Raw genomic sequence first — 56519 nt, 5'->3', positions numbered from 1 at the left:
GCTGGGATGAAAGGGACTGAGCGTCTCGTCCAGCCACGATGAGTCTACACCGGTAGCGCGTTGTGCCGACGCAACTCGCGAATCAGGCCACTGTGATCGAGATCGCCATCGCCATGCTCGACCATGGCCTGGAACAGCGCATCGACCAGGCGGGTAACCGGCAGGTCGAGATCCATCGACGCCATCAGTGCCACGGCCGTGGACGTGTCCTTGTACTGCCACTTGGCGGGACCGCCGGGCTGGAAATCGCCATCGAGCATACGCTGGCCATGCGCGCGCAGGATGGTGGAGTCGGCGAAGCCGCCGAGCAGCGCCTCGCGAACCTTGGCGGGGTCGGCCCCGCCGCGCTCGGCTAGCAGCAGGGCCTCCGCCACCGTGGCGATGGTGTTTCCCACGATCATCTGGTTGGCCAGCTTGGCCAGTTCGCCGCTGCCCGCCGGGCCCACGTGCACCGGATTGCCCAGGTGGGCCAGCACGGCGCAGACATCATCGAAGGTTGCCTTGTCGCCACCGGCCATGATCGCCAGCGTGCCGTCGATGGCGCCTTTCTCTCCACCGGAAACCGGTGCGTCCAGATAGCGGACGCCCCGCATCTGTGCCTCTGCGGCCTGACGTCTGGCGGTTTCCACCGGAATCGAGCTCATCACAATCAGGGTGCTTCCCGCTCGCATGGCATCGAGCAGGGCCGCGTCGCCGAAGAGGATGTCATCGCATACCTGGCCGGAGCTCAGCATGATGATGACCACGTCTGCATCCCGCCCTGCCTGGGCGGGCTCGTCGCACACCGAAACACCATCGGCCTCGAGCGCAGCCGCCTTGTCGCGGCTACGGTTCCAGGCCTTCACGGTATAGCCGGCACGTGCCAGCCGTACCGCCATGGGGGCGCCCATGATGCCTGTCCCGAGCAGGCCGAGAGTGGCACTGGAAGTCATGGAATTCTCCTCTAGACACCGTTGTTAACCCAGCTCGACGCTGCCCTGCAGGGACGAGTCGTTGATGGCTTTCTGCAATTCCGCGACCACATCCCCTGGCAACGGAATGCCATCGCGGAGGTAGTCGGCGCGGCGACGCAGGCCGGACTGGCCAGGAAGGCGAACCGGCTGCTGTGGATCGATCTGGCCGGCAACCAGGCAGCTTCGCACGAGGTGATCGGTTTCGTCGAGGAAGGCCTCGGTGCCACCGAAACGTGCGGGATCGATGACCATGACCATCACCGAAGCGCCCCAGCCGGTGGGGCCATCCTTGCGGCCGAAGCCGCTGAGTGCCGAGGTAAGCGCCTCGACCATCAGACCAAGCGCGAAGCCCTTGTGCCCGAATTCCATGCCTCCCAGCGGCAGAATACTGCCGCCCGGTGGCGCGAAGAAATCCTCGGGGTCGTCACTCACCGTACCCTGCGCGGTAAGAATGGCGTGGTGGTCGAGTTTCTCTCCTGCGGCGCGCGCCTTGTTGACGCTGCCGTTGGTAATGGTCGACATGCTGACATCGATCAGGATTGGCTGCTCGCGGCCGGGAATGCCGATGGCCAGCGGGTTGGGGGTGTAGACCCGCTCGGTCCCCCCGAAGGGCGCCACCGAAGCGACTGCCGGGTCCGAGGTCATGATGATCGGGACCAGGTTTTCCTCGACCAATGGCGCCAGGTAGGACGCCAGACAGGCGATATGATGCGAGCGTTTGAGACTGACGATTCCGATACCGTAGACCTTGGCGGCCTCGCGGCAGTGGTCCAGCGCGCGCTGGACCAGATAGGGGCCAAGCAGGTAGTTGCCATCGAACAACGCCGCAACCGGGCTACCCTGGTCGATGACCAGACGCTGTGGATCGCCACAGGCGTGGCCGGCCTTGAGATCGTTCAGGTAGCCGTTGGCCAGCTTCACGCCATGCGTGTGATGGCCGAGCAGATCACCTTCGACCAGGAGGCGTGCCGTCGTTTCGGCGACGTCCCGGGCTGCGCCGTTCTCTTCGAAAAGCGTGACCAGCCAGCGGTTGAGTTGGTCGGCAGGGTAGCGTGTCATGATGACCTCGGCGTGTGATTGGTATGGGGCGCCTTGTAGCGCTGATAGAGGCGCACCAGCAGCGGAGAGAGCCAGACCAGGATGACCAGAGCGCCCAACGAAGCGCTGATCGGGCGTGAGAAGAAGCTCAGCAGGTCGCCATTGGACTTGAGCATTGAACTCATGAAGCTGTTTTCCAGCGTGGTACCCAACACCAGGCCGAGAATGGCGGGAGCCATGGGAAAGTCGCAGCGCGCCAGGATGTAGGCAACGATACCGACAAGCAGCATGATCCATACATCGGTAATCGAGTTGTTGATCGAGAAGGCGCCGACGATGCAGAAGCACAGGATGATCGGCATCAGAATCTTGCGAGGTGTCAGGATGAAGACCTTGGAGGACTTGATGGCCAGGTAGCCGATCGGGAGCATGATCAGGTTGGCGACGAAGAACACCACGAACAGCGAGTACACCAGACCGCTGCCCTCCATGAAGATCGTCGGCCCGGGATTCATCCCTTTCATGTACAGCACGCCGATCACGATGGCGGTGATCGAATCGCCGGGAATGCCGAACACCAGCGCAGGTACCCAGGCCCCGCTGATGCCCGAGTTGTTGGCGGAGCTGGCATCGACGATGCCTTCGATATGTCCCGTGCCGTAGGCCGCCCTGTCCTTCGAACGGCTCTTGCCGACGGCGTAGGCGATCCAGGCCGCAATGTCCGCGCCAGCGCCGGGAAGGGCACCGATCAGCGTGCCCAGGGAGCTGCCACGCAGCATGTTGCGCCAGTACTTCTTCACATGAACGGGCACCTGCCCGAACACCTTGTCCTTGCTGAGTGATGGCGGGTTGCGGACTTCGTTACGCGAACCGTAGAAGCTCATGATCTCGTTGAGCGCGAACATGCCGATCATCACCGGGATGAAGTTGATCCCCGCCATCAGGTCAGGAATGCCGAAGGTGAAGCGCGGCGCCCCACTCATCATGTCCAGGCCCACGGTGGACAGGAGCAGGCCGATCATCAGCGAGAGGAAGGCCTTGGTCTTGGAGCCGATCGAAATGAAGATCGAACTGCTCAGCCCCAACAGGGCCAGCCAGAAGTATTCGTAAGAACTGAACTTCAGTGCGACCTCCGCCAGCGAAGGTGAGACGAAGACCAGGATAACGGTGCCGAACAGACCACCGAATACAGAGCAGACAAGATTGGTCCCCAAGGTCTCCCGGGCACGCCCCTTCTTGGCCAGCAGCGAGGACTCGCCAACGTAGGCGGCGGATGCAGGCGTGCCCGGAATATTCAGGTAGGTGCCGGGAATGTCACCGGCGAAGATGGCCATGGCCGAGGTAGTGACAATCGCCGCGATAGCCGGCGTGGGGTCCATGTAGAACGTGATCGGGACCAGCAGCGCCACGGCCATGGTCGCCGTCAACCCGGGAACGGCACCGACGAAGATGCCGAACGCCGCCGCGGCGAGAATCACCAGCAGCGTTTGGCCGTTGAAAACGAGCTGAAGCCCTTGGAGCAGTGCATCCATGAGTTAACCCCCAACGCTCAACAGCCCTTCGGGAAGGGGTATCAGCAGATAGCGTGAGAAAATGAAATAGATGATCAGGGAGGCGACCACTGAGACACCCAATGCCAGAACCACTGGTGTTCTGCGGACCAGCATCAGTACGAACATCATCGTGGCCAGGCTGATAGCTGTCCCCAGGTAGTCACTGGCCAGGATGTAGAACACGATCAGGACGCAGGGGAGCAGAGCGACGAGGATGGCCTGGTAATCGATGCTCCAGGCGATACGATCCTCACTGGCGTGCTGGCGCAGTGTCGGGACCTGGCTGACCGCGAGAACCAGGCCTCCCAGAAAAAACCCTCCCCCGATGAGGGAGGGAAACAGAGACGGGCCGTACTGCAGGCTGGGCATCGTGGGATATTGCCGGGCGACGTAGATCGTGACGATGCCTGCCACCATGAAACACAGCCCTAACAAAACGTCTTTCATGGGAAGCCCTTATTATTTTTTCAGACCGATACTTTCGATGATGCTGCCGTATTCCTGGTCCATTTCAGCCATCATCTGCGCGAAGTCTTCAGCATTACGCCATTCTGTACCGAAGCCCTGCTTGGCCATGAAGCCCTGATAGGTCTCGCTGTTGTAGGCCGCCTCCAGTGCTTTTTCGAGTTTGTCGACGATCTCCTGATCCATGCCCTTGGGGCCGGCAATGCCGCGCCATTCGCCGATCGTGTAGTCGCTGCCGATGGCTTCCTGAACGGTGGGTACATCGGGGAAACTGTCCAGACGCTCAGGTGCCATGATGCCCAGGCTCTGTACCTTGCCGGCTTCGATCATGGAGCGAGCTTCGGGCACCGAACTGGGCACGATGTCGATACCGCCTGATACGAGCTCGGTCATGGCCGGGGCGGCCCCTTGGCTGGGAATCCATGGCACCTTGTTGGGCTCGATGCCTTGATCCAGCAAGAAGCCGGCGAAGGCCAGGTGCCAGACACCGCCAAGGCCGGTACCGGAAGCGTTATAGGTGCCGGCCGGCTGTTCCTTGATGGAGCTGAGCAACTGATCCAGCGAGTCGAAGGGGGCATCTTCTGCAACCTGGACACCGGCGTAGTCAAAGTTGATCTGACCGACCGGGGTGTAGTCCTCGTAGGTGAGGTCGGTCAGCCCCAGCCAGTGCATCATATTTATTTCGCCGGTGACCAGACCGAGGGTATAGCCGTCGGGCTTGGCCGTAGCCATGGCGGTATGGCCGACGACACCGCTGCCGCCGGTGCGGTTGACGACGTTGATCGTCTGTCCGAGTTCTTCTTCCAGTGCACTGGCAATGGTACGTGCCGTGGCATCCGTTCCCCCGCCGGCGGCCCAGGGAACGATGATGGTGATTGGCTTTTCGGGATATTCGGCGAAGGCCGTGCCGGATAGTGCCAGAAGGAGGGCTGCGGCCGTGCCCTTGAGTGCGGTCTTCTTGTTGCTGGCTGTCATGGAGGCGTCCTCGTTATTGTTGAAATTAAGCGGTGCGCGTATTCACCTTAGTTTTAAATGAACATTGTGCGCAATATTCATTATAGGTAGACATTGGTCTATACCTGCGCCTGGCCGGGCACGCTTCTATCAGACCGGGTACGCAGGGTGCAGCATCCTTGCTGCATTTGTTCGGCCCGCAACGTCCTGTTGGGGCCGTCTTGCATCTGGGGAGCGCGGTGGGACAACGCGCTATCGGGCTTCGTAAACTTCCATCAACATGTTCAGGAAATCTTCCCGGGTGGCGGGCCTCGGGTTGGTTGCAGTGGAGTGATCCTCCACGGCCCACTGGGCGGCCTGGTCGAGTTGCTCATGCGTCACGCCCAGCTCGGCCAGGCTATTGGGCAAGCCCAGTTCCTGGTGCAGCGCCTCGAAGGCCGCGGCCACGTCCGCGTCCGGGGCAAGTCCCATGGCAACGCGTAGCTGAGCGTATTTCTCTTCGCAGGCAGGCGCGTTGTAGCGTAGTACGGCAGGAAGCAGCAGGGAGTTGAGCGTACCGTGGTGCAGTTTGAGCGCGTGGAAACCGCCAAGGGCATGCGATAGGGAATGCACGGCCCCCAAACCCTTCTGAAAGGCGAGTGCGCCTTCCACGGCTGCCATCATCATCTCGCTGCGTGCCTGAAGGTCGTCGCCATGGCGATAAGCTGTGCGAAGATTGCCCATGGCGCGACGCAGTCCATCCAGAGCGATGGCCTCGGCAGGCGGGTTGATGCGTGGGCTGAGGTAGGTCTCCACGCAGTGCGCGATCGCGTCCATACCGGTGGCGGCAGTCAGCCAGGCGGGAAGTGACAGGGTCATGAGCGGGTCGCAGATGGCGACCGAAGGAATCAGGTGTGGTGAAATGAACCCCAGCTTGCGCTGGTCACGCATGGAAATCAGCGCTCCACGGCCTACCTCGCTCCCTGTGCCCGCTGTGGTGGGAATGGCAATGAGTGGCAACGTGGCGGCAGTGATGCGTGACGCGCCGCCCTCGATCAAGGCGTACTGACGTAATGGGGCGGAATGGGTGGCCAGCAGCGACACCCCTTTCGCCAGGTCGATGCTCGACCCACCGCCTACCGCCACGATGCCATCGCAGCCATGCTGCTCATACAGTGCCAAGGCCGCTTCCACTGCAACTTCGGTCGGATTGGGCGGAGTCTCGTCATAGACAGGCCGTTGGCCGGAGCCGGGAATGGCTCGTTCGACCCGCTCGATGAGCCCGCTTTGCACGAGGCCCTTGTCGGTGACGAGCAGTGGGGCGGTAACGCCCAGTTGGGCGAGCTCCTCGGCAAGGCTATCTAGGGCCCCTTCACCGAACACGATCTTGGTCAGGTAATTGATTACGGCTGGCATGTATCGCTCCGTCACCCGATCTGCGGGCATTGTTCTTTGTTCTTCGGGCTCCCCAACGGACCTGGAGGAGCCTGTCCAGCTCAAGGCTATGGCGACAATGCAATTACAATCCAATCGAAGTTTGTGTCATTGTGATTCCCTTGAGTTATCGATGCCCTGTCCCGCCTCCGGAACCCATCATGGATAAGCTTTCCACGTTACACCTATGCGGCTGGCTGCGGTTCAAGCACTTGATGCTGCTTACCTACCTGGCCGAAAGCCGCAACATGCATGTTGCGGCTCGCGCCATGTACCTTAGCCAGCCAGCGGCCAGCAAGATGCTCAAGGATCTTGAGGATTATTTCGGCTTCGCTTTGTTCGAGCGGCTACCTCGCGCCATGCATCCGACCGAACTGGGCGAACAGGTCATTCGGCACGCTCGAATCCTGCTCAACGACGCCGAACGCCTGGTCGACGACATCAATGACCTAAGAGAAGGTGGGTACGGTCATCTGCTGGTTGGTGCGATCGCGGCGGCTGCGCCGGAGATCCTGCCGGCCGCTATCGCCTGTCTGAAACGGCGCCGGCCCCGGCTATCGGTCAGCCTGCAGGAACAGACCAGCGATCGGCTGTTGCTGGACCTGGAGCACAAGCGTCTCGACCTGGTCATCGGGCGGCTGACCCATGTCAGCCAGCACAACCTATTCGATTTCGAGCCGCTACTGGACGAGCCGTTACGGGTCGTGGTTCGCCGGGACCATCCCTTGGTTGTGCAGGGCAAGGTGCCGGGGCTGGCCGAACTCAGCCGCTGGCCCTGGGTGTTGCACCCCTTGAGCAGTCCCATGCGGGGCGTTTTCGAGGCGGCCCTGGCCGAGGAAGGTGTCCCTACGCCAGCCAATATCATCGAGACGACGTCCATCCAGGCGACCCTGCAACTGCTCCAGACTTCGGATTCGCTGGCGGTTCTGCCTCGTTCGGTACTACGACGCCCGTTGGAGGGTGGGCAATATGTCATCCTGAATCGCGTCATCGGCAAGCCATTGGACTACTACGGTATCGTCAGCCGACGCGGCGAGGTGCTTCCATCAGCGGCTCAGGAACTCATTGGCTATCTTCGTGAAGAGGCGCGAAAGGACCATTACCCAAGCAGGGGTGAAGAAGCCGTCGCAAGCGTTTTGTGACGTTTTTGTCACAAAAAAGCGACACATGCGTTTCGTAAACGCGCTACCCTTCGTGAGGCTTTTGCCTGCAGATATCGATTGCGTTGCTTAGCGCTCAACAGTCAACGCCAGGAAGGCGACACGTTACGTCTCAAGGATGACTCATGCCTCTCTATGTCGTACGCCACTCCGAAGCGAACCATGATGCTGACTCGCCATTGCCCGAGTGGCTGGTAGTGGATAGCCGTTACGATGACGATCCCAAGGATGAGTGGATAGTGACACGGCACAGTTTTCCCGAAGAGGCCGAAGCGGAAGCCGAAAAACTCAACACGGAAGAGGGCTGATTCAAGGATCGCGGCACGGCGCCGATACTTGAGTCAAGACGCCACGGGAGTTCATGTATGCCCAAGTCTATCTATCGCGTCCGGGCGGTTCGCCATCCGGGGGCACCTGAAGGCCAGTATTACGAAGTCTACAATCAGCGCACCGGTAAAGCGGCGGGTGCGTATGCCTCCTTTCTTGAAGCCAGCGATGAAGTCCTGCTGCGCAATCGCCTTCAACGCCGGCCGTCCCAGACAACGGCTCTCGCCTAAGCCTCCCTGATACGGGGCCTCGGCCTACCCAAGGCTTCGGCATGGGAAGCGCCGGGCCATGTCTCGTTAGCCAACTACACTGGTGTCACGCACCGGGCATTCCGCCCGGTAGCGCCGTGTCCATGAAGGAGACGTCATGAAGGCAATCACCTATAACCGCTACGGTGAGCCCGGTGACATTCTCGAGCTGACCGAGCAGCCCATGCCCAAGGTACCGCCGGGCGAAGTGTGCATTCGCGTGCGCAGCGTGGCGGTCAATCCGGTCGACTGGAAGATTATGGGCGGGCACCTCGACGGGGTCATGCCGACCTTCTTTCCCGTGATTCCCGGCTGGGACGTGGCTGGTGTCGTCGAGTCGGTGGGCTTTGATACGCCACAGTTTCAGCCAGGTGACGAAGTCATCGCCTATGCACGCAAGGATTTCGTGCAAGGCGGCACGTTCGCCGAGTTCACGTCCGTACCGGCCCGCGCCGTGGCGCGCAAGCCGACCACGCTCGATTGGGACCAGGCCGCGGGGCTGCCGTTAGCCGGACTCACTGCCTACCAGCTGCTGACACGCCTTGAGGCGTCGCCGGACGACACCGTGCTGGTACATGCCGCCGCGGGCGGTGTGGGTAGCTTTGCGGTGCAGATCGCCCGCAGCCAGGGGGCACGGGTCATTGGTACGGCCTCAGAGAGCAACCACGACTACCTGCGCAGCCTGGGCGCCGAGCCGGTGACCTACGGTGATGGCCTGACCGAGCGTGTCCGCGAACTGGCTCCCGACGGAGTCGATCTGGTGGTGGATTTCGTCGGTGGCGTACTCGATGTGACCCGGGCCGTGCTGCGAGAGGGCGGGCGTCATGGCTCCATCGTCGACCCGGCCGTGACCGACGCAGGTGGTCTGTGGGCCTGGGTGTATCCCGATGCTGCTGACTTGCAGGCGCTCGCTGATGCAGTCGACCAGGGGCGGGTGACTGTCAATGTGGCCGAATCCTTCCCGCTGGAGCGGGCAGCCGATGCTTTCCAGCGGAACCAGAGCGGCCACGTGCGCGGCAAGATCGTGGTTCGCGTCAGTCGCTGACGGCACATTTCGTTAATGCGTATCCTGCTTGTCGGCGGCAACGGCTTCATCGGCCGGCATCTGATGACGGCGCTGCTGGCCGAGGGACACCGGATCGTGGCTACCTCGCGCAGAGGGCAAGGCCCCGAGCTGCCCGGCGTGACTTGGCAGTCACTGGATCTGGGGCGGCTGGGGCGCGATGGACACGCCTTCGACTGGCCGGCAGGCACCGCATTGGTCATCAATGCCGCCGGTCTGCTGACCAGCGATGCGGGGGAACTCGGGGCGGTACAGGACCGCGGTAGTAGGGCTCTGTTCGATCTGGCCGCCAGCCATGACGCACAGATACTGCAGTTCTCGGCGCTGGGAGCGGGTGAGCATTCTGAGGTGCCGTTCCTGGCCAGCAAGGCGGCGGCCGATGATTATCTGCTCGGTCTGAACGCGTCCTGTGTAGTGCTTCGTCCGTCGATGGTGATTGGCCGTGGCGGGGGCAGTAGCGGCTGGCTGACCCAGCTTTCCCCCTTGCCCTTGATTCCGCTGCTCGATACCCGGGCTCGGGTGCAGCCACTGCATATCGACGATCTGGTGGCCGCCGTGCTGGCCCTGCTGCGCCAATGGCCGTCTCGCCCGACTGTGCTTCCGCTGGTTGGCCCCCAGCCAATGACACTCCCGCAGATCATCGATACGTTGCGCGCGGTACAGGGCTGGACACCGGCGCGTTACGTACAGGTACCTCGACGCCTGGCCGCCACCGGGGCGAGGCTGGGCGATCGCCTGGACTGGCGCGCTCTGAACACCCAAACCTTACGTCTGGCGGGGCATGACAACCTCGCCTCGCCGGAGCCCTTGGCCGAAGCCAGCGGTTTTCGCGCGGCCCCCTTGCAGGCGCGCTTGCATGACTGGCCGACACGGGGCGAGAGCGTCACGGCGACGTTGCGCCCCGTGATGCTGGCCGTGCTCGTCGCTATCTGGCTGGGGACTGCGCTGGTGTGTCTCGGGCCCGGTTATGACTGGGGGCTGCGTATCATGGCGCAAGCGGGTGCCGAGGGCTGGTTGGCAGCCGCCGCAGTGGTGGGCGGGGCGATCCTTGATGCCGTTCTGGGGCTCGGCCTGTTGTGGCGACGCTGGCGTCGCCTTGCACTGCGAGCGCAGATCGGGCTGATGCTCGCCTACATGGTCATCATTACCATGCTGGTGCCGCTGTACTGGTCCGATCCGTTTGCCGCCGTGGGCAAGAACGCCGTTTTGATCGTCGCCACCTTGTGGTTGCTGTGGACCGAACCTGGGCGCAAGGAGGCGCCGCCCAAATGAGTATCTATGTCCTGCTGAAGACCCTGCACATTCTTTCCTCGACCTTGCTGTTCGGGACCGGACTGGGCTCGGCCTACTATTCCCTGCGCGCGTGGCGAGGGGGCAACCTCGAAGTAATGGCTGCGACCTTTCGCTATCTGGTGACTGCCGACTGGCTGTTCATTGCCACCACGGCCGTCATTCAGCCTCTCAGCGGTCTGGCCATGGCACACATGGTTGGCTGGCCGCTGACTCAGACGTGGCTGATGTGGAGCCTGGGGTTGTATGTCCTTGCGGGGGCCTGTTGGCTACCGGTCGTCTGGCTGCAGATCCAGGTGCGTGATCTGTGCGCCGAGGCGCTGCGTGAAGGCAAGCCGATACCGCCGCTGGTGGAGCGCTACATGCGTATCTGGTTCGTGCTGGGCTGGCCGGCGTTTGCAGCGTTTATCGTGATCTTCTACCTGATGGTGGCCAAGCCCGCGTAAGCGATCAAGGCGCGCCCTGCAGGCGCGCGACTTGGGGCTAGACGATTCGAGCGGATCGCTGAAGGCGCACGGCGACGGCCTTGCTTGCCGGGGTGCCGGTGTTGGCTCCGGCGCTTTCCAGCGGTACCAGGGCGTTGGTCTCCGGATAGTAGGCGGCACAGCAGCCCTGCGGAGTGTCGTAGGCGACCAGGCGAAAGGCCGGGGCGCGTCGCGGCTCACCCTGGTAATCCAGACCGACAAGATCGACCCAGTCGCCGTCGGCGAAGCCCAGGCGTGCGAGGTCCAGTGGGTTGACGAACAGCACCCGACGCTGGCCCTTCACGCCGCGGTAACGGTCGTTGTAACCATAGATGGTCGTGTTGTACTGGTCGTGGCTGCGCAGGCTTTGCAGGGTCAGCCAGCCATCGTTGCGACGCACGTCCAGTTGCTGGTGGAGTACCGCCTCGGGTAGCGGCGCGGCGGAGAACTCGGCCTTGCCGGTCGGCGTGACGAAGCGCCGCTCGCTGGCGGCATTGGTCAACCAGAAGCCGCGTGGGCGATGCAGGCGCGCATTGAAGTTGGCGAAGCCGGGAATCACCGCCTCGATCTCGTCGCGGATGCGATCGTAGTCGGCGACTAATGCCTGCCAGTCGACCACCTTGGGGTCGATACCACGATTGGGCAGCACCCGGGCCAGGGTAGCCTCGGCGATCTCCGCGACGATTGCCGGTTCGGAGCGCAGGTGCTTGGAGGCCGGCTCCACGCGACCCGCACTGCCATGCACCATCGACATCGAATCCTCGACGCTGATCACTTGAGGTAGCTTCTGCGGCCCCTGTCGGTCGATCTCGCTTCGGCCCAGGCAGGGCAGGATCAACGCTTCTTCGCCGACCACCAGGTGACTGCGGTTGAGCTTGGTGCTGATCTGCACGTTGAGACGGGCACGGCGCATGGCCGACTCGGTGCGCATGCTGTCCGGCGTGGCGCGGGTGAAGTTGCCGCCCAGGGCGATGAATACTTCGGCCTGGTCGGCCTCCAGGGCATGCAGGGCATTCACCGTGTTATGGCCGGGCCGGCGCGGCATGGGCACGCCGTAGCGCGCTTCCAGCGCGTCGATCAACCAGGCCGGGGCCTTTTCGTCGATGCCCATGGTGCGATCGCCCTGCACGTTGGAGTGGCCTCGCACCGGACAGGCTCCGGCGCCGGGCCGGCCCATGTGGCCGCCGAGCAGCAGCAGGTTGACGATCTCGCGCACACTGTCCACGGCGTGCAGATGCTGGGTGATGCCCATCGCCCAGGTAGCGATGATGCGCTCGGCGCCGGCGTATATCTCAGCGGCGGCTTCCATCTCGACGCGTGACAGGCCCGACTGAGCCTCTAGGGCCGCCCAGGATGTGGCTTCGACGTTGGCACGCCAGGCATCGAGGCCTTGGGTATAGGACTCGATGAACTCCCGGTCTGGAGTGAAGCGGCCCGAGGCTTCCATGGCAAACAGCGCCTTGGCGATGCCGCGTACCGCCGCCATGTCGCCGCCCATCTTGGGCTGGAAGTAACGCGAGGAGATCGTCTGGCTTCCGCCGGTGAGCATCTCGCGCTTGTCCTGAGGATCGGCGAAGCGCTCCAGGCCACGCTCCTTCAGCGGATTGAAGGTGACGATCGCTGCGCCACGCTTGGCGGCCCGGGCCAGGTCGCCAAGCATGCGTGGGTGATTGGTGCCGGGATTCTGGCCGAACACGAAGATCGCATCGGCCTGCTCGAAGTCCTCCAGGCGCACCGTGCCCTTGCCGACCCCCAGGCTGGCCTGCATGCCTACGCCGCTGGCCTCATGGCACATGTTCGAACAGTCCGGGAAATTGTTGGTGCCGTAGAGGCGTACAAACAGCTGGTAGAGGTATGCCGCCTCGTTGCTGGCCCGCCCGGAGGTGTAGAACAGGGCGCGGTTGGGATCATCCAGCGCCGCCAGACGTTCGCCGATCATCGTGTATGCTTCGTCCCAGCCGATCGGCACATAGCGGTCCTGAGCGGCATCGTAGCGCATCGGTTCAGTGAGCCGGCCCTGATCTTCAAGGCGGTAATCATCCCAGGCAAGTAGCTCGCTGACGGTGTGACGGGCGAAGAAATCGCGTGTCACCCGCTTGGCGGTGGTCTCCCAGGCTACCGCCTTGGCGCCGTTCTCGCAGAACGCGAATGATGACTCGGCATTGGCGTCGCCCCACGCGCAGCCCGGGCAGTCGAAACCGTGCGGCTGGTTAGTGGCGAGCAGCGAGCGCATGCCCTTGAGCGGTGCGCGGTTGTGCGCGACGTGCCGTCTGACGCTATTCAGCGCCCCCCAGCCTCCGGCCGGGCCGGGATAGGAGGCCACGCTTGGAGCACGGGTACGATCGGGATCGGCGATAGGCACATCGACGCCAGAAGCATCGGTCGCATTGGCAGCGGAATCCCGCAAAGACATGGCGAACTCCAGGACGGTGAAAAACGATTGAGGCGCCACAATACCCATTATCGACAAATGGCCAAAAAGCCGAATGTCTTGCATTAGGGTAAGCTGGGGGACCGAGAGGCGTCGCGCCCAGGTATGGCCGGCGCAATTTTGACACAATAATCCATCGAGGCGCGCACGTGTACGACTTCATCATTATCGGTGGCGGCATCCTCGGCATGTCTACCGCCATGCAGCTCATCCGGGCCTATCCAGACAAAAAGATGCTGCTGGTCGAGAAGGAAGACGGCCCGGCCCGTCACCAGACTGGCCACAACAGCGGTGTAATACACGCCGGGGTCTACTATACGCCGGGCAGCCTCAAGGCGCGCTTCTGCCTGGAAGGCAATCGCGCCACCAAGGCGTTCTGCGACGAGCACGGCATTGCCTACGATGAATGTGGAAAACTGCTGGTAGCCACCAACGATCTCGAACTGCAGCGCATGCAGGCGTTATGGGAGCGCACTGAGGCCAACGGCCTGGAGCGCTTCTGGCTTAGCCGCAACGAATTGCACGAGCGCGAGCCCAATATCGTCGGCGTGGGCGGTATCTTCGTGCCATCCAGCGGCATCGTCAGCTACGCTGAGGTCGCTGCCGCCATGGGCCGCGAGTTCGAGGCCGCCGGCGGCGAGATCCGCTATGCCACCTCGGTAACCGGGCTGGAGGAACGCAGCGGCGAAGTCGTGGTATCGACCGGCCGGGGCGAGTTCACTACCCGTCATCTGGTGTCCTGTTCGGGGCTGATGGCCGATCGCGTGGTGCGCATGCTGGGTATCGAGCCCGACTTTACCATCTGCCCGTTCCGTGGCGAGTACTACCGGCTACCACCCGAGCATAACCGCATCGTCAACCACCTGATCTATCCGATTCCCGACCCGTCGATGCCGTTTCTCGGCGTGCACCTGACACGCATGATCGATGGCAGCGTCACGGTCGGCCCCAACGCGGTGCTGGCCTGGAAGCGCGAGGGTTACCAGAAGACCGACATTTCCTTCTCTGACAGTCTGGCTATGCTCCGTCACTCGGGCATTCGCAAGGTGCTCAAGGCCAACTTGCGCCCCGGGCTGATCGAGCTGAAGAACTCGCTGTACAAGAAGGGTTATCTGGAGGAGGTGCGCAAGTACTGCCCGAGCCTGACGCTGGACGATCTCGAGCCCTACCCGGCCGGGGTACGCGCCCAGGCGGTGTCCAACGACGGCAAACTGGTCGACGACTTCCTGTTCGTGAATACCCGGCGCACGGTCAACGTGTGCAATGCGCCGTCACCGGCGGCGACCTCGGCGATTCCCATCGGTGCGCATATCGTCGAGCAGGTAAAGGCACAGGTCGAGAACTGATCCGAGCACGGCGACTTACGCACCAGAGCGGTGCAAATCGGTTATGCTGGCGCAGGCAGCTTTGTTATGAAACCTAGCCACTGCCACACCCGCTCACGGAGGAGTCCATGTCATCGTCATTGGTCGGCATTGCCTACATGTGTCTCGGTGTCCTGTGCCTGGCACTGGGCGATGCCGTGGCCAAATGGCTGGGGCAGAGCTTTGCGCCGGTACAGATCATCTTCTTTCGTACGTTGGTCTCACTGCCGCTGATCGCGTTGATCGCGAGCCTCAATGGCGGCCTGCGCACCTTGGCGACACACCGGCCCAAGGTGCACCTGCTGCGCGGTTTGATCGCGACCGGCACCATGTACTGTTTCGTGATTGGGTTGACGCTGTTGCCTCTGGCGACGGCAACGGCGATCGCTTTCGCCGCGCCGTTGTTCGTGACGCTGCTGTCGGCGCCGATGCTCAACGAGCGCGTTGAACGTCTGCCTTTCATAGCCTCGCTGATCGGCTTCGCCGGGGTGCTGGTTGTGGTAAGGCCTGGGGCAGAGGGCTTTCAACTCGGCGGGCTGATAGTGGTGGGCGCTGCCGTGTGCTACGCGTTGCTGATGATTACGGCGCGGCGTTACGGGGCTCGTGAAAATCTCTGGGCAATGGTCTTCTATGTCACGCTGGTACCGTGGTTGGTCAGTACCGCCCTGCTGCCGTTCTTCTGGCTGTCTCCGCAACCGGTGCACTGGTTTGGCTTTGTGGGAGCAGGCATTCTGGGGGTAGGGGCGATGACCTGTATTACCTTGGCCTTTCGCCATGCACCAGCCTCGCTGGCGGCACCTTTCGATTATACGGCCATGATCTGGGCCGTCATTCTGGGCTGGTGGTTCTGGGGCGAAATGCCCGACCTGTGGGTCTATGTCGGTAGCGGCGTGATTATCGCCAGCGGGGTGGCCATCGCCATCCATGAGCGTCAGGTGGCGATCAAGGCGCGACCGACTACCTCAGCATGATAAACCGAAGCACGGTGACGACACGAAAAAGCCCCGGTTTGAAACCGGGGCTTATCGTTAGTGCGACTCGCGGCAGACTTACATCTGCTCCTTCTGAGCACCGGACTTCTTGCGCGCCCGGCCCAGCTTGGGCTCTTCGCCGAGCGGCTCGGGCTGCTGCTTGACCGAATACTCGCCACGGCCATCCAGCGACGGTCCGCTGGACCAACGGCCTTCGGGAGCTTCCTTGTCCATCAGCGTGTTGAGGTAATAGTAGGAGTGTTCCATGGCCTCGTGGTCCTCCGGTGTGGAGTTGGGGACCGGCAGTGCCGCCTTCATGCCACCCATCTCCTCGATCACGGCCAGCCACTGCTCCTGGTGATAGGTATCGCGAGCGATGAGGAAGGACAGCATATCCTTCATGCCCTTGTCATCCGTCCAGTTGTAGAGACGTGACGCCAAGGTACGGCCGCTGGCTTCAGCCGTCACGTTGGCGAGCATATCCGCACCGACGTTGCCTGTGGCATAGATATGGCTCATGTCGAACGGGACACCATTGGCGTTGACCGGCATGGCTGACAGGCCAGAAGACAGCAGGTGGCGGGGGTTGGCGCCGCCCAGGATGGCGTTAACGATCGGATCCTTGGCCGACTCTTCCTGCACTGACAGAGGCGCACCTTCCAGGTTAAGCGCAACGGCATGCGCCAAGATCTCGATGTGCGACAACTCCTCGGTTGCGGTCGAGAGCAGCATGTCGCGGATGCGATCATCTCCGCGTGCCCCCATGGCCTGGAAGAAGTACTGCATGGCGACACGAATCTCACCTTCAACACCGCCGATAGCTTGCTGCAGCAGCATGGCGAACTGGGGATCCGGCTTGTCGACTTTGACGCGATATTGCAGTTTTGCGGAATGGTGGAACATAACGTAATCCTTTACGGTTGAATTTTACTGATAACAGTATGTTTTCAGTAAGGATATCCACTCCTACCTCGCCAACACGGAAGTCTGCGAGTCATTATTATGGGATTCACAATAGAAGCTATTTGAGAAAGTTTCCAAACAGCACAGGATTAACTTTTTCAATTTTTATTTTCTGCACGTAAGTACTATTTGGCGGCGGGTTTATTTCTGGATGTTTTGTTAGGTTTTGAAGAGTTAATTTAAGTAACTTTATTGCACCATCGACGAAGCATGTTCGTGGTCGCGCTGCTTATCGGTTATGGGGATGCTCGATAAGCGCAAGAAGGGGCGTGCAGGGTAAACAGGACGCACTATAAAAGGGCCAGATAAGGTCAGCGTGGTTACTAATGATCAATAAATCGCCTCGCACAAAGGCGAGGCGATACTTGGTGATCATTGTCTTGGCCGGCCTGGCCGAGACGATGTACCGAGGGTCAGGTCTTGTTCGGCTGCTTGACCATGCGCAGATAAGGCTTCTTCTCTTCCCATCCCTGCGGGAACATTTCGGCGGCCTGCTCGTTGCTGACGGACGGGACGATGATGCAATCCCCACCATCCGTCCAGTTGACCGGTGTGGCTACCTTGTAGTCATCGGTCAGTTGCAGGCTGTCGATGACACGCAAAATCTCGGGGAAGTTGCGCCCGGTGCTGGCCGGGTAGGTGATGGTCAGGCGAATTTTCTTGTTGGGATCGATAATGAATACCGAACGCACTGTCAGCGAGTCGCTGGCATTGGGATGGATCATGTCGTAAAGATCGCTGACCTTGCGATCGGAATCCGCCAGCAATGGAAAATTGAGTCCGTGTCCCTGGGTCTCCTGAATATCACCGGCCCAGGCGACATGCTCATCGACTGGATCGACCGACAGGCCAATCGCCTTGACGTTGCGCTTGTCGAATTCCGGCTTGAGGCGTGAGACCTCGCCCAGTTCGGTGGTGCAAACGGGGGTAAAGTCCTTGGGATGCGAGAACAGGATCACCCAGCTATCCCCGGCCCATTCATGAAAGTTGATCGGGCCTTCGGTGCTTTCCTGGGTGAAGTCCGGGGCGATATCGCCGAGTCGCAGAGACATGGTTCACTCCTTATAACGTATGGACGCTGATGAGCAGCGTTTTCATAACCTCTTGATCATGCACCCCAACGATGGGAAAGGGAAATAACGCCTATGGCTAAGAAAATGCTTGCGCGCTATTTCACCGACAGACTCAGAGGGTGACACTCATAGGGCCCTCTAGGGGTGGCCCATGGCATGTCAGGGTAGAACATGTCTGTTGCATTGGTGTGGACGACACTCATGGTGCGGGTCCGGCAGCCCCCAGGAAACGATTCCGCCAGTAGTCGATATCCAGCGATGTCATGGTCACTTCGCGCCCTTCACCGGGAGCATGAATCATCTGTTGTTGGCCGAGATAGATACCGACATGTGTGGCGGTGCTGCCCGAGCCAAAGAACAGCAGATCGCCGGGTCGCGCCAGTTCCCGGCTCGGCAAGCGAGAGAACTGCTGGTCTGCCGTTCGGGGTACAGCAATACCGGCCGCGCCATAGGCCATCTGCACGAGACCCGAGCAGTCCACACCGTTGCTATCGGCGCCTCCGTAACGGTAAGGCGTTCCCAGGGCCTGACGGGCATTGGCGAGAATCATGGCGCGCTCGATGGAAAGTGCCTGGCCAGGGGGCATTGTCGGCGAAATGGCCTGCTCCATACGGGGGCCACCGGCACAACCGGCCAGAAACATCATCAGGACCAGCGGGATCAGGGTATAGCGTCGGTTGGGGACGTTCAGCATTCTGCCACGGTTCTCATGGTAAACAGCCTTACGGTGCGGTCGGGGCAGCTCAGGCCCGACGACGTGACGCTCCCGTAGAGGCATCCTGTACAGGTGCCGGCGCGGCACGCAAATGTAGATGTACGGCGCATGCCACGCGCAGCATTGATGCCAGGTTGGGCACCTCGCCCTTGTCGGCAATGACCTCGCTATAGAGCTTGCTGATGAAGCGACCAGCGGACATGCCCTGCTCAGCGGCCAGGCAGTCGAGAATTTCCCAGAACTCATTCTCCAGCCGGACGCTGGTCACGCTGCCCTGCAGGCGTACCGAGCGTGTGGTGCTCTCGTAGCGCTGCGGATCGGTCGAGGCATAGACATGGCACATGGCATGGTTCCGTTAATGATGTTGTTCATTACCAACCTAGCCTCCCTGGCGGAGAGGGGCCATCCGACTTGTGTCTGGCAAGGCCCCGGCCTGCTTAGACCTTAGGCTATGTAGTAACCCGCTAATACCCGCCTGTCCCGATTGACGCCTATTCTCGAAGAAGATGCCACCCGGCATCGCAACCTACAACGACAAACGGGCGGCCAGCGACTCAACGTTTCAACGTGGCCAGTCCGAATGGGGAGATTTCGCCATGTTCTCACGCCCCTTATCGCGCCGTGTGTTCCTCAAGTCGAGCGGTGGTGCGCTCGTCGGGACGCTGGCCTTTGCTACGGGCTCCATCGCCCTGCTGGCACCAAGCCGCAGCTGGGCAGTGACTACGGAGCTGCTCACGACCCACGAGGGTGAGGTGCTGTTGCAGTTCACCCGCCATGTCTTTCCCCACCGTGACCTGGAAGATGCCGTCTACGCGCTGGTAGTCAAGGACCTCGACCGCCAGGCCGACACCGATCCCGAGACCCTGACGTTGCTGCGCGACGGCGTGACAGCACTGGATCGCCAGGCTGGTGGCGACTGGCTGGCTCTCGATGCAGCGCAGCGCCAGGCCAGCGTGGCCGAGGCCGCTGGCTCGGCATTCTTCGAGAAAATCCGCTCGTCCGCCGTGGTGTCGTTGTACAGCAATCCGCTGGCCTTCGCCCATTTCGGCTATCAGGGCGAGGAGGGCGACATGGGCTATCTCTTCAAGGGCTTCGATGACCTCACCTGGCTGCCCGACCCGGGCGTCCCGGATAGCGGGCCGATACCCGGCGTCTGAAACATACAACCATAACGACAAGACGATGCTTTCTTGAGGAGAACACGCCATGGCGCAGTTCGAGAATCGCAAGTCCTTCACCCATGACGACGATAGTGTCGTGGTGATCATCGGCTCCGGAGCGGGTGGCGGTACCCTGGCCAATGAACTGGCCCAGCAGGGCATCGACGTAGTGGTACTGGAAGCCGGTGCCCTGCATGACCGCCCGGATTTCCTTGCCGATGAGTGGCCGGCCTTCAGCCAGCTCTCCTGGCTCGACAACCGCACCACCTCGGGCAGTTGGCGAATCGCCAAGGACTTTCCCAACCTGCCGACCTGGATCTGCAAGACGGTGGGGGGCACCACGACGCACTGGGCCGGGGCCAGCCTGCGCATCCAGCCGCATGAGTTTGCGGTGCGCACCCACTATGGCGCGCTGGAGGGCGCCAACCTGCTCGACTGGCCGATAGGTTATGACGAGCTGGCGCCATACTACGCCCGTGCTGAGGACAAGATGGGCGTGACTCGCACCAACGACATTGCTGGGCTGCCGGGCAACAACAACTTCAAGGTGATGCATGCCGGGGCGCAGAAGCTGGGCTACGAATGCAATACCGGGCATATGGCGATCAATAGCCAGGCACGTGACGGTCGGCCGGGCTGCCAACAACGCGGCTTCTGCTTTCAGGGCTGTCGTTTCGGTGCCAAGTGGTCGACGCTATATACCGAATTACCCGCAGCCCTGGTCACCGGGCATGCTGAGCTGCGTACCAATGCCCATGTGGCGCAGATCGAACACGATGCCAAGGGGCGAGCGACCGGGGTCACCTACTTCGACAAGGACGGCAAGCTGCACCGCCAGAAGGCACGCCTGGTGGCGGTGGCCGGCAACTCCATCGAGACGCCGCGGCTGCTGCTCAATTCGGCGAGTGCCATGTTCCCTGACGGCTTGGCCAACAGCTCGGGACAGGTAGGGCGAAACTATATGCGTCATATGACCGGCTCGGTCTATGCCACTTTCGACGAGCCTGTGCATATGTACCGCGGTACCACCATGGCCGGGATCATCTCTGCTGAGGCTGGGCATGACGATTCACGTGGCTTTGCCGGCGGCTACGAGATGGAAACCCTATCGCTGGGCCTGCCGTTCATGGCGGCGTTTCTCGATCCCGGCGCCTGGGGTGAGAAGTTTACCGGCGCCATGGATCAGTATGCGCATATGGCCGGCATGTGGCTGGTCGGAGAGGACATGCCCCGCGAGACGAACCGCGTCACGCTCAACCATGAACTCAAGGATCAACACGGCCTGCCGATTCCCAACGTTCATTACGATGACCATCCCAACGATGAGGCGATGCGCGAGCACGCCTACCAGAAAGGCAGTGAGCTCTATGCGGCGGTGGGCGCCCGCGACATCTACCGCGTGCCGCCATACCCGTCGACGCATAACCTGGGCACCTGCCGCATGAGCGCGAAGGCGCAGGACGGGGTGTGCAACGCATACGGCCAGACACACGACATCCCCAACCTGTTTATCTCCGATGGCAGCCAGTTCACCACCTCGGCAGCGGAGAATCCCACGCTGACCATCGTCTCGCTGGCGATCCGCCAGGCCGAGCACATTGGCCGGATGATGAAGGAACGCGTGGTGTAAGCCTGCCCGCTTCATCCTGATTTCCATCTGGGCGGCGCCGGCAGGCGCCGGGCCGCCCATTCTTGCCTTTCATACCTGATCAAGGAGTACGACATGAGCTTCAGTGGCGAACAGCATCCCGGCGTCGAGTCTCCGCCCAGCGAGGCCAACGGCTTTCGCCTCAACCACACCATGCTGCGCATCAAGGATCCGCAGCGCTCGCTGGCGTTCTATACCCGGGTCTTCGCGATGCGTGTATTACGCAAGCTGGACTTCGAGGAAATGGGATTCTCGCTCTACTTCCTGGGCTGCCTGGAGGATGACGAAAGGATTCCCGAGGATGCCGGGGAGCGTACCGTTTGGACATTCCAGCAACGTGGTCTGCTTGAACTCACTCATAACTGGGGGACAGAAGAACAAAGTGACTTTTCCTACCACGACGGCAATACCGAACCGCAGGGCTTCGGCCACCTCTGCTTTTCGGTCCCCGATCTGGATGCCGCCATTGCCTGGTTCGATGCTAATGACGTGACCTACGTGAAGCGCCCGGAACAGGGCAAGCTGAAGGATGTCGCCTTCATCAAGGACCCGGATGGGTATTGGCTGGAAATCGTTGAAGCAGCACGCCTGGCCGATCTCGGGCGTTGATTGCCCTGCAAGGGTGGTGGGGTTGCTACCCCTGCACTAGCTGAAAGGAGGGCAGCACGCCCGGGCCGTGGCTCGGGCGTACGTAGGTTAGCGACCTGCCTGGGTCATCAGGGCCGGCTCGATGATCTCGATCCAGTAGCCGTCAGGGTCTTTCACAAAAGCCACACCCTGCATCTTGCCCTGATCGGGACGCTTGACGAATTCCACCTCGTTGCGATCCAGCCAGTGCACTGCCGTGGTCAGGTCAGGGACCGAGAAACAGATATGGCCGAAGCCCTGCGGCTCGGCATTGCCGTCGTGGTAGGCGAAGTCGGCCTTGTCCTCGCTACCCCAGTTGTGGGTCAGCTCAAGTATGCTGCGCTGACTGAAGGTCCACATGGTGCGCTCGCCGGGATCCTCAGGCACCTGGTCCTCTTCCTCGAGCCGTGCCAGGAAATAAAGGGTGAACTGCATCTCGGGAAAATCCAGCTTGCGCAGCAGGCGCATTCCGAACACGTGACTGTAGAAGGCTAACGAGCGCTGCGGATCCTTGATGCGCAACATGGTGTGATTGAGCGTGAAACCGGACGTTTCCTGGGGAACGTGCGCCTCGACGCCCGGGTGCTTTTCGGTGAATAGTGTCATGGTCGCCTCTCCATCTGCAGTGTGATGCGAAAGCTTAGCGCACCCCGGGGCAGCATCTCATCCCCTTCGCTGGCTTGGCTCGATACGGGCTCTTGGCTAGTGTTAGACAGACACGGAGCCTGAATGCCAGGGAGGCACCATGAAACGCAGACCAACCGTCAATCGACGCCACAGCCCGGTCCAGCCTCCAGGGGCAGACAAGGGGGCGTGGCTGGCCGTGCTCGAGCAGGGAGCCAACCTGCTGCAGGACAAGTCGCCAATGAAGGGCTTCGATGTCTATGTCGTCGGCTTTCATTGCGCCAAGTGCGATCCGCACATGCAGATGGAAGCCCACCATTACTGCAAGGTGGTTAACGACGACTTTCTGCAGTGTCTGATTTTCGACGGAAATACGTCGAATGCCAATCTGATCGGTATTGAGTACATCGTTTCGGAGGCGCTGTTCGAGAGCTTGCCGGCCAATGAGCAGAGCTATTGGCATCCCCATAATTATGAAGTGTTCTCCGGCGAACTGATCGCTCCCGGGATTCCCGAAGCCGCCGAAACGGCGTTCATGAAGCGTCTGGTGAACAGCTACGGCAAGACGTGGCATACGTGGCATACCGGCCATCACGATGGCGACCCGGGTGACGCCCTGCCCATGGGCGAGGCGAAATTGATGTGGTCTTTCAACCGCCTGGGGGAGTGCGACGAGACGCTCAAGCGCAATCGCGATCAGGCCATGCAGGTCGACGTCGACAGCAAGGCCCGCGACCGCCAGACTTACCTGGAACTGGCTCATCCACAGCGCGGGGTGAATGCCCTGGCCGGTGCGTTCAGCCATACCCAACCGGTACCGGGAGTGGAGGATATCGATGACGCGTCGCATGCATAGGCGACACAGGCTCATGTCGTCCGGGTCGGGGGCGGGGCGTAGTGGAAATACCGACAGGGAGAGCTCGGCTTCGATCGACGCACTGATCTATCGGTTGGGCAACTTCATGGAGCTGTCCGAACCGGACAAGCAACGACTTCGTGAATCAATCGTCCGCTCGATCACCGTGGAGAAGGGCAAGAACCTCATTAGCGAGAACGAACGTCCCGACCATGTGCATATCGTCGTCGATGGCTGGGCCTGTCGTTACAAGCATCTGGCCGATGGCCGGCGGGCCATCCTGGCCTACCTGATTCCCGGCGATGTGTGCGATGTGCATATCGCGTTACTCGACCACATGGATCATTCAGTCAGCACCCTGACATCGGTCACGTTCGCCCTGATACCCCGCGAGACGGTCAACCATATCTTCGAGAACTACACCTCGCTGGCTTATGCCTTCTTCTGGGCTTCGTTGGTCGAGGAGTCCGTACAGCGGGAATGGTTCGTCAACAATACCGGCCGGCCAGCCGACAAACGCCTGGCGCATCTGCTTTGCGAAATGCAACTGCGTCATCGAGCCGCCGGCCTGACCCAAGAAAACTGCATCGACTTTCCTTTGACCCAGCAAGACCTGGCCGATGCCATGGGGATCACCGTGGTGCATACCAATCGAGTGATGCAGAAGCTGCGTGGCGACGGGCTAATCGCCTACGACAATAAACAACTGACCATCCATGACTGGGAAGCGTTGAAGGCATTCGGGGACTTCGATCCGGGCTATATGCACCTCACCGAAGAAGCCTTGAAGCAATAAGCAATAAAAAGCCCGGCCAATAGGCCGGGCGTTCTAGCGCTGCTTTCCTTGCATCATCACAGGCGTCCTGCCCGTGCTTCCTTGGTACGTGAGCCTTCCCTGTGCTCGGTCTTCCCTGTTCGAGCCTCTCCCTGCCCGATGGCGCATATGGTCTCAGGCCTGTGGGCCACATTAATTAACTTGGTTAAAGTTTTGTGAAATTCTTTTCACTGCCTGTTCAATAGCCGGTCATTTCCAGGTAGCCCTCGCCGACATGACTGCCTTGCAAGGTGACCATGCCCTCCCAGTAGGGAAATGACGTGCCCATCCATTGCTCGGGGTGGACCGCGCTTACGGTAACATCGAGCCCGTGGTCGGGTGCCTCGACTCGCCAGGTCGTGGGCAATTCCCTACTGGCCACGTCATCTGTTTTAACCGGTGTCAGGCGCAGGGAGCCCTCGCCCAGAGCAGTCACCTGGCCCTGAGGCGTGATCCAGCTACCGGAAAGGTAGTCCCCCTCTTCACTGCCGCCGCCGCGCAGACGAAAGGCCATCAGCTTGGCACCGCCAGCGAGGTGCAGCGAGAACCAGTCCCAACCGCGCTGAGTCGCGCCCAGCAACTGGCTGCTCCATTCCCGGTCCAGCCAGGCCCGTCCGGACACGACGATCGGCTCGTCGCCGAGGCGCAGCGTGCCTTCGACCTGGTAGAACGGCTGGCTGTAGTACATCGAGCCCTGGCCATCGGCAGACTTTTGACTGAAACCGTCCTCACCATGGCGGACCAGGGGGCCCTGTGCAGTCAGGGCGAGACGATAGGCGAAGTCGTCGGCCTCGGCGCGTACCGTTAGTTGATCGAGCCCGGCGTCGGCCGAAACGGCAGCCAGCGACCAGTCATCGATCCAGGCGGAAAACGGGGCTGCCATCACGCCTGCCTGGCCCTGGCCGGCGGGCAGGGCCATGCCGCGCGCGAACTTTTCGGCGAAACGGTGCCCCTGCGGCGTCGAGAGGGCGGCGTGGGCCATCCACAACTGCCTGTCCTGCCACGGGGAATCGCTTGCCTCGTCGTTGTTGCCGGTCTCGGGCGCCAGTGCCTGGCGGAACAGGGTCCACTGCACACCGAATGGACGGCCATCGGCACTTTCCAGATTGGCCGTCAGATACCACCATTCGATGCGAAAGCCGGGATGCGGGCCATGATCCTCGGGAAAGGCCAGCGCGTGCCCCGGCCCGGCTTGGGCGAAGCCGCTCGCCTGCTCGCCCAGGCCGGCATAGCCGGCCTGCGGGGACGTGTCTTGCGGCCAGAATGCCTTGCCCAGGCCGGCAAGGATCACCGTTGCCAGCAACAGCAGCAGGGTGGAACGTTTCATATAGCGGCAAACTCCTGTAGCAACTGGCGTGGCGGCACGCGCCATAGCCGCCAGGCGGGGAGCAGCGTGGCCAGGGCGGCAACGAATATGGCCAGCACAATCGTCATGGCGATCTGGCTCGGGAAGATATGCAGCGGCAGCCGCCAGCCAAAAGCGGCAACGTTGATGACCGCCACCAGCGCCCAGGCCAGACCTATGCCCAACGGGATGGCCAGCACGGCGGTGCCCGTCGCGGCTGACACCAGCTGACCGAGTTGCAGCCCGATCAGTTGCCGGCGAGAGACCCCCAGCGCCCATAGCGGCGCCAACTGGGCACGCCGCGCCCCGGCTTGGGCCAACAGGGTAGTCAGCAATGCCAGTCCGGCCACGGCCAGGGTCAGCGCATTGAGCGCTTGAGTAATGGCGAAGGTCCGCTCGAAGATCTCGGTAGCGGTACGTTTCACGGCGCCCTGGTCGACCACGGCGTCGCCGCCCAGGCCAAAACGTTCGCGTAACGCTGCCTGTAGTCCGGCAACGTCGCGTGACCCTGGACGTAGTACGACGCCCAGCGAGCCCGGAGTTGCGGCGAACTTCTCGGTCAGATGGGAGGCCGACAGTACGGCCTCGCCACGCGGGTTACCGTAATCGGGATAGATCGCGGCGACCGTCAGCATCACGGGGCCCTGCGGGCTGCGCAAGTGTAGCGGGTCGCCGGGCGCCAAGCCGTCACGGTGGGCAAGCTGCTCGTTGATGAATGCGCCATCGCCTGCGTCCAGTGCCTGCCACGCTGCTTCATGGCCCGTGGCGGTGTCCAGCAGCGGCCAGGACTGGCGCATTATCGGGGCCGGCGTGATGCCGAACAACGCCAGTGTGCGCCCGGTAGTCTGTCCCTCGGCATCAAGTCTCGGCGCCTCGGCATGGCGTGCCTCCAGCAATGCCTGGACCTCGTCCTGGCCTTCGAGCCACGCGGCCACATCGGTGTACTGGGCTTCCGGGGGGCGCACATACATGTCCGCCAGCAGGCGCTGATCGAGCCAGTCGAGGAAGGTCAGACGGAAACCGCCGACCATGCTGCCCACGCCGAGGTTGGCGGAAAGCGCCAGCAACAGGGCCATCATCGGCAACTGCAGGCGGGGAAGCTGCAGCTGCAAGTCGGCCAAAGCCCATTGCAGACGCGGATGCGAGCGCAGGCGTCGGGAGAGCAGCCCCAGGCTACCGGCCAGCAGTGGCGGCAGCCATAGCGATGCGCCCAGCAGCAGTGCGGCGACCATGGCGAAGCCCAGCGCCAGCTCCTGAGGGTTGGGTTGGTGGTCCAGTCGCCAGCCGAGCCACAGGGCCACGCCCAGCAGGACGGTACCGGCCCCGGCCTGCAGACGCAGTTGGCGATGCAGTCGGGCGCGCCAGGCCTGGGCCTTGCCGAGGGCGAGGATGTCGAGACGTGCAGCTCGCCACAACATGCCGAAACCGGCCGAGAACAGCCCGCCAAGCGTCACCGCCAGGCCGCCCAGCCAATAATACCAAGGCAGGGACAAGTGGCTGGCGACGTCGGTATCGTAGAGTGCATCCAGGCTGGCGGCCACGTCGGGCAGCAGTAAACGCGCCAGCACGACTCCGCTCACGATACCCAGTACGGCGCCGAGCAGGCCGATCAGCAACAGCTCCAGGGCCATCGCGATGATCAGTGTGTGGCCCGGCACACCCAGGGCGCGTAGCGTGCGCAGCATGCCCAGGCGCTGCTCCAGGGCCAGGCCGAGGGCGGCATGCACGATGAACAGCCCGACGATCAGCGCCAGCAATCCCATGGCGGTCAGATTGAGGTGGAAACTATCCGTGAGCTGTCCGGGCGAGGCCAGTGCAGCGGCGGATTGGCGAACCAGGGTCGGCGGCAGGGCAAGGGACTGCTCGGGTGCGACGACCAGCCGGCTCAGCGTCTCCACGCCCAGCAAGCGCTGGGCCACGCCGATATCGGTGACCAGCGTACCCGGCGGCAGGCTGGGGTCGGCTTCCAGCGGCGGCAGGCGCGAATCGGCGCGGGCAGCGTCGGCGTTCTCCGGAGCGATGCGGGCGCGATGTGGGGGAAGGATCCAGTCGCGTAGCGATGCCGCATCGCTTTGTTGCCGCGCCAGGCCCGACTCGCCGGGCAAGGTCAGCGGATCGATACCGATCACGCGCAGGGACGTACCGTCGCTCAGGGTCAGGTCGCCCTCGACCAGTGGCGACACCGGTTCGCCGGCACGCCGCAAGGACAGGTAGGTAACGAGGGACAGAGGCTGGTTGTCGCGGCGAGTGACGCTGTCGAGGCTGGCACTGAACAGGGTCTCGGCACGCGCATAGCTGTCGCGAGCCGAGGCGTTGATCGCCTGCACCCCGCTCCACAGTGCACTGGCGACCCACAGCCCGAGCAGCAGCATGGCAAGCTGGCCGGGGTGACGCCGGTAATGGCTAAAAAGGGTCAGCCAGGTCGTGCGTAGTACTCCGGGGCTAGCCGTTCCGGGCCTCATGGATCGGCCTCGGCCAGGCGTCCACGTTGCAGGTGCAGGCAGCGGTCGAGTGGGGTGGCGACACGCGCACTATGGGTGACCATCAGCAGGGCACAGCGACTTTCCTCGATCAGCTCCCGCAGCAGGTCGAGTACCTGATCGGCGGCGGCCTCATCGAGGTTGCCGGTGGGCTCGTCGGCGAGCAGCAGGCGAGGCTTGGCGGCCAATGCCCGGCCGATCGCCAGGCGCTGCTGCTGGCCGCCGGATAATTGTTCCGGGTAGCGATCGTTGAGCCCGGCCAGACCCAGCCGGGCCAGTAAATATTGTGCCCAGTCCGTATCCTCGCGCCCGGCCAGACGGGCCTGCAGGGTCAGGTTGTCGGCTACCGACAGGCTGGGTACCAGATGGAACTGCTGAAAGACCAGGCCCAGGCGCTGGCGGCGCAGCTCGGCACGGCGCGGCTCACTCAAGCTGGCGATCGACTGCCCCTCGAAGATCACGTCGCCGCGATCCGGCGTATCCAGACCGGCGGCCAGATGCAGCAGGGTCGATTTGCCGCTTCCCGACTCCCCCATCAGTGCCAGGCTTTCGCCGGGCGCCAGTTGAAGGTCGACACCGTCCAGTACGTGCAACGGCCCCTGTGGGGTGGGGTAGGTCTTGGTGAGGTTGGTCAATTGCAGCATAAGGCGGCCTGAACGCGAGCGTGTCCCTGCGCATAGTAGCAAACCTGGGCAGGGTTCCGCGGTCGGAGACGAAACGAAAGGAGCGGGACAAAACGAAAGAACCGCCCGGGTGGGCGGTTCTGAAACTTCATTGCAGCGCCACGGAAGAACGACACTTCCTTCAACAGGGCACTGGCCTGTTCCTGCAGCGATCGTCCGGTGGTGCTCGATTGCTTGATTATTCGGTGTTTCCGGCCAGCGCGTCGTGAATCAGCGTGGCGTTGTGGCGCATCATGCCGGCGTATGTGCTGGCCTCGCCGCTAGCGGCCAGGGCACCGGAGTAGAGCGTGCCGGCAATCGGCAGATCGGCCTCTTCGGCGAGTTGCTCGATCAGCGCCGGGTTGGTGATGTTCTCATGGAACAGCGCTTTGACCTGGTTCGCTGAGAGCGTGTCGATGAGGCGGCCCATCAGCGCCGCGGAAGGTTCGCTGGCCGTGCTCAGGCCTACCGGGGAGAGGAAGCGCACGTCGTAGGCATCGGCAAAGTAGTTGAATGCATCATGCCCGGTGACGACCAGGCGATTTTCCGAAGGAATATCCGCAATCAGGCGACGTATCTCTTCATCCAGCGCGCCGAGTTCGTCGTGATAGGCCCTGGCATTCTGGCGATACGCCTCGGCGTGGTCCGGGTCGGCCTCGATCAGGCCATCGCGGATATTGGTCACGTATTGCTGGGCACGTGACACGTCAAGCCAGGCATGCGGGTCCGTGTCACCATGATCGTGCCCTTCATGGGCGTCGTGAGCACGGTCCGCATGGTCATGATCTTCATGCGCATGTTCTTCGTGCTCATGATCATGAGCATGGCCTTTGTGATCGCTGTGTTCATGGGCTTCGCCATTCAAGGGCTCGATCCCCTCGCTGGCAATGACCAGAGGGCCCTGGTAGCTACTTGCCTCGATCAACCGCTCCATCCAACCTTCCAGTTGCAGGCCATTGAAGACCACCAGATCGGCTTCGGCAATGCGACGGGCATCGCCGGGGCTGGGTGTGAAGGCGTGGGTGTCGCTGTCGCGCCCGACCAGTGGCGTAACGTTGACCTGCTCGCCACCCACCTGCTCGACCATATCGGCGAGCACGCTGAAGCTGGTGACGACGCGCAGCGGATCCGCCCAGGCGGGCAGGGCGAGGCCGGTGGTGCCAGCGATCAGGCCGAGGGCAAGCAGTCTACGCATGGAACGTTTCCTTTCGTGAGGGAGTGACAGGTTATGCCGAAGCTGCGCCGTTGCGTGACGTGTCCAGCGGGGCAGCGCGCCGACGCAGGCGGACGAGAAGGCTGTTGTAACGGCCAAACAGCGCCGACAGCAGGTAGGCGATGCCGGCCAGCAGGATGATGCTCGGCCCTGACGGCAGGTCGAGGTGATACGACAGCAGCAGCCCGCCGGTACTGGAGAGCATGGCAATAACGATGGCCAGGCCCATCAGGCCTTCCAGACGCTTGGACCAGAAGCGTGCAGCGGTGGCCGGCAGCATCATCAGGCCTACGGCCATCAGCGTGCCCAGTGTCTGGAAGCCGGCCGTCAGGTTGATTACCACCAAGCCCAGGAACACCCCCTGGATCAGGCCGGGGCGCACGCCTTGTCCGCGCAGGAACAGCGGGTCCAGACACTCCATGACCAGGGCGCGGAACATCACTGCAAGCAGCAGTAAGGTCGCTGTGCTCACTGCCGCGATCAGCAGCAGGGCGGTGGTATCCACGGCAAGGATCGAGCCGAACAGCACATGGGTCAGATCCACGCTGCTGCCGCCCAGCGAGACGAGCATGACCCCGGCGGCCAGCGAGATCAGATAGAAGCTAGCCATAGCCGAGTCCTCGCGATGACCGGTCATCTGCGAGACCCCGCCGGCCAGACCGGCGACCACCAGCCCCGAGAGTATGCCGCCCAAGCTCATTGCCGGCAGCGAGAAGCCCGCCATCAGGAAGCCCAGCGCTACGCCGGGCAGGATGGCATGTGCCATGGCATCGCCGATCAGGCTCATGCCGCGCAGCATCAGGAACACACCCAGCGGAGGGGCGGCAAGCGACAGGGCCAACCCGGCGATCAGAGCCCGGCGCATGAAGCCGTAATCGGCCAGGGGAGCGATCAGGTCGAGCATGGCGAGGAATCCGAAAGGTTCAGGGGGACGAAGGGAGCCTGGCTTGTCAGGCCCGTGACGCCATGGCGCTCGAGCACCTCTTGGGGGGTGGTCCACTGGCCATGGCCACCAGCGAGCAGCAGTACGCAATCGGCCAAGCGCGCCAGATGCTCCAGGTCGTGCAGCACCACGACAATGGTGGAGCCTTGGTCGGCCATGTCGCGCAATACCTGGATGAGTATGTTGACGGTATCGCTATCAACATTGGCGAAGGGTTCGTCGAGCAGCAGCAACTCGGCTTCCTGCATCAACGTGCGGCCGAGCAGGGCGCGCTGACGCTGGCCACCGGACAGCTCGCCGAGAGGCCGGTGGGACAGCTGGGTGATTCCCAAGCGCTGCATCACGTCGCGTGCCTGACGGTACTGTGAGGGGCGATAGCCCTTGAGTGCCCCCCGGGTCGGCCAGCTACCGGTCATTACCAGCTCTTCGACGCTCATCGGAAAGCTCAAGTCGAGGGCCAGTTGCTGGGGCAGCCAGGCTCGGCGCTCCTTGGGTACGTCACAATCGATACGCCCAGCCAGTGGGGGCAGAATATCCATGATGCCTTGAATCAGAGTGCTCTTGCCGGCGCCATTGGCACCGATCAGTGCAGTGATCGCGCCATCGGGAAAGCTGCCCGACAGCCCTTCGAGGACCGTACGTGCCCCCTGGGCCAGGGACAAGTTGTCGAGACGCAGGTGTGACATTATCCCCAGACTCCCATGGCCCAAGCCACGGCCATCCACAGCAGGGCCAACGGTGCCGCGGCCATCATCAAGCGGCGGCGTGCCGACAGCGACATCAACGAGAAGTGACAGGGCCCATCGGGCCGGTGATGGTGACGATGCGCCATGAACGGAACTCTTCGGTAATGAGGCGGAGGTTATAACATAACAAAAAAGCCTCGCCTAGAGACACCAATCATCCAATCCTGGCTTTTTAGCAACGTTCAGTAACGGATATCGATACCCACCCGGTTAGGGGTCATGGTCCAGGCATAGTGGTAATCGAGACTTACACCGCCCAATGTCAGGCGCGCCGGCTGGAAACGGTTGAGTGCGCTGCCCGCCTGGGTCGGCTGGGTGCGAATTTGCAATTCGCTGACCAGCATGCCGGTGGCGAAACTGAGCGCGCCATCGCCAGGACGATCATCACCCAGACCGATCGCCAATCCTCCCAGAGTATTGACGATCAATGAGTCCAACCTGGCCTGCCATGCACGGCGCTCTCGCTCTTCGGCGGCCACCCGCTGCATGAGCTGTCGAGCCTCGGTGAGATCGCCGGTCTCGCGGAACTCGGCCAGCTCACGGCGTGCCGGTACGTGCGGCTGAACGTCGAGAAGGGTGCCACCCAATGCTAGCGCCGATTTCACCGTGCCCACCCGGGCATCGAAGCGATCGTCGTTGTCCTCCGCTTCGCTGGCCTCGTAGGCATTGATGCCCAGACTGACGGCATATACGCCGCTCCACCCATAACGCCAGATCTCGCCTTGAGTCGCGCCGCGGTTCAGGGACTCGCTGTAGGCCTGCCATTCTTCTTTCATCGTATTACCGGACTGGCCCTGCGCGACTGTGGTGAACAGGGTAAGAAGTACTACGGCCAGCGAAGGACGCAAGGTGGGCATGGGCAGCTCCTGAGCTTCAAGCGGATAGGCAGAAGGGTCGCAGACAAGTGTAGAGGATTCCGTGTCGTCCGGTAGCTGCCCGCCCGTCGGTGCCAACGCTGTTTCATGCTCTACGCTATAAGACGCAGCTCCGGCGTGTCATGACATTGACTACCCATCACTTCCTCTCGATCAATCAGAGATACCATCATGAGACCCCAAGAAAATAGCGAGTCGCTATCGCGGGACCGTCTGAACCCGGTAGTCTTCTACAGTTCGGTGGTAGGCATCGTGGCCTTCTCTCTATGGACCATGCTCGCCACCGAGCAGGCCAACAGCGTCATCAATGCCATCCTCGGCTGGATCGCCAACACTTTCGGCTGGTACTACTTTCTGACCGTGGTGATCTATCTGGTCTTCGTGATCGGGCTGGCGCTGTCGCGCTACGGCAAGATACGTCTGGGTCCGGAGCACTCCCGGCCGGATTTCAACCTCTTCTCGTGGTCGGCGATGCTGTTCTCGGCAGGGATCGGCATCGGGGTGATCTTCTTCGCCCTGGCCGAGCCGTTGACGCAGTTCTACAACGCCCCTAACGCGCCCGAGGACGAGATTGCTGCGGCGCGCCATGCCATGAAGATCACCTTCCTGCACTGGGGGCTGTCGGGTTGGGGGATCTATACTCTGGTGGGCATGTCGCTGGCGTTCTTCAGCTATCGGCATAACCTGCCGCTGACCATCCGCAGTTCGCTCTATCCGATCTTCGGCGATCGCATCTATGGCACCATCGGCCACGTCGTCGATACCGCCGCGGTGATCGGCACGGTATTCGGGATTGCCGCCAGTCTGGGCATCGGCATCATCCAGCTCAACTTCGGGCTCGACTACATGTTCGGCATCCCTGAAAGCGTTTGGACCCAGGCCGTGCTGGTGTTGTGCATCGTGCTGTTCGCGACTATTTCTGCGGTGACCGGAGTGGAGCGCGGCATTCGACGGCTGTCGGAATTCAATATTCTGCTGGCGGTGGCGCTGTTGCTGTTCGTGCTGTTTGCCGGCAAGACCATTTTCCTGCTTAACGCGCTGGTGATGAACATCGGCGATTACCTGTCCGACTTCATCAGCCTGTCGTTCAATACCTATGCCTTCGATCCGCCTACTGCCTGGCTCAACGGCTGGACGTTGTTCTTCTGGGCCTGGTGGATTGCCTGGGGGCCGTTTGTGGGGTTGTTCCTGGCGCGTATTTCGCGCGGACGCACCATCCGTACCTTCGTGCTGGGCACCCTGACGCTGCCCATCATTTTCATGATGTTGTGGATGTCGCTGCTGGGGAATAGCGCCATCGACATGGCCATGAACGGCGCTACCGAGTTCGGCCAGCAAGTCATGGATAATCCGCCTTCCGGTATCTACCTGTTCCTGGAGCAATATCCCTGGCCGATCTTCACGACCATTGCGGTGAGTGTCCTGGCCATTGTGTTCTTCGTGACCTCTGGCGATTCTGGCGCGCTGGTGCTTTCAAACTTCACTTCGATCCTTACAGACGTCAATCACGACGCCCCGATCTGGATGCGCATCCTGTGGTCGGCAGTGATCGGCATCCTGACGCTGGCGCTCCTGATCGCCGGCGGGCTGACTACCTTGCAGAGTGCGGTGGTGATCACTGGCCTGCCGTTCTCGGTGGTACTGTTTTTCATGATGGCGGGGCTCTATCAGGCGCTCAAGACAGAGGCCTTCAAGGAAGACAGTCGGCAGACGAGCCTGGCGGGTCAACTGTCCGGACGCACCAGCGGCGAGCGTGGAGCGGCGCAGAGCTGGCAGCAGCGCCTGAAACGGGCCATGAGCTTTCCTGATCGCAAGGAGGCCCAGCGCTTCATGGATAATGTCTGCAGGCCGGCCATGGAGGCGGTCCGTGATTCGCTACGCGATGAGCATGTCGATGTGGTGATTCATCAGGGCAGCCAGAACAACGATGACTATCTCTCACTCAATGTCGACTTTGGCGAGGAGCAGAACTTTACTTATCAAGTCTGGAGTCAGGGCTTCACCACGCCGGGCTTTGCCATGCATACCCCGCATGCCTCGAGCCGTTACTACCGGATCGAGGTGTACCTGATGGAGGGTAGCCAGGGTTACGACCTGATGGGCTATACCCGTGATCAGGTGATCGAGGACATTCTCGATCAGTACGAGCGTCACATGCATTACCTGCACCTCAACCGCGAGGCGCCAGGCAACGTCAACATGCCCGACAGTACCATGCAGCCGCCCGCCTGAACGGGACACTGATCAGTACCGCGCCGTTCACCAGCAGTGGGCGGCGCCGTTTCGTTGCAGCTGCGACACTTTCGACCTGCACGCAGCGGTGCGTTTGGCTACGTTATTGATTTTTTAATTTTTTTTCAGCCTTGGGTAAACACGTAACCGGCCTTGCATCTGTCCAGAGTTTGTCTAACTTGGTAGGTGCAAACCATGGATTAGGAGTGCCGTAACATGAAAAGGACAGCTATTGCTATTGCCGTTGGTGCCCTGTGTACCGGTCTGTCTGGTGGGGTAGTCGCTCAACAGAGTGAACCGGAAAAGAAGTTCGTCAATGCGGACAGCAATGGGGATGGCCACCTGACTCAGGAGGAGATCAGCAATCTCCAGGGTCTGGATAAGGACGCATTCCGTCAGGCGGATGCCAATCAGAATAATGAGTTGTCTCTGGAAGAATATCTGGCGGTAGCAGGCGACAAGAACGCCCAGCAGTCCCAGTCGGGGCAGCAGCAAAGCCAGAGTGGACAGTCCCAGGAAAAGATGGACGTAGACGTCCAGCAGAAACCTGCCGACGTGAAGGTCAATCAGGAGCCGCCCAAGGTTACTGTCAAGCAGCAGCCTCCTGAAGTGACGATCGAACAGCCGGATCCCAACGTCAAGATCGATCAGCCCAAGCCGGATGTGAGCATTGATCAGGCGAAGCCTGATGTGACGGTCGAGCAGCAAGGCCAGCCGGAGGTCAATGTCGAGCAGTCAGGGCAGGCTCAGGTCAACGTCAACGAGCAGAACGAGCAACAGCAACAGCAACAGCAGAACCAGCAACAGCAAAACCAAAACCAGCAGCAACAGAGCCAGCAGCAGAACTCTCTGATGCAGATGACTGCAAGTGACCTCCAAGGTAAGCAGGTCGTCACCCAACAGGGTGAGGAACTCGGTGAGGTCGGGGAGATTTCCAAGAGCACTCAGGACAATAGCCTTTATGCCATTGTCTCAGTAGGTGGCTTCCTTGGCTTGGGTGAAAAGGAAATCGCTCTGCCACTGCAGGAGATGAACCTGGAGCAGGATCAGCTGGTGATGCAGACCCAGCGTAGCAAGGACCAGCTCAAGGATTCAGCCAACGAGTACAACGAGCAGGATTACCAGCCGGTCGAAGGCAACGTGACGCTGTCTCAAGCTGCTGGCAGTGGCTCCTGATCGCTAGTATTCATTACCTATAGTAGTAAGAAGGCGTAGCCGGTGGCTGCGCCTTTTTTCGTTCACTTGGCGCTTAACGATGAGTGGCGCAGGCGAGGCTAGCTCATCTCGTTACGCTTGGGGCTATCGTGCGGCTCATGGCCCAGGCGCTGCCGATTCTGTATCGGCAAATTATGGCCTTGGTAGGTGATCTCGCTTCGCGAACGGTTGATCCGTTGATCGATGTGGGCGAGCAGAAGAAGTTGTGCGGCAAGGAAAAGAAAGCAGAACACGATGCCCTTGAGCATGGCGGTGAACTCTGGCGTGAAGGAGGTGCCCTTTGCGCAGTGTAGAGCTAAGCAGGGGAAGCTAGCTAGTAGCTACCGGCGGCGTTTTTGCCAACCCGTTAGGCTATGAAGGGAAAAGCCCCTTGGACAATGTTGTTCGATGATCTGACTGGTTGTGTTGATTCCTGACTGGGCACTCCATGAGGGGTGGTCTAGCCTTGTACAAGCAGGATGTCTTGCGTTTACGCATACAGGAGGACGTCATGAAAAGGACAGCATTGGCCATTGCCATCGGTGCACTGTGTGGCGGCTTGTCGGTTGCGACTTTGGCTCAGGAGAGCGGTCAGACAGAGCAGGGACAACAGCAGGGCCAGATGGGCCAACAAGGGCAACAGGGCCAGATGGGCCAACAAGGGCAACAGGGCCAGATGGGCCAGGCTGAGGGGCAGCAGACCCAGCAGGGCGAGAGCGGTAGCCAACAGGAAGGGCGGCAGAACTTGATGTCCATGCCGGCGAGCGAAATCGAGGGCATGCAGGTCGTCAACCAGGAGGGCCAGGAGTTGGGTGAGGTCGAGCGTGTCGCTGTCAGCACCCAGGGCAATCAGGTCTTTGTCGTGGTGTCCGTCGGTGGCTTCCTGGGGATCGGCGATGAAAGCGTCGCGCTGCCTCTCCAGGAGATGAAACTGCAGGAGGATCAGTTGGTACTCCAGACCAGCCGTAGCGAAGACGAACTGCAGCAATCGGCCGAGGAGTACAATGAGGAGGACTACCAGACCGTAGAGGGCGAGACGACATTGTCCGATGCGGCCAGTGGTGGAGGCATGTCCGGGGGCAGCGGCGGCTCAATGGGCGGTGATTCATGAGCACGGCCAGCAACCGATAGAATGGCATAACCTCAAAGGCGCGGCAGAAAGCCGCGCCTTTTTGTTTGGCATGTTACCGGATCAGCGATTGATAGGCTGGGCTGGACTCAATCCTCGCGCTGCTCGAATTCCTCGGCGGCGCGAATCGCTTCTGCCTGGGATTCGTGTTCGGACACGACAGTCTCATTTTCCGGCTGTGACTCGTCGATGACGACCCAACCGGTGATCTTGTCGTTGAGGTCCTTGGCGGCGAAAACGGGTTCGATACGGGCTTGTCTGGACATGATGCCTCCTTGCTGTCGCTAAGTGTCGAAACGTTCAAAACTGCTCTTCGGGTAAGTCTCCCGACGCTGGCCTATTGAGTTCGGTACAGGCACAGCCATCGTGAACACAGTCCATGCCTTCCGGATGGCCGGCCGCGCAAGCGGTACAACAATAGACTTCACCTTCGGAAATCGAGGCTTGCTCACTGGTAACGGTGTATTCGCAACCAACGCAGGCGCAGGTTCCCATATCTGCCATAGCACGTCCTCCTGTCGTGGCATGGTCTTAGCGTAGAAGCCTGATCTCGAATTGGAAAAGGTTAGGTTGGGTGAGTTTCTAAAACGGTCCTGATTTAGTCGTTGTCACTGTCATCGACAATACCGGATTCAAAGGCTCGCCTGTCGTCGGGCAGGCGTACGACATCGCCCAGAGACAGGTCGCCCAGTTGCTTCAGGCGCTCACCGCTGTTGCCGTCGATTAGGGCGACGACCTCTCCGATGCTGGTGGCATCACGGTAGGCCTCGACACGCACGCGCACATTCGCGCCCCGGTAACGTCCGCTGACAATGCTGCCAGGGTGAGGCTCGCCGTAATCATTAGGATCCTTGGCATAGTGGGACTGGACACTTTGCGTACCAGGCGTGTCCCATTCGACGTGCTTGTGCATGCTCCCTCCTTGGTATTGAACGCTTGCCCCCTCAGCTTAGCCGGGCGTTGCCCGCTAGGGAAAGCCCGATTCGCTGCCATGAAAGGCAATGCGTGCACGGCCGCTGCGCTTAGCTGAATACAAGGCCTGGTCGGCATGTAATAACAGGGCATGCACGCTATCGCCATGGTCGGGATAAAGAGCGATACCGATGGACGAAGTGGTGCGCAGCGAAAGGTCATCAAGCATCCAAGGCTGTTGCAATGCATCGCAGAGTCGCCTGGCGGCGTCCTCGGCCTGGCTGGCTGAGACATCACGCAGTACCACCACGAACTCATCCCCGCCTATGCGCGCCAATAGATCGATGGGGCGAAGGAGTGTATCGATGCGCTTGGCCAACGCGATCAGGAGCCGGTCACCAATATCGTGACCATGGGTGTCGTTGATGGGCTTGAACTTGTCCAAGTCTAGATAGAGTACCGCAAACGCCTTTGTAGACCGGGTTGCGTGCTGCAGCACCTCGCCCATGCGTTCTAACAGCAAACGCCGGTTGGCCACGTTGGTTAGTGGGTCCCGATAGGCCAATGCCTGGAGCTGCTCGTCGTAGCGCTTGCGCTCGGTAATATCGCGACAGGAGAGCAGTAGTTGGTCCCAGCTATTGTTGTTGGCGATGGCGATGGCGATGGCGATGGCGCTGGCGGTGGGCGTCAGGGTGAGTTCGTACCAGCGATACCAGCCCCTGTGCGTTAGCAGTCGGCACTCGAGAATGTGACGGCTGTGGCCCTCCTGGGCCAGCGCCTGCAATGCCTCGGCCCACGGGTCGCTATCGAGAGGATGAACGTAATCAACCAGTGCGCGGCCAAGCAGCATTTCGCTGCGATACCCTAGCTGATGCTCTATGGAAGGAGAAACATAGTCGACTTTGCCATCGGCAGTGAGCAGGCCAATGATATCGGACATGTTCTCGGCGATCAGGCGGTACTTGGCTTCGCTGGCTCTCAGAGCATCTTCGGCCAACTGCTGGTCGGTGATGTTACGACTGACGATGACCAGCTGGTGGCGCTGCCCCTGTGCGTCGAAGTGAGGCGTCTTGACCACTTCCCAAGTATTGATCCGCCCATCCAGCCCCAAAAAGGACTTGCGAATGATCAGCGAGGCGCCATGCCGCCAGGCGTCTTCGTCGGTCCGGGCATTGTATTCGAAGATGGCGCGAAACTGTGGTCTTAGCTCGCCTAGCTCAAGGTCAGTCATGCCGAGATAAGCGATGTCATGCAGTTCATGCACATCAATGACGGCCTGATTGGCAACCAGCCAGCGTCCCTGGCCATCCTTTAGGACGATAAACTCCTGGATCGCGTCGACCAGGTGGCGTAGTTGATCGGCCTGCAAGGCTGGGCAGGCGGTCCGCGAGGACTCCATTGGGAGGTACCGGTAGGTGAGACGTTTAGTGAGTATATCGGCGTTCCAGATAGTGTCTTGAGGTCTTCTGCAACGAAAAAGGGGCCCCGAGGGCCCCCTTTAGCGTGTTTGCCGTTACCGGCTTCACTTTTTGCTGGCGCGCTTGCGCTCGTTTTCTGTGAGGTGCTTCTTGCGCAGGCGAATGTGGTTGGGCGTCACTTCAACCAGTTCGTCGTCGTCCAGGAACTCGATGGCCTGTTCCAGCGAGAACTTGATCGGCGGAGTCAGTACGATGTTCTCGTCATTGCCGGAGGCGCGCATGTTGTCGAGCTTCTTGCCCTTGGTCGGGTTGACCACCATGTCATTGGCGCGGTTGTTGATGCCTATCAGCATGCCTTCATAGACCTCGGTGCCGTGATCGATGATCAGCTTGCCGCGATCCTGCAGGGCGTACAGGGCGTAGGCCAGCGCCTTGCCGGAAACCATTGACACCAGGACGCCATTGCGACGCTCAATGGAGGCGTCGGGCTTGAGCGGGCCGTAATGATCGAAGCGGCTGGTCAGGATGCCGGTGCCCGAGGTCAGGGTCAGGAACTGGCCGCGGAAGCCGATCAGTCCGCGCGCGGGGATAATGAAATCCAGGCGCACACGTCCCTTGCCATCCGGGTTCATGTTGGTCATTTCGCCCTTGCGATAGCCGAGTTCCTCCATCACCGCACCTTGGTGCTGCTCCTCGACATCGATGATGACTTCCTCGTAGGGCTCCTGCTTGACCCCGTCGATTTCGCGGATGATGACCTCGGGGCGGCCCACGGCCAGCTCGAAGCCTTCACGACGCATGGTCTCGATCAGTACCGACAGGTGCAGCTCGCCACGGCCGGATACCTTGAACTTCTCGGGGGAATCCCCCTGTTCGACACGAAGCGCCACGTTGTGAATCAACTCCTGGTCCAGGCGATCCTTGATATTGCGGCTGGTGACGTATTTGCCGTCACGCCCGGCAAACGGCGAGTCGTTGACCTGGAAGGTCATGGACACGGTCGGCTCGTCGACCGACAGCGGCGGCAATGCCTCGGGAGCGGCGACATCGCACAGCGTATCGGAGATCGCCAGGTCGTCGATGCCGGTAATGCAGATGATGTCACCGGCGGTGGCCTGCTCGGTCTGTACGCGCTCGAGACCCATGTGGGTCATGACCTGACCGATCTTGCCCTTGCGGGTAGCGCCGTCGCGGGAAATGACCGAAACCTGCTGGCCAGGGCGCACGCTGCCGCGCTTGATACGACCAAGACCGATGACGCCGACATAGCTGTTGTAGTCCAGCGCCGAGATCTGCATCTGGAACGGTGCATCGAGTTCGACATTGGGCGGCTCGACGATATCGACGATGGCCTGGAACATGGGGGTCATGTCGTCGGCGAGCTGGTCCGGCTCGGGACCGGCAATGCCGTTGAGCGCCGAGCAGTAGATGATCGGGAAGTCGAGCTGCTCGTCAGTGGCGCCGAGATTGTCGAACAGGTCGAAGATCTGGTCGATGACCCAGTCGGGACGGGCGCCGGGGCGGTCGATCTTGTTGACCACGACGATCGGCTTGAGACCTTGGCTGAAGGCCTTCTGAGTAACGAAGCGGGTCTGCGGCATGGGGCCATCTACCGCATCGACCAACAGTAGTACTGAGTCGACCATGGACATGACGCGCTCGACTTCACCACCAAAGTCGGCGTGCCCAGGGGTGTCGACGATGTTGATGTGGTAAGCGCTCTCGTCGGGGGCTTGCCAGCGGATCGCGGTGTTCTTGGCCAGGATGGTGATACCGCGTTCCTTTTCCTGGTCATTGGAGTCCATGATGCGCTCCTGGCCCTCGGTCTTGCGGTCCAGGGTTCCGGACTGCTGGAGGAGCTTGTCGACCAGGGTGGTCTTGCCGTGGTCGACGTGGGCGATAATGGCTATGTTGCGAAGATTCTCGATCACGACGCGATCCTGCTGGGAAATAGGGGGCGCATTATAGTGGCTGAGCTATGGCTGCTGCCACTCCAATGACAAGTTGTTGCGGGAAAAGTCGCCTAATGGTGGCAAAAACGCAGTCAGAATACGACTTTGCATGCTGGTTTTCGTACCGACGCAGGTCGTGCGACAGTTAGGCGATGAGTAAGTGGTGCCTATGACAGGTGAAACCGGATAAGGTTCCCGCCGAATATCGCAACATACCCTGCCCGGGATGTACGACAAGCGTATTACAACTTGCCTAGCAGGTAGTCGAATAGTCTACCTGGGCTGTGGGCGATCGGCTGGGCGATAGCGATACGCGGTAACGCCAGACGATTGCTGCGATGAGTCAACCAGCCACCGTCAGCGGCCAGAGCGGCCTGAACGCCACAGCGCTGGACGACCTGCTGTACCCGGGGGCTGGGTCGTTCGTCGGGATAGGCCAGGATCGGCAGCGGTTCGCGGCACAGGCGTGCCAGGGTGCGTCGGGAGCGCTGAACCTGCCAGCGGATACGCTCCTCGCTCTGCAACTCGAACGCGGTGAAGTCGACGCCACGCGCACCGAAGCGAATAAGCCCACCCGATTCCAGGCGCCGTATGCTGAATGGGTCGAGCCCGTGGTTCGGCTGGCCGAATTCCTGGCAAAGTTGTTGGGTGACGGAGGACAGGCGTTGTGGGTTCACCTGGCCGAGCTGCATGAAGTAGGCCAGTAGAGCGCGGCTATAGGCATCGTTGGGGTGAGCTGGAGGCATGGGGGGCAGGGGCAGGCAGGCATCGCCCATGGCCTCGCGGATACGGTGGGCAGCAACTACCTGCCAGAGGCCTTCACCGATCACTTCGCGCCAATGGCCACCGGGATGCCCCAGCCAGGCGGTATTGACGAAAATGCTGGCCGGAATGGCGTAATGCTCGAGTAAAGGGACGGCGACGTCGGCATTGTCGCGCCAGCCTGCATCGAAGGTCAGGGCAATACGCGCTTTGGGGTCATGGTGGAGTTGCATGGCCGTTGGCAGGCTAACCAGCCGGGCCACGTCACAGAGAGCGACGAGCAGGCGTTCGAAACTCTCTGGGCCAAGGCACCAGGGAGCGCGGTGGGGCAGGCGGGCCTCCTGCTCGCTGGGCAGCACCCGATGCAACACGATGATGGCGCTGCGCCCCCACAGGGGCTCTGCCAAGCTACGGCGCCAGTGGCCTCTCAACCGCTGGGCCAAATCCTGGGCCAGGTCCAAGCCGTTCATAGGCTCTCTCCTTGAGCCGGGAGCGTGTCCCTCATCTGGACGATCTCCCGGACACGCGCCAACGCGCTTCCTGCGTTCAGTTTATGACGCTCTCTGCAGCCTGCCTAGCTGGGATGCTGTGTATCGCCATTGGGGGTGAGTTGCAGTACTCGAGCATGACAAGCCATGAGCCTGCCGACCAAATCGCGCTCGGCTTCGTTGTCCAGGTCGGGGTCGAAACCTCCGACGCGCTCGAACCAGGTTCGCTTGATCGCCAGAGCCAGAGTGCGTCCCGCTGGGTGATAGAAACGTGCCAGCCAGGGCGGGAAACGGCTCTGTGTCGTCAGGATGACGGCATTCCAATAGTCATGCAGGGCATCCTCGATTTGCATGAACCACGCTGGCGGGACTTCAGCCGTGGCATCGATGAATACCAGGGCCTCGGTCTGCACGGAATTGGCAATAGTGTTGTAGCGTTGTCCACGCGGCCCGGCGGGTAGTTTGATGATACTTGCGCCGTGCTGATCGGCCAGGGTGACAAGACGCGAGCGTACCCTGTCGGCAACCAGGATGATGTCGACGGAACCTTGATCATTGGTAACGGCTGTAGCGATGGCTCGCAGGCATCGGCCGAGACGCGCGTAGCCGCGACGCGTATCGATGATGACGCAAAAGTGTTTCATTGCTTGGCGACCTGAAGTCCGGTACAGGGCCGGCTGCCGTGACGTGGGCACAGGCCGCCTGTGGGTCACGATAGTCATAGACGTTTCCTTACGTCATGAACCTCGTTGGGATTCCTGCCCGAGGTTATGTAATTGAAGCGTAGTCGTGGGTTTCAAAGGGTTTCAATGTTCAGGCGACTGATTTTTGGAAATCCCAAGAATGGTTTTTTTGTGTGTCACTAGGTGAGTCCCATAATTATCGCCGATTCGAGGCGTATGTGGGTATTTTTGCCCACAAAAAATGCGTGTCAAATAGTCTGCACCTAAATAGTGCATTTGGTGGGTTTAATGTTTCAAGTTGGTGCGCTTATGTAGGGCGTGCACCTGCATGAGGCGGGAGGAGGTATTTTCGGTGCCGCTTCCAGGAAAGGGATGTCTTGATTATTTCAATTAAAAAACAAGGAATTACTAGAATCGTTCTGGCATGTTGCGCCATTTTGGCACGCCTTCTGCATTTCATTCGCCAGATTGGGCGTGCCATGGGCAATATTGGCTCGGCATGCTACAAAGTGACGCTGGACACGCAAGCCATCGATTCGAGCCCTGGGCTCATTAGTGGAGGACATCATGTCTGAGAAGACACTCGCCCTGATTGAGGAACACGACGTCAAGTGGGTTGACCTGCGCTTCACCGATACCAAGGGTAAAGAGCAGCACGTTACGATTCCGGCAAACGCCGTCGACGAGGAGTTCTTCGAGAACGGTCAGATGTTCGACGGTTCCTCCATCGAAGGCTGGAAGGGCATCAATGAATCCGACATGATTCTGCGCCCTGAAGACGGCACCGGCTTCCTCGATCCGTTCACCGAGGATTCGACGCTGGTGCTGCGTTGCGACATCATCGAGCCTGCTACCATGCAGGGCTATGACCGTGACCCGCGCTCCATTGCCAAGCGCGCTGAGGCCTACCTGAACACCACTGGCCTGGGTGACGTGGCCTTCTTCGGCCCGGAGCCGGAATTCTTCATTTTCGACGAGGTGCATTGGAAGTCCGATATTCAGGGCTCCATGTACAAGATCACCTCCGAAGAGGGTGCCTGGTCGACCGACGCGACCAAGCTTGAAGGTGGAAACCTGGGTCACCGTCCGCGCGTCAAGGGCGGCTACTTCCCGGTTCCGCCGGTGGACAGCTTCCACGATATCCGTAGCGCGATGTGCAACACCCTCGAAGCCATCGGCCAGTCGGTTGAAGTGCATCACCACGAGGTGGCGAACGCCGGTCAGAACGAAATCGGCGTCAAGTTCAACACCCTGGTCAAGAAGGCCGACGAGGTTCAGGAACTCAAGTACGTGGTTCACAACGTGGCCCACGCCTACGGCAAGACCGCGACCTTCATGCCCAAGCCCCTGGTCGGCGACAACGGGTCTGGCATGCACGTTCACCAGTCCTTCTGGAAGGAAGGCCAGAACCAGTTCGCTGGCGATCAGTATGCTGGCCTCTCCGAGATGGCGTTGTACTACATTGGCGGCATCATCAAGCACGCTCGTGCCCTGAATGCCTTTACCAACGCCTCGACGAACTCCTACAAGCGCTTGGTGCCAGGATTCGAAGCGCCGGTCATGCTGGCCTACTCGGCACGCAACCGTTCTGCCTCAATCCGTATCCCGTACACTGCCAGCCCTAAGGGCAAGCGCGTCGAGTGCCGTTTCCCCGATCCGACCGCCAACCCGTACCTGGCCTTCGCGGCGATGCTGATGGCGGGTATCGACGGCATCAAGAACAAGATTCACCCTGGCGATGCCATGGACAAGAACCTGTACGACCTGCCGCCGGAAGAAGGCAAGAAGGTGCCGACCGTAGCCAATAGCCTCGATCAGGCGCTGGAAGCCCTCGACAAGGATCGTGCGTTCCTGACCGAAGGTGGTGTCTTCACTGACGACATGATCGACGCCTATATCGAACTCAAGGGCGAGGATGTCGAGCGCCTGCGCATGACCACGCACCCGATCGAGTTCGACCTGTATTACAGCTGCTAAGCAGCGATAACGCTGCATCCCGTTGGGATGGCGTGATTAAAGGGCTCCGCATGGCGGGGCCCTTTTTACGTTACACTACGGCTACGTTCGTCAGGTGCCGATCATCGGCTTGCAGTTATCGAGGAGAAGGTCATGCGGCGATTGTCCTGCCTATTGCTGGGTACCCTGTTGCCCTGGGCCAGTCTCGATGCAGCCACGGTCTACCGCTACACGGATGAGCAGGGAAACGTGGTCTTTACCGACCAGCCGCGCGGCAACAGCGAGAAGATCAAACTCGAGCCTCTGACGGTCGTGCCATCCCTGGAAGCCACAGCCCCCGCAGCCAGCTCCGCACCGTCAAGCAACGACACCGGCCAGGCCGAGCGTTCGTCACGCCCGAGGACGAGCGAAAGTCGCCCTGGCGAGCCTTTCATGCCCTATTCCACCTTCCAGATCGCCTCGCCACAGGATGAAGCGACGCTTCAGACCGGTTACGGCGGTAACGTTCAGGTTGAACTGGATGTCGATCCCGACCTGCGGCCGGACCACCGCGTGCGGCTACTGGTCGATGGAGAAATCAGTCAGTCGGCGATGCATACCAGGGCATTCATGCTCACCAACTTGGACCGTGGCGAGCACAGTCTGCAGGCTGAACTGCTGGATGCCTCCGGCCAGGTGCGTCATCGCAGTGCGCCGGTGACGTTATACGTTCATCGCGCCAGCGCCAATTCGCCGGCCAACCCCAGCAACTTGAGCGGCCTACCCCGGAACGATTCCGGCAACTGATATCCTCCCTGGCTGCCCGTTTTTGTCACATGCATCATCGGCTGGCTGTACGCGATGGGGCAATGCGGGTTTTGCAATGCACTATCATGGTGCATGCCAGCTGGCCATACTCTCGCTAACCCCGCGGAATACGCTCTACCTGTAGATGGCGCGCTTCTTGCAATGACTAACGCGAAGGGAAGCCATTATGCGGAACAAGGCCATGTATCAACGCTTGCTGGAACATCTGACCACCGCCGTGGTGACTCTGGACGGGGCGTTACGCGTGCGCTGGTTGAACCCGGCCGCCGAAGCACTACTGGCGGTGAGCCTGAGCCGGGTGCAGGGAACCCGGCTCGACAGCCTGGAGGGGGAGAACGGCGCTGTTGCCGAGTTATTGAACAAGGCGCTGGGCGAACAGCACCCCTTTACCCAGCGCGAGGCGGTTCTGGTTCTGCCCGGCGGCGAGGCAACCACGGTGGATTTCACCGTGACGCCGTTGAACGAGAGCGAGCTGCTGCTGGAGATCGAGCCGCGTGATCGGCTGATGCGTATTTCCCGCGAAGAGGCTCTGATTGCTCGTCAGGAAACCATCAAGGTGCTGTCCCGGGGCCTGGCTCACGAAATCAAGAATCCGTTGGGGGGGATCCGTGGGGCGGCTCAGCTGCTCGAACGTGACCTGCCCAATCCGCAGCTAGCGGAATTCACCCGCATTATTGTCGAAGAGGCCGACCGGCTGCGTGACCTGGTCGACCGCATGCTTGGGCCCAACAACCTTGTGCATCACGAGGCACTGAATGTTCATCAGGTCATCGAGCGCGTCCGTGCCTTGCTGGAGGTAGAGCACCACCGGGTGGACTATGTCCGCGATTACGACCCCAGCCTGCCCGAACTGCGCGGCGACGATGCCCAATTGATCCAGGCGGTGCTCAACGTGGCGCGCAATGCCGTGCAGGCCATGGAGGAGAGCGGTACCGAGCATCCGCAGCTGATCCTGCGTACCCGAGCGCGACGTCAGTTCACCCTGGGAGCCGAGCGCCACCGGCTGGTCTGTGAGGTGGCGGTGATCGACAACGGCCCCGGGATTCATGCCAGCCTGCGCGAAACCCTGTTTTTTCCCATGGTGTCGGGGCGTGCCGAAGGCAGTGGTCTGGGATTGTCCATCGCGCAATCGATCCTGCACCAGCATCAGGGGCTGATCGAGTGCGACTCGCACCCTGGCTGTACCGAATTCCGTTTGATGATCCCGATAGAGACGCACTGATGAGAACGACCATCGTTGCTTCGCGCTTTTTCGCTTTGCGTTCCGTTCGCCCGCTGGAGGCCCTATGACCGATACCGCCCGCATCGTTATCGTCGACGACGACCGTGCCATTCGCTGGGTGCTCGAGCGTGCCCTGGCGCAACCGGATCTCGAGGTGACTAGTTTCGACCGTGCCGATACGGCACTCGATGACATCACGCGTCATCCTCCCGACGTGCTGCTCACCGACATTCGCATGCCGGGGCTCGACGGGCTTGAACTGTTGGCCAGGATTCGCGAGAGCAATCCTGACATGCCGGTAATCGTGATGACCGCGCATTCCGATCTCGACAGCGCGGTGGCTTCCTACCAGGGCGGTGCCTTCGAGTATCTACCCAAACCCTTCGATGTCGACGATGCCTTGGCATTGGTGCGCCGTGCGGTAGCGCATGCCCGCGAGCGTCGGGCACCAGCCGCGGTACCGGAGGGGTTGTCTGCCGAGATCATCGGTGAGGCGCCGGCCATGCAGGAGGTCTTTCGCGCCATCGGCCGCTTGTCCCAGTCGCATATTACTGTGCTCATCAATGGCGAATCGGGGACTGGCAAGGAGCGTGTGGCTCAGGCATTGCATCAGCACAGTCCGCGCCGCGCGAACCCGTTCATCGCCCTGAACATGGCGGCCATCCCCAAGGACCTGATGGAGTCCGAGCTGTTCGGTCACGAGAAGGGCGCCTTTACCGGGGCCACCGCGCAACGTCGCGGCCGCTTCGAGCAATCCGATGGCGGCACACTGTTCCTTGACGAGATCGGCGACATGCCGCCCGATACCCAGACCCGCCTGCTGCGCGTGCTGGCCGACGGCGAGTTCTATCGCGTTGGCGGACACACACCGGTCAGGGTCGACGTGCGTATCATTGCCGCGACCCACCAGAACCTCGAGCGATTGGTTGAAGATGGCCGTTTTCGCGAGGATCTGTTCCACCGTCTCAATGTCATTCGTGTGCATTTGCCACGGCTGGCTGAGCGCCGCGAGGACATTCCGCGACTGGCCCAGCACTTTCTGGCCGAAGCCGCCCGTGAACTGTCCACCGAGACCAAGGTACTGACCAAGGACGCCGAGGAGCACCTGACTCGCCTGCCGTGGCCGGGCAACGTTCGCCAGCTGGAGAACACCTGCCGCTGGTTGACGGTAATGGCCTCGGGGCGTGAGGTGCTTGTCGACGACCTGCCCCCCGAACTGCGCGACGTTGAAGGTACCGAGGCGGCCAGCGGCGATTGGCGCAGCGCTTTCCGCGAGTGGGCCGACAGGGCACTGGCCGCCGGGCATACCCACCTGCTGGAAGAGGCCGTGCCCGACTTCGAGCGCATCCTCATCGAGACGGCACTCAAGCATACCGGGGGGCGCAAAGGCGAAGCTGCTGAACTGCTGGGCTGGGGACGCAACACGCTGACACGCAAGGTCAAGGTGTTGTTGCCAGCCTTGGCGGAGGATTGATCTCGCGAAAATTTCGGGTTTAGTGTTGTCGGCCTGCACCTGGGAGGGTTTATCCGCTACGCTCAATAGGCGCCTTGCTACGGATAATTTATGCCTGACTGCCCCGTGCAGCACTGCTGCGGAAGGGAAGTGTCATGGAGCGTAAAGTTGAGTGCGGCGCCGTTTACCTTCAAGATGAAGGACGGCATCTAATGCCGGTCGTTGCGGGAAGCAATGTTCATTCAAAGGGAGGAGACCAGGACGATGACCGATTTTGCCAAGCTTCTGGGGGACGAGGCCGACAGCCTGCTGAATCACACCTGTACCGGCTTCAAGAAAGAGGATTTGTACCTGCCCGGCCCCGATTATGTCGACCGGGTACTGATCGATAACGACCGTAGCCCACATGTGCTGCGTAACATGCAGACCCTGTTCAATCATGGTCGCCTGGCCGGTACCGGCTATCTCGGCATCCTGCCGGTGGATCAGGGCATCGAGCACTCGGCGGGTGCCTCGTTCGCTCCCAACCCGATGTACTTCGACCCGAAGAACATCGTCGAGCTGGCCATCGAAGGTGGTTGTAACTGCGTGGCCTCGACGCTAGGCGTGCTGTCATCCGTGGCACGGCGCTATGCGCATAAAATTCCGATGATGCTCAAGCTCAACCATAACGAGACATTGACCTACCCGGCCATCTACGACCAGACGATGTTCGCCCAGGTCGAGCAGGCGCATGAAATGGGCTGTGTCGCGGTCGGTGCCACCATCTATTATGGATCGCCCGACTGCCGCCGCCAGATCCAGGAAGTCAGCGAAGCCTTCGAGCGCGCCCATGAACTGGGTATGGTCACCGTACTGTGGTCATATCTGCGCAACGCCGATTTCAAGAAGGACGGCACGGATTATCACGTGGCGTCTGACCTGACCGGGCAGGCCATTCACATGGCGGCGACCATCAAGGCCGACATCGTCAAGCAGAAGCTGGCCGAGACCAACAATGGTTATCGCACGATCGGCTTTGGCCACACCCACGACAAGGTCTACGATGAGCTGACCTCGGATCACCCCATCGACCTGGCCCGCTATCAGGTAGCCAACTGCTTCATGGGACGTGCCGGGCTGATCAACTCGGGGGGTGGCTCCAAGGGCCATTCGGACCTCGGTGAGGCTGTACGCACGGCAGTCATCAACAAGCGTGCCGGCGGCATGGGCCTGATCTCGGGACGCAAGGCCTTCCAGAAGCCGATGAAGGAGGGCGTCGAACTGCTCAACGCCATTCAGGATGTCTACCTCTCGAAGGATATCACCATCGCCTGAAGTTAACTGGGCGACTCGGGGATTACCGCAACGGCCCGGCTCTGCCGGGCCGTTTGTCGTTGAGGCGTGGCCGATCGCCACTGCCCGTGGTCGCTATGTGGACCACAGCGTATCATGAGCAGCCATACTGACAGCCGTTAACGACGAATGGCGCAAGGGGAAAGTGACATGCCGGAAAACACAATGGCCGACGTGGCGATCGTGGGTGCTGGGCCGGCGGGGCTCTGCCTGGCTGTCGAACTGGCCGCCATGGGGCTGGAGGTGGCCGTGGTCGACCGCATCCCCTATTCCGCTTTGGCAGAACCGGGAGAAGACGGACGCGAGATCGCCCTGACCCACACGTCACGACGTCAGCTCGCCTGGGCCGGTATCTGGCAGCGTATCGACATGCAGAGCGTGGCACCGATTCGCGAGGCGCAGCTCTACAATGGCGACGCGCCGCAAGCCATGACGCTGGCCGGCGGCGAACGCTCTGCATCACGAACCATTGGCCAACTCGTTCCCAACCGCGTTATCCGGCGTGCCGCTTTCGAGGCCGCCCTGGACGATTCGCGGATCACGCTGCTTACCGGCCAGGGCGTCAGCGCGCTTGAGACCGCTACACGCACACGCACCTTGCGTCTTGAGGATGGCAGCCGGTTGGACGCCCGACTGGTCGTGGCGGCCGACGGTCGGATGTCAGTAACGCGTCGAATGGCGGGGCTGCCTGCCCATCTCGAGGACACTGGTCGAAAGGTGCTGGTTTGCCGCATGGCTCATGAGCGCCCCCATGGCGAGACGACATGGTCCTGGTTCGGCTACGAGCGGGCACTGGCGCTCCTGCCGCTGAACGAGCAAACCTCCTCGGTAGTCATGACGCTAACGCCGACGGAAGCCGAACGGCTGGCATCACTGGATGTTGCTGCATTCTCGGCAACGGTCACCGACTTCTATCGTCACTGCCTGGGCGACATGCAGCGTATCGGAGAGGTGCATAGCTACCCGCTGTGGGTCGGCTATGCGCAGCGTCTGGTCGAGGAGCGCCTTGCGCTGATCGGCGATGCCGCGATCGGCTTGCATCCCGCCACTGCGCATGGCTTCAACGTCGGGCTGGCCAGCGTGCACCGGCTGGCGCGTGAAATTTCCATGGAGCATCGGCGAGGTGGCGATATCGGGTCGTCCGCTGTCCTGTCCGCCTACGAACGCGCCCATCAGCGCGCGATCCGGCCCTTGTGGCTGGCTTCCCAGACCGTAGTGTCGCTGTATGGCGATGCACGCCCGCCTGCTCGTATGCTGCGCCAGGCCGCGTTGGGCCTGGCCAGGCAGGTCGGGCCGCTACGCTGGGGGCTTGAGAGCTATCTGCTGCGAGACGCCCGTTGATCCAGCATTGACGAGACGCTGATCTCGACTCGGTACCAGATGTTGATTCTTTTGCGTAAATGACTACCATATGTGGTGCTCTCGGCCTGAGGAGGCGAGAGCACTTTTCTTGCGCACCGCTGTCATTTACGGGAACGATTATCATGAGTATTACCATTTACAGCAAGCCGGATTGCATGCAGTGCCATGCCACCTACCGCGCCCTCGACAAGCAGGGACTCGACTATAGCGTGGTGGATATCAGCGTGGAGACAGACGCGGTGCGCACCGTCGAATCGCTGGGCTATCGACAGCTTCCGGTTGTCGTCGTGGGAGAGGAGCACTGGTCCGGGTTCCGGCCCGAGCGCATCCGCCAGCTGGCCTGAGCGGGGAGCCCATGTGAGCGACTTGGTCTATTTCTCCACTCAGTCGGGCAATACCCGACGCTTCGTGGAAAAGCTGGGCCTGCCCGCCCAGCGAATCCCGTCGAGTCGTCGCGAATCGCTGCGGGTGGAGCGTCCTTATGTGCTGGTCGTCCCCACCTATGGCGATGGCGACCCTCGTACCTCGGTGCCGGGGCCGGTGATTCGCTTTCTCAACGATACGCACAACCGCGCCCTGATTCGCGGGGTGGTGGCCGGTGGCAACACCAACTTCGGCAGCGCCTTCGGGCTGGCGGGCCGGGTCATCGCCCACAAGTGCCAGGTGCCCTTGCTGCACCGCTTCGAACTCATGGGGACACCTGAAGATGTCCTCAAGGTACGCGACTGTCTTACCCTGGAGACCGCCGATGTTGAATGACACCCTGGAACTGCCCGACGAAGCGCCGGCAACCGAGACCTCCCGGTCGGCGAAGGCACTGGATTATCATGCGCTCAATGCCATGCTCAACCTCTACGATGCCGACGGGCACCTGCAGCTCGACGCCGATCGCGAGGCGGCGCGTCAGTACTTCCTGCAGCACGTCAACCAGAATACGGTGTTCTTCCACTCGCTCGAGGAGAAGCTCGACTACCTGGTAAAGGAGGGCTACTACGAGCGCGCCGTGCTAGAGCAGTACGATTTCGCGTTCGTGAAGCGGCTCTTCGAGCGGGCCTATGCGGTGAAGTTCCGGTTCCAGAGTTTTCTCGGCGCCTTCAAGTACTACACCAGCTATACCCTCAAGACATTCGACGGCCGTCGCTATCTGGAGCGTTACGAGGATCGCGTGTGCATGGTCGCTCTTAGCCTGGCACGCGGCGATGAGAGGCTGGCGACGATGCTGCTCGACGAGATCATCCATGGCCGTTTTCAGCCGGCCACGCCGACCTTCCTCAACTGCGGCAAGCAGCAGCGCGGCGAACTGGTGTCGTGTTTCCTGCTGCGCATCGAGGACAACATGGAGTCGATCGGCCGGGCCATCAACTCTGCGCTGCAGCTCTCCAAGCGCGGCGGTGGGGTGGCGTTTCTGCTCAGCAACATCCGTGAGCTGGGTGCGCCGATCAAGCGCATCGAGAACCAGTCCTCTGGCATCATCCCGATCATGAAGCTGCTCGAGGATGCCTTCTCCTACGCCAATCAGCTGGGCGCGCGCCAGGGCGCAGGGGCGGTCTACCTCAACGTACACCATCCTGACATCTTGCGTTTCCTCGACACCAAGCGCGAGAACGCCGACGAGAAGATCCGCATCAAGACGCTGTCGCTGGGCGTGGTAATCCCCGACATCACTTTTGAGCTGGCCAAGCGCAACGAGGCGATGTACCTGTTCTCGCCCTATGACGTCGAGCGCGTCTATGGCGTGCCGTTCGGTGACCTCAGCATCACCGAGAAGTATCAGGAGATGGTCGACGATTCGCGCATCCGCAAGACCAAGACCAATGCGCGCGAATTGTTCCAGACCCTGGCCGAGCTGCAGTTCGAGTCCGGCTACCCGTACGTGATGTTCGAGGACACGGTGAATCGCGCCAACCCGATCGCGGGGCGCATCAATATGAGCAACCTCTGCTCGGAAATCCTCCAGGTCAATTCGCCCACCGAGTACGACGACGACCTGGGCTACCGGCGTATCGGCGAGGATATCTCCTGCAACCTGGGCTCGCTGAACATTGCCCGGGTGATGGATGCCCCGGATTTCGGAGCCAGTGTCGAAACGGCGATTCGTGGCCTGACTGCCGTTTCCGAAATGAGCGACATCCGCTCGGTACCGTCTATCGCCGAAGCCAATGCCCGCTCTCACGCTATCGGTCTGGGCCAGATGAACCTGCACGGTTATCTGGCGCGTGAGCACATCCATTACGGTTCCGAGGAAGGGTTGGATTTCACCAACATCTATTTCTACACGGTGACCTACCACGCCCTGCGGGCTTCGAACCAGTTGGCCATCGAGCGTGGGACACGCTTTGCCGGCTTTGAGGAATCCGCCTACGCCGACGGCAGTTATTTCGACAAGTACACCGAGCGTGAATGGTTGCCGCGGACCGCCAGGGTGCGTGAGCTGTTCCACGCCGCCAGCATTCGCATCCCGACCCAGGCCGACTGGCGCGAGCTAAAGGCCTCGGTAATGGAACACGGCCTTTTCAACCGCAACCTGCAGGCGATTCCACCGACGGGTTCGATCTCCTACATCAATCATGCCACGTCGAGCATCCACCCGGTGGCGGCGAAGATCGAGATCCGCAAGGAGGGCAAGCTGGGCCGCGTTTACTATCCGGCACCCTACTTGAGTGACGACAATCAGGACTATTACCGCGACGCCTACGAGGTCGGCCCCGAGAAGATTATCGACACCTACGCCGAGGCGACCCAACACGTCGACCAGGGACTATCGCTGACGCTGTTCTTCCGCGATACCGCCACCACCCGCGACATCAACCGCGCCCAGATCTACGCCTGGAAAAAGGGTATCAAGACGATCTACTACGTGCGTCTGCGCCAGGCGGCGCTGATGGGAACGGAAGTGGAAGGCTGCGTCTCCTGCACCCTGTGACCGGGATGGTGTGGTCGCAATACTGAAAATACCGAGGCGTCGGTCCCCGTGCCGGCGTCGTTCGAACAGAGTGAAAGGATCGTCATGGCCGCCATTGCCGCTGCGCGTCATCTCAAGCGCGTCGATGCCATCAACTGGAATCGCCTGCAGGATGACAAGGACCTGGAGGTGTGGAACCGCCTCACCAGTAACTTCTGGCTACCGGAGAAGATTCCGCTGTCCAACGACCTGCCGGCCTGGAACTCGCTGACACAGGCCGAGCAGCAGCTGACCATTCGCGTATTCACCGGACTGACACTGCTCGACACCATTCAGGGCACGGTCGGCGCCCCGATGTTGATCGAGGATGCCGTGACGCCCCACGAGGAGGCGGTGTTCACCAACATCAGCTTCATGGAGTCGGTCCACGCCCGCTCCTACAGCTCGATCTTCTCGACCCTTTGCACCACTCGGGACGTCGATGATGCCTACCGCTGGAGTGAGGAAAATCCGCACCTGCAAAACAAGGCCGAGTTGATCCTTGAACGTTACCGCACTGACGACCCCTTGATGCGCAAGGTGGCCAGCGTGTTCCTCGAGTCGTTCCTGTTCTACTCGGGCTTCTACCTGCCGATGTACTGGTCGAGTCGTGGCAAGCTGACCAATACCGCCGATCTGATCCGTCTGATCATTCGTGACGAGGCGGTGCATGGCTACTACATCGGCTACAAGTTCCAGCGTGCCCTGGAGCGCGAGTCCGCCGAACGCCAGCAACAGATCAAGGATGCCACCCTCGACTTGCTGCTTGACCTCTACGACAACGAGGTGCATTACACCGAGTCGCTCTACGACGAGGTGGGACTGACCGAGGAGGTCAAGGCGTTCTTGCATTACAACGCCAACAAGGCCTTGATGAACCTGGGGTACGAAGCGCTGTTCCCCGGGGCGACCGAGGCGGTGAGTCCGGCAATTCTCGCCGCGCTCTCGCCGGGTGCCGACGAGAATCACGATTTCTTCTCTGGCTCCGGTTCATCCTATGTGATCGGTCGCACCGAGCGTACCGAAGACGAGGACTGGGCGTTCTGAGCTATCGGTAGTGCGCTCCTGAAAATGAAAAAGCACGGCTTACGCCGTGCTTTTTCTGTTCGCAGCTGTGTGAACAGCGCGCCGAGATTACTCGGCGAGCATCTGCTCGACCTGCTCGACCACGTTCTCGACGGTAAAGCCGAAATACTTGAACAGATCCGCGGCCGGGGCCGATTCGCCGAAACGGTCCATGGCAATGATGCGGCCATCCAGGCCCACATGCTTGTACCAGTAGGCGTAATGGCTGGCCTCGATGGCCACGCGCTTGCGCTGGGTCGGCGGCAATACGCTGTCGCGGTAGCTGGCTGGCTGGGCCTCGAAGGTATCGGTGGAGGGCATCGACACCACCCGCACCGCCTTGCCCTTGGCTTCCAGTGCATCGGCAGCGTCCATGGCCAAGGCCACTTCGGAACCGGTAGCGATCAGGATCACCTCGGCAGGCTCGTCGCTGTCCTTGAGCACGTAGCCGCCGCGCTGGATATCGGCCAGCTGATGCTTGTCGCGCTGTTGATGGGGCAGGTTCTGGCGCGACAGGACCAGGGCGGTCGGGGCGCCGCGACGATGCAGGGCGGTATGCCATGCGGCGGCGGTTTCCACCGCGTCGGCCGGGCGCCAGGTGGACAGGTTCGGTGTCGAGCGTAACGCACCCATCTGCTCGATCGGCTGGTGGGTCGGACCGTCCTCGCCGAGGCCGATGGAATCGTGGGTGAATACGTAGATGGCCTGACGATGCATGAATGCCGCCAGTCGCACGGCATTGTGCATGTACTCCATGAAGGTCAGGAAGGTCGCGCCGTAGGGAATGAACCCGCCGTGCGCGCTGATGCCGTTCATGATCGCCCCCATGCCGAACTCGCGAACCCCGTAATGCAGGTAGTTACCGGCAGCATGGTCGCGGTTGATCGCGCTCGCCCCTTTCCAGAAGGTCAGGTTGGATGGCGCGAGGTCGGCACTGCCGCCGAGCAGCTCGGGCAGTTGCGGGCCGAACTCGTTCAGGCAGGTCAGGGACGCCTTGCGAGTAGCGAGGGTCTCGCCGCGCTCCTGGGCTTCCTCGATCAGCTTCTCGGTCTTCAACGTGGCAGGCAGTTCGCCCTTGAGGCGACGCTTGAGCTCCCTGGCCAACTCGGGGTGGGCTTCCTGATAGCGCTCGAAGCGGGCATTCCAGTCGTCCTCGGCCTTCTGGCCGCG

The 56519-nt window shown here is 61.2% G+C and carries 56 protein-coding genes (2 of these 56 cut by a window edge); 28 read left to right on the top strand and 28 right to left on the bottom strand.

Features of this window, described 5'->3' with window-relative positions:
- Positions 1-20, top strand: the end of a protein-coding gene (locus F568_RS0116280; RefSeq protein ID WP_019019822.1) for a GntR family transcriptional regulator. It extends 961 nt beyond the left edge of the window; only the last 20 of its 981 coding nucleotides appear in the window; its start codon lies off the left edge, out of view; the stop codon is at positions 18-20.
- 24 nt (positions 21-44) lie between these two features.
- Here the strand turns inward: F568_RS0116280 and F568_RS0116275 are convergent, their stop codons facing one another.
- The 6 genes from F568_RS0116275 to gbd form a co-directional block, all read right to left on the bottom strand.
- Positions 45-932 (bottom strand): NAD(P)-dependent oxidoreductase, encoded by an 888-nt coding sequence (locus F568_RS0116275; protein ID WP_019019821.1) that lies wholly within the window; start codon positions 930-932, stop codon positions 45-47.
- A gap of 24 nt (positions 933-956) precedes the next feature.
- Complete coding sequence (locus F568_RS0116270; RefSeq protein WP_019019820.1) at positions 957-2012, bottom strand: Ldh family oxidoreductase; 1056 nt, start codon at positions 2010-2012, stop codon at positions 957-959.
- The gene (locus F568_RS0116265; RefSeq protein ID WP_019019819.1) at positions 2009-3523 is read right to left on the bottom strand and encodes a tripartite tricarboxylate transporter permease; all 1515 of its coding nucleotides are present in this window, start codon (positions 3521-3523) and stop codon (positions 2009-2011) included. Before F568_RS0116265 ends, F568_RS0116270 begins: the two co-directional genes overlap by 4 nt.
- A 3-nt stretch (positions 3524-3526) precedes the next feature.
- Complete coding sequence (locus tag F568_RS0116260; protein WP_026300599.1) at positions 3527-3991, bottom strand: tripartite tricarboxylate transporter TctB family protein; 465 nt, start codon at positions 3989-3991, stop codon at positions 3527-3529.
- A 12-nt stretch (positions 3992-4003) separates the two neighbouring features.
- Entirely contained in the window at positions 4004-4984 is a 981-nt protein-coding gene (locus F568_RS0116255) for a tripartite tricarboxylate transporter substrate binding protein (RefSeq protein ID WP_019019817.1), read from the bottom strand.
- Between the two features lie 231 nt (positions 4985-5215).
- Entirely contained in the window at positions 5216-6358 is a 1143-nt protein-coding gene (gene gbd, locus F568_RS0116250) for a 4-hydroxybutyrate dehydrogenase (protein ID WP_019019816.1), read from the bottom strand.
- 179 nt (positions 6359-6537) lie between these two features.
- Here gbd and F568_RS0116245 point away from each other — a divergent pair, with 179 nt between their 5' ends.
- The 6 genes from F568_RS0116245 to F568_RS0116220 all read left to right on the top strand — a co-directional run bounded on the left by F568_RS0116245 (position 6538) and on the right by F568_RS0116220 (position 10910).
- Positions 6538-7518 carry a LysR family transcriptional regulator gene (locus tag F568_RS0116245; protein WP_019019815.1) on the top strand — a complete coding sequence of 327 codons (981 nt, stop codon included), beginning with the start codon at positions 6538-6540 and terminating at the stop codon, positions 7516-7518.
- A gap of 143 nt (positions 7519-7661) precedes the next feature.
- Complete coding sequence (locus F568_RS0116240; protein ID WP_019019814.1) at positions 7662-7844, top strand: hypothetical protein; 183 nt, start codon at positions 7662-7664, stop codon at positions 7842-7844.
- Positions 7845-7901: 57 nt separating this feature from the next.
- Positions 7902-8093: a hypothetical protein gene (locus tag F568_RS0116235; RefSeq protein WP_019019813.1), complete on the top strand. Its 192-nt coding sequence runs from the start codon at positions 7902-7904 to the stop codon at positions 8091-8093.
- A 136-nt stretch (positions 8094-8229) separates the two neighbouring features.
- Positions 8230-9156: an NADP-dependent oxidoreductase gene (locus F568_RS0116230; RefSeq protein ID WP_019019812.1), complete on the top strand. Its 927-nt coding sequence runs from the start codon at positions 8230-8232 to the stop codon at positions 9154-9156.
- 15 nt (positions 9157-9171) lie between these two features.
- Positions 9172-10446, top strand: a complete 1275-nt coding sequence (locus F568_RS0116225) for an SDR family oxidoreductase (RefSeq protein ID WP_019019811.1) — start codon at positions 9172-9174, stop codon at positions 10444-10446.
- Entirely contained in the window at positions 10443-10910 is a 468-nt protein-coding gene (locus F568_RS0116220; RefSeq protein ID WP_019019810.1) for a DUF2269 family protein, read from the top strand. Before F568_RS0116225 ends, F568_RS0116220 begins: the two co-directional genes overlap by 4 nt.
- A gap of 37 nt (positions 10911-10947) precedes the next feature.
- Here F568_RS0116220 and F568_RS0116215 read toward each other — a convergent pair whose 3' ends face one another.
- Entirely contained in the window at positions 10948-13341 is a 2394-nt protein-coding gene (locus F568_RS0116215; RefSeq protein WP_019019809.1) for an FdhF/YdeP family oxidoreductase, read from the bottom strand.
- Between the two features lie 167 nt (positions 13342-13508).
- Between F568_RS0116215 and lhgD the strand changes: the two genes are divergently transcribed.
- A complete protein-coding gene (lhgD, locus tag F568_RS0116210; RefSeq protein ID WP_019019808.1) occupies positions 13509-14705 on the top strand; it encodes an L-2-hydroxyglutarate dehydrogenase in 1197 nt (398 codons plus the stop codon).
- 107 nt (positions 14706-14812) lie between these two features.
- The gene (locus F568_RS0116205; protein WP_019019807.1) at positions 14813-15694 is read left to right on the top strand and encodes a DMT family transporter; all 882 of its coding nucleotides are present in this window, start codon (positions 14813-14815) and stop codon (positions 15692-15694) included.
- Positions 15695-15772: 78 nt separating this feature from the next.
- On the opposite strand, the gene F568_RS0116200 is transcribed toward F568_RS0116205, so the two are convergent.
- The 4 genes from F568_RS0116200 to F568_RS0116185 form a co-directional block, all read right to left on the bottom strand.
- The gene (locus F568_RS0116200) at positions 15773-16597 is read right to left on the bottom strand and encodes a manganese catalase family protein (protein ID WP_019019806.1); all 825 of its coding nucleotides are present in this window, start codon (positions 16595-16597) and stop codon (positions 15773-15775) included.
- 473 nt (positions 16598-17070) lie between these two features.
- Positions 17071-17709 carry a peroxiredoxin gene (locus F568_RS0116195; protein ID WP_019019805.1) on the bottom strand — a complete coding sequence of 213 codons (639 nt, stop codon included), beginning with the start codon at positions 17707-17709 and terminating at the stop codon, positions 17071-17073.
- Positions 17710-17929: 220 nt separating this feature from the next.
- Positions 17930-18424, bottom strand: a complete 495-nt coding sequence (locus F568_RS0116190; RefSeq protein WP_019019804.1) for a C40 family peptidase — start codon at positions 18422-18424, stop codon at positions 17930-17932.
- A gap of 49 nt (positions 18425-18473) precedes the next feature.
- Complete coding sequence (locus tag F568_RS0116185) at positions 18474-18788, bottom strand: ribbon-helix-helix domain-containing protein (protein ID WP_019019803.1); 315 nt, start codon at positions 18786-18788, stop codon at positions 18474-18476.
- A 253-nt stretch (positions 18789-19041) separates the two neighbouring features.
- Here F568_RS0116185 and F568_RS0116180 point away from each other — a divergent pair, with 253 nt between their 5' ends.
- The 3 genes from F568_RS0116180 (at position 19042) to gloA (F568_RS0116170) (ending at position 21862) form a co-directional block, all read left to right on the top strand.
- On the top strand, positions 19042-19602 hold the full coding sequence (locus F568_RS0116180) for a gluconate 2-dehydrogenase subunit 3 family protein (RefSeq protein WP_156817469.1): 561 nt from the start codon (positions 19042-19044) through the stop codon (positions 19600-19602).
- 49 nt (positions 19603-19651) lie between these two features.
- Positions 19652-21235 (top strand): GMC family oxidoreductase, encoded by a 1584-nt coding sequence (locus tag F568_RS0116175; protein ID WP_019019801.1) that lies wholly within the window; start codon positions 19652-19654, stop codon positions 21233-21235.
- Between the two features lie 93 nt (positions 21236-21328).
- Positions 21329-21862, top strand: coding sequence for a lactoylglutathione lyase (gloA, locus tag F568_RS0116170; protein WP_019019800.1), 534 nt, complete (start codon positions 21329-21331; stop codon positions 21860-21862).
- A gap of 87 nt (positions 21863-21949) precedes the next feature.
- Here gloA (F568_RS0116170) and gloA (F568_RS0116165) read toward each other — a convergent pair whose 3' ends face one another.
- Positions 21950-22486, bottom strand: a complete 537-nt coding sequence (gloA, locus tag F568_RS0116165) for a lactoylglutathione lyase (protein WP_019019799.1) — start codon at positions 22484-22486, stop codon at positions 21950-21952.
- Positions 22487-22625: 139 nt separating this feature from the next.
- Here gloA (F568_RS0116165) and F568_RS0116160 point away from each other — a divergent pair, with 139 nt between their 5' ends.
- Both F568_RS0116160 and F568_RS0116155 read left to right on the top strand, forming a co-directional pair.
- Entirely contained in the window at positions 22626-23360 is a 735-nt protein-coding gene (locus F568_RS0116160; RefSeq protein ID WP_019019798.1) for an OBAP family protein, read from the top strand.
- A 13-nt stretch (positions 23361-23373) separates the two neighbouring features.
- Positions 23374-24156 carry a Crp/Fnr family transcriptional regulator gene (locus tag F568_RS0116155; protein WP_019019797.1) on the top strand — a complete coding sequence of 261 codons (783 nt, stop codon included), beginning with the start codon at positions 23374-23376 and terminating at the stop codon, positions 24154-24156.
- 217 nt (positions 24157-24373) lie between these two features.
- Here F568_RS0116155 and F568_RS0116150 read toward each other — a convergent pair whose 3' ends face one another.
- From F568_RS0116150 to F568_RS0116115, 8 genes are all read right to left on the bottom strand, one after another.
- Positions 24374-25501, bottom strand: a complete 1128-nt coding sequence (locus F568_RS0116150) for a lipocalin-like domain-containing protein (protein ID WP_019019796.1) — start codon at positions 25499-25501, stop codon at positions 24374-24376.
- Complete coding sequence (locus tag F568_RS0116145) at positions 25498-27981, bottom strand: ABC transporter permease (protein ID WP_019019795.1); 2484 nt, start codon at positions 27979-27981, stop codon at positions 25498-25500. Before F568_RS0116145 ends, F568_RS0116150 begins: the two co-directional genes overlap by 4 nt.
- Positions 27978-28643: an ABC transporter ATP-binding protein gene (locus F568_RS0116140; RefSeq protein WP_019019794.1), complete on the bottom strand. Its 666-nt coding sequence runs from the start codon at positions 28641-28643 to the stop codon at positions 27978-27980. The genes F568_RS0116145 and F568_RS0116140 overlap by 4 nt, the downstream gene beginning before the upstream one ends.
- A gap of 217 nt (positions 28644-28860) precedes the next feature.
- Positions 28861-29856, bottom strand: coding sequence for a metal ABC transporter solute-binding protein, Zn/Mn family (locus tag F568_RS0116135; RefSeq protein WP_019019793.1), 996 nt, complete (start codon positions 29854-29856; stop codon positions 28861-28863).
- A 31-nt stretch (positions 29857-29887) separates the two neighbouring features.
- Positions 29888-30778, bottom strand: coding sequence for a metal ABC transporter permease (locus F568_RS0116130; RefSeq protein WP_019019792.1), 891 nt, complete (start codon positions 30776-30778; stop codon positions 29888-29890).
- Positions 30766-31503, bottom strand: a complete 738-nt coding sequence (locus F568_RS0116125; RefSeq protein WP_019019791.1) for a metal ABC transporter ATP-binding protein — start codon at positions 31501-31503, stop codon at positions 30766-30768. Before F568_RS0116125 ends, F568_RS0116130 begins: the two co-directional genes overlap by 13 nt.
- Positions 31503-31649: a hypothetical protein gene (locus F568_RS25290; RefSeq protein ID WP_169338679.1), complete on the bottom strand. Its 147-nt coding sequence runs from the start codon at positions 31647-31649 to the stop codon at positions 31503-31505. The genes F568_RS0116125 and F568_RS25290 overlap by 1 nt, the downstream gene beginning before the upstream one ends.
- 96 nt (positions 31650-31745) lie before the next feature.
- The gene (locus F568_RS0116115; protein ID WP_019019789.1) at positions 31746-32420 is read right to left on the bottom strand and encodes a hypothetical protein; all 675 of its coding nucleotides are present in this window, start codon (positions 32418-32420) and stop codon (positions 31746-31748) included.
- Positions 32421-32609: 189 nt separating this feature from the next.
- Here F568_RS0116115 and betT point away from each other — a divergent pair, with 189 nt between their 5' ends.
- From betT to F568_RS23975, 4 genes are all read left to right on the top strand, one after another.
- Positions 32610-34670, top strand: coding sequence for a choline BCCT transporter BetT (betT, locus tag F568_RS0116110; RefSeq protein ID WP_019019788.1), 2061 nt, complete (start codon positions 32610-32612; stop codon positions 34668-34670).
- Positions 34671-34886: 216 nt separating this feature from the next.
- Positions 34887-35846 (top strand): PRC-barrel domain-containing protein, encoded by a 960-nt coding sequence (locus tag F568_RS0116105; RefSeq protein WP_019019787.1) that lies wholly within the window; start codon positions 34887-34889, stop codon positions 35844-35846.
- A gap of 137 nt (positions 35847-35983) precedes the next feature.
- On the top strand, positions 35984-36178 hold the full coding sequence (locus F568_RS25005) for a hypothetical protein (RefSeq protein WP_156817468.1): 195 nt from the start codon (positions 35984-35986) through the stop codon (positions 36176-36178).
- A gap of 197 nt (positions 36179-36375) precedes the next feature.
- The gene (locus tag F568_RS23975; protein WP_019019785.1) at positions 36376-36975 is read left to right on the top strand and encodes a PRC-barrel domain-containing protein; all 600 of its coding nucleotides are present in this window, start codon (positions 36376-36378) and stop codon (positions 36973-36975) included.
- Positions 36976-37082: 107 nt separating this feature from the next.
- Here the strand turns inward: F568_RS23975 and F568_RS25285 are convergent, their stop codons facing one another.
- The 7 genes from F568_RS25285 to F568_RS0116065 form a co-directional block, all read right to left on the bottom strand.
- Entirely contained in the window at positions 37083-37259 is a 177-nt protein-coding gene (locus tag F568_RS25285) for a hypothetical protein (RefSeq protein ID WP_019019784.1), read from the bottom strand.
- 34 nt (positions 37260-37293) lie between these two features.
- Positions 37294-37497 carry a metallothionein gene (locus F568_RS24480; RefSeq protein WP_211213449.1) on the bottom strand — a complete coding sequence of 68 codons (204 nt, stop codon included), beginning with the start codon at positions 37495-37497 and terminating at the stop codon, positions 37294-37296.
- Positions 37498-37591: 94 nt separating this feature from the next.
- Entirely contained in the window at positions 37592-37906 is a 315-nt protein-coding gene (locus tag F568_RS0116085) for a hypothetical protein (RefSeq protein ID WP_019019783.1), read from the bottom strand.
- Positions 37907-37960: 54 nt separating this feature from the next.
- Positions 37961-39304 carry a diguanylate cyclase domain-containing protein gene (locus tag F568_RS0116080; RefSeq protein WP_040476467.1) on the bottom strand — a complete coding sequence of 448 codons (1344 nt, stop codon included), beginning with the start codon at positions 39302-39304 and terminating at the stop codon, positions 37961-37963.
- A gap of 123 nt (positions 39305-39427) precedes the next feature.
- The gene (gene typA, locus F568_RS0116075; RefSeq protein ID WP_019019781.1) at positions 39428-41254 is read right to left on the bottom strand and encodes a translational GTPase TypA; all 1827 of its coding nucleotides are present in this window, start codon (positions 41252-41254) and stop codon (positions 39428-39430) included.
- 263 nt (positions 41255-41517) lie between these two features.
- Positions 41518-42507, bottom strand: coding sequence for a polysaccharide deacetylase family protein (locus F568_RS0116070; RefSeq protein ID WP_019019780.1), 990 nt, complete (start codon positions 42505-42507; stop codon positions 41518-41520).
- Positions 42508-42611: 104 nt separating this feature from the next.
- Positions 42612-43169: a glycosyltransferase gene (locus F568_RS0116065; protein WP_156817467.1), complete on the bottom strand. Its 558-nt coding sequence runs from the start codon at positions 43167-43169 to the stop codon at positions 42612-42614.
- Positions 43170-43775: 606 nt separating this feature from the next.
- On the opposite strand from F568_RS0116065, the gene glnA reads away from it, so the two are divergent.
- The 10 genes from glnA (at position 43776) to nrdF (ending at position 55331) form a co-directional block, all read left to right on the top strand.
- A complete protein-coding gene (glnA, locus tag F568_RS0116055) occupies positions 43776-45185 on the top strand; it encodes a glutamate--ammonia ligase (protein ID WP_019019777.1) in 1410 nt (469 codons plus the stop codon).
- A 132-nt stretch (positions 45186-45317) separates the two neighbouring features.
- A complete protein-coding gene (locus tag F568_RS0116050; RefSeq protein ID WP_019019776.1) occupies positions 45318-45950 on the top strand; it encodes a DUF4124 domain-containing protein in 633 nt (210 codons plus the stop codon).
- A 202-nt stretch (positions 45951-46152) separates the two neighbouring features.
- The gene (gene glnL, locus F568_RS0116045) at positions 46153-47193 is read left to right on the top strand and encodes a nitrogen regulation protein NR(II) (protein ID WP_026300595.1); all 1041 of its coding nucleotides are present in this window, start codon (positions 46153-46155) and stop codon (positions 47191-47193) included.
- Positions 47194-47257: 64 nt separating this feature from the next.
- Positions 47258-48667: a nitrogen regulation protein NR(I) gene (glnG, locus tag F568_RS0116040; protein WP_019019774.1), complete on the top strand. Its 1410-nt coding sequence runs from the start codon at positions 47258-47260 to the stop codon at positions 48665-48667.
- A gap of 243 nt (positions 48668-48910) precedes the next feature.
- Positions 48911-49963 (top strand): class I fructose-bisphosphate aldolase, encoded by a 1053-nt coding sequence (locus F568_RS0116035; RefSeq protein WP_019019773.1) that lies wholly within the window; start codon positions 48911-48913, stop codon positions 49961-49963.
- Between the two features lie 168 nt (positions 49964-50131).
- Positions 50132-51322 (top strand): 5-demethoxyubiquinol-8 5-hydroxylase UbiM, encoded by a 1191-nt coding sequence (gene ubiM, locus F568_RS0116030; protein WP_229804316.1) that lies wholly within the window; start codon positions 50132-50134, stop codon positions 51320-51322.
- Positions 51323-51465: 143 nt separating this feature from the next.
- Positions 51466-51687 (top strand): glutaredoxin-like protein NrdH, encoded by a 222-nt coding sequence (gene nrdH / locus F568_RS0116025; RefSeq protein ID WP_019019771.1) that lies wholly within the window; start codon positions 51466-51468, stop codon positions 51685-51687.
- A 13-nt stretch (positions 51688-51700) separates the two neighbouring features.
- A complete protein-coding gene (nrdI, locus tag F568_RS0116020) occupies positions 51701-52102 on the top strand; it encodes a class Ib ribonucleoside-diphosphate reductase assembly flavoprotein NrdI (protein WP_019019770.1) in 402 nt (133 codons plus the stop codon).
- A complete protein-coding gene (gene nrdE / locus F568_RS0116015) occupies positions 52092-54266 on the top strand; it encodes a class 1b ribonucleoside-diphosphate reductase subunit alpha (protein ID WP_019019769.1) in 2175 nt (724 codons plus the stop codon). Before nrdI ends, nrdE begins: the two co-directional genes overlap by 11 nt.
- A gap of 84 nt (positions 54267-54350) precedes the next feature.
- Positions 54351-55331: a class 1b ribonucleoside-diphosphate reductase subunit beta gene (gene nrdF, locus F568_RS0116010; RefSeq protein ID WP_019019768.1), complete on the top strand. Its 981-nt coding sequence runs from the start codon at positions 54351-54353 to the stop codon at positions 55329-55331.
- A gap of 87 nt (positions 55332-55418) precedes the next feature.
- On the opposite strand, the gene tkt is transcribed toward nrdF, so the two are convergent.
- Positions 55419-56519, bottom strand: the 3' portion of a protein-coding gene (gene tkt, locus F568_RS0116005) for a transketolase (protein ID WP_019019767.1). 894 nt of this gene lie beyond the right edge of the window; the window shows 1101 of its 1995 coding nt (coding positions 895-1995); the start codon falls outside the window, past its right edge — the gene reads right to left on this strand; its stop codon occupies positions 55419-55421.

The sequence above is a fragment of the Modicisalibacter luteus DSM 23508 genome (assembly GCF_000378505.1).
In the GTDB taxonomy this organism is placed as follows: Bacteria; Pseudomonadota; Gammaproteobacteria; order Pseudomonadales; family Halomonadaceae; genus Modicisalibacter; species Modicisalibacter luteus.
This window is presented reverse-complemented; position numbering and strand designations above follow the sequence as displayed.

Bases quoted from the DNA above. Each gene is read 5' to 3' on its own strand.
- F568_RS0116275 (WP_019019821.1), bottom strand. From the start codon at position 932: ATGACTTCCAGTGCCACTCTCGGCCTGCTCGGGACAGGCATCATGGGC.
- F568_RS0116270 (WP_019019820.1), bottom strand. From the start codon at position 2,012: ATGACACGCTACCCTGCCGACCAACTCAACCGCTGGCTGGTCACGCTT.
- F568_RS0116265 (WP_019019819.1), bottom strand. From the start codon at position 3,523: ATGGATGCACTGCTCCAAGGGCTTCAGCTCGTTTTCAACGGCCAAACG.
- F568_RS0116260 (WP_026300599.1), bottom strand. From the start codon at position 3,991: ATGAAAGACGTTTTGTTAGGGCTGTGTTTCATGGTGGCAGGCATCGTC.
- F568_RS0116255 (WP_019019817.1), bottom strand. From the start codon at position 4,984: ATGACAGCCAGCAACAAGAAGACCGCACTCAAGGGCACGGCCGCAGCC.
- gbd (WP_019019816.1), bottom strand. From the start codon at position 6,358: ATGCCAGCCGTAATCAATTACCTGACCAAGATCGTGTTCGGTGAAGGG.
- F568_RS0116245 (WP_019019815.1), top strand. From the start codon at position 6,538: ATGGATAAGCTTTCCACGTTACACCTATGCGGCTGGCTGCGGTTCAAG.
- F568_RS0116240 (WP_019019814.1), top strand. From the start codon at position 7,662: ATGCCTCTCTATGTCGTACGCCACTCCGAAGCGAACCATGATGCTGAC.
- F568_RS0116235 (WP_019019813.1), top strand. From the start codon at position 7,902: ATGCCCAAGTCTATCTATCGCGTCCGGGCGGTTCGCCATCCGGGGGCA.
- F568_RS0116230 (WP_019019812.1), top strand. From the start codon at position 8,230: ATGAAGGCAATCACCTATAACCGCTACGGTGAGCCCGGTGACATTCTC.
- F568_RS0116225 (WP_019019811.1), top strand. From the start codon at position 9,172: ATGCGTATCCTGCTTGTCGGCGGCAACGGCTTCATCGGCCGGCATCTG.
- F568_RS0116220 (WP_019019810.1), top strand. From the start codon at position 10,443: ATGAGTATCTATGTCCTGCTGAAGACCCTGCACATTCTTTCCTCGACC.
- F568_RS0116215 (WP_019019809.1), bottom strand. From the start codon at position 13,341: ATGTCTTTGCGGGATTCCGCTGCCAATGCGACCGATGCTTCTGGCGTC.
- F568_RS0116205 (WP_019019807.1), top strand. From the start codon at position 14,813: ATGTCATCGTCATTGGTCGGCATTGCCTACATGTGTCTCGGTGTCCTG.
- F568_RS0116200 (WP_019019806.1), bottom strand. From the start codon at position 16,597: ATGTTCCACCATTCCGCAAAACTGCAATATCGCGTCAAAGTCGACAAG.
- F568_RS0116195 (WP_019019805.1), bottom strand. From the start codon at position 17,709: ATGTCTCTGCGACTCGGCGATATCGCCCCGGACTTCACCCAGGAAAGC.
- F568_RS0116190 (WP_019019804.1), bottom strand. From the start codon at position 18,424: ATGCTGAACGTCCCCAACCGACGCTATACCCTGATCCCGCTGGTCCTG.
- F568_RS0116185 (WP_019019803.1), bottom strand. From the start codon at position 18,788: ATGTGCCATGTCTATGCCTCGACCGATCCGCAGCGCTACGAGAGCACC.
- F568_RS0116180 (WP_156817469.1), top strand. From the start codon at position 19,042: ATGTTCTCACGCCCCTTATCGCGCCGTGTGTTCCTCAAGTCGAGCGGT.
- F568_RS0116175 (WP_019019801.1), top strand. From the start codon at position 19,652: ATGGCGCAGTTCGAGAATCGCAAGTCCTTCACCCATGACGACGATAGT.
- gloA (WP_019019800.1), top strand. From the start codon at position 21,329: ATGAGCTTCAGTGGCGAACAGCATCCCGGCGTCGAGTCTCCGCCCAGC.
- gloA (WP_019019799.1), bottom strand. From the start codon at position 22,486: ATGACACTATTCACCGAAAAGCACCCGGGCGTCGAGGCGCACGTTCCC.
- F568_RS0116160 (WP_019019798.1), top strand. From the start codon at position 22,626: ATGAAACGCAGACCAACCGTCAATCGACGCCACAGCCCGGTCCAGCCT.
- F568_RS0116155 (WP_019019797.1), top strand. From the start codon at position 23,374: ATGTCGTCCGGGTCGGGGGCGGGGCGTAGTGGAAATACCGACAGGGAG.
- F568_RS0116150 (WP_019019796.1), bottom strand. From the start codon at position 25,501: ATGAAACGTTCCACCCTGCTGCTGTTGCTGGCAACGGTGATCCTTGCC.
- F568_RS0116145 (WP_019019795.1), bottom strand. From the start codon at position 27,981: ATGAGGCCCGGAACGGCTAGCCCCGGAGTACTACGCACGACCTGGCTG.
- F568_RS0116140 (WP_019019794.1), bottom strand. From the start codon at position 28,643: ATGCTGCAATTGACCAACCTCACCAAGACCTACCCCACCCCACAGGGG.
- F568_RS0116135 (WP_019019793.1), bottom strand. From the start codon at position 29,856: ATGCGTAGACTGCTTGCCCTCGGCCTGATCGCTGGCACCACCGGCCTC.
- F568_RS0116130 (WP_019019792.1), bottom strand. From the start codon at position 30,778: ATGCTCGACCTGATCGCTCCCCTGGCCGATTACGGCTTCATGCGCCGG.
- F568_RS0116125 (WP_019019791.1), bottom strand. From the start codon at position 31,503: ATGTCACACCTGCGTCTCGACAACTTGTCCCTGGCCCAGGGGGCACGT.
- F568_RS25290 (WP_169338679.1), bottom strand. From the start codon at position 31,649: ATGGCGCATCGTCACCATCACCGGCCCGATGGGCCCTGTCACTTCTCG.
- F568_RS0116115 (WP_019019789.1), bottom strand. From the start codon at position 32,420: ATGCCCACCTTGCGTCCTTCGCTGGCCGTAGTACTTCTTACCCTGTTC.
- betT (WP_019019788.1), top strand. From the start codon at position 32,610: ATGAGACCCCAAGAAAATAGCGAGTCGCTATCGCGGGACCGTCTGAAC.
- F568_RS0116105 (WP_019019787.1), top strand. From the start codon at position 34,887: ATGAAAAGGACAGCTATTGCTATTGCCGTTGGTGCCCTGTGTACCGGT.
- F568_RS25005 (WP_156817468.1), top strand. From the start codon at position 35,984: ATGGCCCAGGCGCTGCCGATTCTGTATCGGCAAATTATGGCCTTGGTA.
- F568_RS23975 (WP_019019785.1), top strand. From the start codon at position 36,376: ATGAAAAGGACAGCATTGGCCATTGCCATCGGTGCACTGTGTGGCGGC.
- F568_RS25285 (WP_019019784.1), bottom strand. From the start codon at position 37,259: ATGTCCAGACAAGCCCGTATCGAACCCGTTTTCGCCGCCAAGGACCTC.
- F568_RS24480 (WP_211213449.1), bottom strand. From the start codon at position 37,497: ATGGCAGATATGGGAACCTGCGCCTGCGTTGGTTGCGAATACACCGTT.
- F568_RS0116085 (WP_019019783.1), bottom strand. From the start codon at position 37,906: ATGCACAAGCACGTCGAATGGGACACGCCTGGTACGCAAAGTGTCCAG.
- F568_RS0116080 (WP_040476467.1), bottom strand. From the start codon at position 39,304: ATGGAGTCCTCGCGGACCGCCTGCCCAGCCTTGCAGGCCGATCAACTA.
- F568_RS0116070 (WP_019019780.1), bottom strand. From the start codon at position 42,507: ATGAACGGCTTGGACCTGGCCCAGGATTTGGCCCAGCGGTTGAGAGGC.
- F568_RS0116065 (WP_156817467.1), bottom strand. From the start codon at position 43,169: ATGAAACACTTTTGCGTCATCATCGATACGCGTCGCGGCTACGCGCGT.
- glnA (WP_019019777.1), top strand. From the start codon at position 43,776: ATGTCTGAGAAGACACTCGCCCTGATTGAGGAACACGACGTCAAGTGG.
- F568_RS0116050 (WP_019019776.1), top strand. From the start codon at position 45,318: ATGCGGCGATTGTCCTGCCTATTGCTGGGTACCCTGTTGCCCTGGGCC.
- glnL (WP_026300595.1), top strand. From the start codon at position 46,153: ATGTATCAACGCTTGCTGGAACATCTGACCACCGCCGTGGTGACTCTG.
- glnG (WP_019019774.1), top strand. From the start codon at position 47,258: ATGACCGATACCGCCCGCATCGTTATCGTCGACGACGACCGTGCCATT.
- F568_RS0116035 (WP_019019773.1), top strand. From the start codon at position 48,911: ATGACCGATTTTGCCAAGCTTCTGGGGGACGAGGCCGACAGCCTGCTG.
- ubiM (WP_229804316.1), top strand. From the start codon at position 50,132: ATGCCGGAAAACACAATGGCCGACGTGGCGATCGTGGGTGCTGGGCCG.
- nrdH (WP_019019771.1), top strand. From the start codon at position 51,466: ATGAGTATTACCATTTACAGCAAGCCGGATTGCATGCAGTGCCATGCC.
- nrdE (WP_019019769.1), top strand. From the start codon at position 52,092: ATGTTGAATGACACCCTGGAACTGCCCGACGAAGCGCCGGCAACCGAG.
- nrdF (WP_019019768.1), top strand. From the start codon at position 54,351: ATGGCCGCCATTGCCGCTGCGCGTCATCTCAAGCGCGTCGATGCCATC.